The 57671-nt window shown below is 31.4% G+C and carries 41 protein-coding genes, 1 tRNA gene and 1 pseudogene (2 of these 43 cut by a window edge); 9 read left to right on the top strand and 34 right to left on the bottom strand.

The window, feature by feature from the left end; translation table 11 throughout:
• From WHD07_RS13105 to WHD07_RS13040, 14 genes and pseudogenes are all read right to left on the bottom strand, one after another.
• Positions 1-362: the 5' portion of an ABC transporter permease gene (locus tag WHD07_RS13105; protein ID WP_343328772.1), read on the bottom strand. Its footprint begins 841 nt before the window's first position; only the first 362 of its 1203 coding nucleotides appear in the window; its start codon is at positions 360-362; its stop codon lies off the left edge, out of view.
• A gap of 14 nt (positions 363-376) precedes the next feature.
• Positions 377-772 carry a 30S ribosome-binding factor RbfA gene (gene rbfA, locus WHD07_RS13100; protein WP_105049445.1) on the bottom strand — a complete coding sequence of 132 codons (396 nt, stop codon included), beginning with the start codon at positions 770-772 and terminating at the stop codon, positions 377-379.
• Positions 773-792: 20 nt separating this feature from the next.
• Positions 793-1437 (bottom strand): response regulator transcription factor, encoded by a 645-nt coding sequence (locus WHD07_RS13095; RefSeq protein ID WP_343328771.1) that lies wholly within the window; start codon positions 1435-1437, stop codon positions 793-795.
• A complete protein-coding gene (locus WHD07_RS13090) occupies positions 1434-2186 on the bottom strand; it encodes a sensor histidine kinase (RefSeq protein ID WP_343328770.1) in 753 nt (250 codons plus the stop codon). Before WHD07_RS13090 ends, WHD07_RS13095 begins: the two co-directional genes overlap by 4 nt.
• Positions 2162-2788, bottom strand: coding sequence for a hypothetical protein (locus tag WHD07_RS13085; RefSeq protein ID WP_343328769.1), 627 nt, complete (start codon positions 2786-2788; stop codon positions 2162-2164). Before WHD07_RS13085 ends, WHD07_RS13090 begins: the two co-directional genes overlap by 25 nt.
• 9 nt (positions 2789-2797) lie before the next feature.
• Positions 2798-3409 carry a hypothetical protein gene (locus tag WHD07_RS13080; protein WP_343328768.1) on the bottom strand — a complete coding sequence of 204 codons (612 nt, stop codon included), beginning with the start codon at positions 3407-3409 and terminating at the stop codon, positions 2798-2800.
• A gap of 346 nt (positions 3410-3755) precedes the next feature.
• Positions 3756-4049, bottom strand: a complete 294-nt coding sequence (locus tag WHD07_RS13075; protein ID WP_343328767.1) for a F0F1 ATP synthase subunit epsilon — start codon at positions 4047-4049, stop codon at positions 3756-3758.
• Positions 4050-4126: 77 nt separating this feature from the next.
• Positions 4127-5635 (bottom strand): F0F1 ATP synthase subunit beta, encoded by a 1509-nt coding sequence (gene atpD / locus WHD07_RS13070; RefSeq protein WP_343328766.1) that lies wholly within the window; start codon positions 5633-5635, stop codon positions 4127-4129.
• Positions 5636-5800: 165 nt separating this feature from the next.
• Positions 5801-7159, bottom strand: a complete 1359-nt coding sequence (locus WHD07_RS13065) for an OmpA family protein (RefSeq protein WP_343328765.1) — start codon at positions 7157-7159, stop codon at positions 5801-5803.
• 113 nt (positions 7160-7272) lie between these two features.
• Entirely contained in the window at positions 7273-8466 is a 1194-nt protein-coding gene (kbl, locus tag WHD07_RS13060) for a glycine C-acetyltransferase (RefSeq protein WP_343328764.1), read from the bottom strand.
• A gap of 48 nt (positions 8467-8514) precedes the next feature.
• A complete protein-coding gene (locus WHD07_RS13055) occupies positions 8515-11643 on the bottom strand; it encodes a UvrD-helicase domain-containing protein (RefSeq protein WP_343328763.1) in 3129 nt (1042 codons plus the stop codon).
• A 72-nt stretch (positions 11644-11715) separates the two neighbouring features.
• Positions 11716-13908 (bottom strand): annotated as a pseudogene (gene feoB / locus WHD07_RS13050) (ferrous iron transport protein B).
• Positions 13909-13912: 4 nt separating this feature from the next.
• Entirely contained in the window at positions 13913-14923 is a 1011-nt protein-coding gene (locus WHD07_RS13045; RefSeq protein WP_343328762.1) for a metal-dependent transcriptional regulator, read from the bottom strand.
• A complete protein-coding gene (locus tag WHD07_RS13040) occupies positions 14920-15576 on the bottom strand; it encodes a metal-dependent transcriptional regulator (RefSeq protein ID WP_343328761.1) in 657 nt (218 codons plus the stop codon). The genes WHD07_RS13045 and WHD07_RS13040 overlap by 4 nt, the downstream gene beginning before the upstream one ends.
• Positions 15577-15676: 100 nt before the next feature.
• Here WHD07_RS13040 and WHD07_RS13035 point away from each other — a divergent pair, with 100 nt between their 5' ends.
• Together WHD07_RS13035 and WHD07_RS13030 are read left to right on the top strand one after the other, a co-directional pair.
• The gene (locus WHD07_RS13035; RefSeq protein ID WP_343328760.1) at positions 15677-17920 is read left to right on the top strand and encodes a TonB-dependent receptor; all 2244 of its coding nucleotides are present in this window, start codon (positions 15677-15679) and stop codon (positions 17918-17920) included.
• Between the two features lie 8 nt (positions 17921-17928).
• Positions 17929-18423, top strand: a complete 495-nt coding sequence (locus tag WHD07_RS13030; RefSeq protein WP_343328759.1) for a thioredoxin family protein — start codon at positions 17929-17931, stop codon at positions 18421-18423.
• A 15-nt stretch (positions 18424-18438) separates the two neighbouring features.
• Here the strand turns inward: WHD07_RS13030 and WHD07_RS13025 are convergent, their stop codons facing one another.
• Entirely contained in the window at positions 18439-19005 is a 567-nt protein-coding gene (locus WHD07_RS13025; RefSeq protein ID WP_343328758.1) for a hypothetical protein, read from the bottom strand.
• A gap of 260 nt (positions 19006-19265) precedes the next feature.
• Here WHD07_RS13025 and mfd point away from each other — a divergent pair, with 260 nt between their 5' ends.
• The gene (gene mfd, locus WHD07_RS13020) at positions 19266-22601 is read left to right on the top strand and encodes a transcription-repair coupling factor (RefSeq protein ID WP_343328757.1); all 3336 of its coding nucleotides are present in this window, start codon (positions 19266-19268) and stop codon (positions 22599-22601) included.
• Positions 22602-23450: 849 nt separating this feature from the next.
• Here the strand turns inward: mfd and WHD07_RS13015 are convergent.
• The 9 genes from WHD07_RS13015 to rimP form a co-directional block, all read right to left on the bottom strand.
• Complete coding sequence (locus WHD07_RS13015) at positions 23451-25220, bottom strand: MutS-related protein (RefSeq protein ID WP_343328756.1); 1770 nt, start codon at positions 25218-25220, stop codon at positions 23451-23453.
• Positions 25221-25224: 4 nt separating this feature from the next.
• Entirely contained in the window at positions 25225-25704 is a 480-nt protein-coding gene (locus WHD07_RS13010; RefSeq protein ID WP_343328755.1) for a hypothetical protein, read from the bottom strand.
• 1 nt (position 25705) lies between these two features.
• Complete coding sequence (locus WHD07_RS13005; protein WP_343328754.1) at positions 25706-26782, bottom strand: HesA/MoeB/ThiF family protein; 1077 nt, start codon at positions 26780-26782, stop codon at positions 25706-25708.
• 78 nt (positions 26783-26860) lie between these two features.
• The gene (locus WHD07_RS13000; RefSeq protein ID WP_211296731.1) at positions 26861-27118 is read right to left on the bottom strand and encodes a SemiSWEET family sugar transporter; all 258 of its coding nucleotides are present in this window, start codon (positions 27116-27118) and stop codon (positions 26861-26863) included.
• 168 nt (positions 27119-27286) lie between these two features.
• Positions 27287-30652: a leucine--tRNA ligase gene (locus WHD07_RS12995; RefSeq protein WP_343328753.1), complete on the bottom strand. Its 3366-nt coding sequence runs from the start codon at positions 30650-30652 to the stop codon at positions 27287-27289.
• Between the two features lie 174 nt (positions 30653-30826).
• Positions 30827-31390: a porin family protein gene (locus WHD07_RS12990; RefSeq protein ID WP_343328752.1), complete on the bottom strand. Its 564-nt coding sequence runs from the start codon at positions 31388-31390 to the stop codon at positions 30827-30829.
• A gap of 172 nt (positions 31391-31562) precedes the next feature.
• On the bottom strand, positions 31563-34448 hold the full coding sequence (gene infB, locus WHD07_RS12985) for a translation initiation factor IF-2 (RefSeq protein WP_343328751.1): 2886 nt from the start codon (positions 34446-34448) through the stop codon (positions 31563-31565).
• A gap of 60 nt (positions 34449-34508) precedes the next feature.
• On the bottom strand, positions 34509-35765 hold the full coding sequence (gene nusA / locus WHD07_RS12980; protein ID WP_105049466.1) for a transcription termination factor NusA: 1257 nt from the start codon (positions 35763-35765) through the stop codon (positions 34509-34511).
• Positions 35766-35776: 11 nt separating this feature from the next.
• Positions 35777-36238 (bottom strand): ribosome assembly cofactor RimP, encoded by a 462-nt coding sequence (gene rimP, locus WHD07_RS12975; protein ID WP_105049467.1) that lies wholly within the window; start codon positions 36236-36238, stop codon positions 35777-35779.
• Positions 36239-36412: 174 nt separating this feature from the next.
• Between rimP and WHD07_RS12970 the strand changes: the two genes are divergently transcribed.
• Positions 36413-37240 carry a universal stress protein gene (locus tag WHD07_RS12970; protein ID WP_343328750.1) on the top strand — a complete coding sequence of 276 codons (828 nt, stop codon included), beginning with the start codon at positions 36413-36415 and terminating at the stop codon, positions 37238-37240.
• Positions 37241-37345: 105 nt separating this feature from the next.
• Here the strand turns inward: WHD07_RS12970 and WHD07_RS12965 are convergent, their stop codons facing one another.
• From WHD07_RS12965 to WHD07_RS12925, 9 genes are all read right to left on the bottom strand, one after another.
• Positions 37346-38938: an NADP-dependent glyceraldehyde-3-phosphate dehydrogenase gene (locus tag WHD07_RS12965; protein WP_343328749.1), complete on the bottom strand. Its 1593-nt coding sequence runs from the start codon at positions 38936-38938 to the stop codon at positions 37346-37348.
• Between the two features lie 25 nt (positions 38939-38963).
• Positions 38964-39857, bottom strand: a complete 894-nt coding sequence (locus tag WHD07_RS12960) for an IS1595 family transposase (protein ID WP_343328482.1) — start codon at positions 39855-39857, stop codon at positions 38964-38966.
• Positions 39858-40064: 207 nt separating this feature from the next.
• Positions 40065-41327: a threonine ammonia-lyase IlvA gene (gene ilvA, locus WHD07_RS12955; protein WP_343328748.1), complete on the bottom strand. Its 1263-nt coding sequence runs from the start codon at positions 41325-41327 to the stop codon at positions 40065-40067.
• A 73-nt stretch (positions 41328-41400) separates the two neighbouring features.
• On the bottom strand, positions 41401-42876 hold the full coding sequence (gene ilvC, locus WHD07_RS12950) for a ketol-acid reductoisomerase (RefSeq protein WP_343328747.1): 1476 nt from the start codon (positions 42874-42876) through the stop codon (positions 41401-41403).
• 129 nt (positions 42877-43005) lie between these two features.
• Positions 43006-43536 carry an acetolactate synthase small subunit gene (ilvN, locus tag WHD07_RS12945; protein WP_105049472.1) on the bottom strand — a complete coding sequence of 177 codons (531 nt, stop codon included), beginning with the start codon at positions 43534-43536 and terminating at the stop codon, positions 43006-43008.
• 91 nt (positions 43537-43627) lie between these two features.
• The gene (gene ilvB, locus WHD07_RS12940) at positions 43628-45361 is read right to left on the bottom strand and encodes a biosynthetic-type acetolactate synthase large subunit (protein WP_105049473.1); all 1734 of its coding nucleotides are present in this window, start codon (positions 45359-45361) and stop codon (positions 43628-43630) included.
• Positions 45362-45452: 91 nt separating this feature from the next.
• Positions 45453-47129 (bottom strand): dihydroxy-acid dehydratase, encoded by a 1677-nt coding sequence (gene ilvD / locus WHD07_RS12935; RefSeq protein WP_343328746.1) that lies wholly within the window; start codon positions 47127-47129, stop codon positions 45453-45455.
• A gap of 453 nt (positions 47130-47582) precedes the next feature.
• Positions 47583-48704, bottom strand: coding sequence for a 3-isopropylmalate dehydrogenase (leuB, locus tag WHD07_RS12930; protein ID WP_343328745.1), 1122 nt, complete (start codon positions 48702-48704; stop codon positions 47583-47585).
• 102 nt (positions 48705-48806) lie between these two features.
• Positions 48807-49982, bottom strand: coding sequence for a 2-isopropylmalate synthase (locus WHD07_RS12925; protein WP_105049476.1), 1176 nt, complete (start codon positions 49980-49982; stop codon positions 48807-48809).
• Positions 49983-50113: 131 nt separating this feature from the next.
• Here WHD07_RS12925 and WHD07_RS12920 point away from each other — a divergent pair, with 131 nt between their 5' ends.
• From WHD07_RS12920 to thrC, 4 genes are all read left to right on the top strand, one after another.
• The gene (locus WHD07_RS12920) at positions 50114-51673 is read left to right on the top strand and encodes a hypothetical protein (protein WP_343328744.1); all 1560 of its coding nucleotides are present in this window, start codon (positions 50114-50116) and stop codon (positions 51671-51673) included.
• A 318-nt stretch (positions 51674-51991) separates the two neighbouring features.
• Positions 51992-54430 carry a bifunctional aspartate kinase/homoserine dehydrogenase I gene (gene thrA / locus WHD07_RS12915; RefSeq protein ID WP_343328743.1) on the top strand — a complete coding sequence of 813 codons (2439 nt, stop codon included), beginning with the start codon at positions 51992-51994 and terminating at the stop codon, positions 54428-54430.
• An 80-nt stretch (positions 54431-54510) separates the two neighbouring features.
• Entirely contained in the window at positions 54511-55434 is a 924-nt protein-coding gene (locus WHD07_RS12910) for a homoserine kinase (protein WP_343328742.1), read from the top strand.
• A gap of 92 nt (positions 55435-55526) precedes the next feature.
• Positions 55527-56813: a threonine synthase gene (thrC, locus tag WHD07_RS12905; protein ID WP_343328741.1), complete on the top strand. Its 1287-nt coding sequence runs from the start codon at positions 55527-55529 to the stop codon at positions 56811-56813.
• Between the two features lie 211 nt (positions 56814-57024).
• Here the strand turns inward: thrC and WHD07_RS12900 are convergent.
• Positions 57025-57096 (bottom strand) — tRNA-Gln (locus WHD07_RS12900).
• Between the two features lie 171 nt (positions 57097-57267).
• On the opposite strand from WHD07_RS12900, the gene WHD07_RS12895 reads away from it, so the two are divergent.
• A protein-coding gene (locus WHD07_RS12895) for a DUF2723 domain-containing protein (protein WP_343328740.1) crosses the window boundary here: on the top strand, positions 57268-57671 show its 5' end (the start). The gene runs 2674 nt beyond the window's last position; the window shows 404 of its 3078 coding nt (coding positions 1-404); the start codon lies at positions 57268-57270; its stop codon lies beyond the right edge, outside the window.

The raw sequence follows: 57671 nt of genomic DNA, 5'->3' as shown, positions 1-57671 counted from the left end.
TAATTTTCTGCGACACCTTTTATATAAGCAATCTCATTTTTATCATTGTACTCTAAAAAAACACGTTCTTCAATAACTTTAGATGCAGCTTTTATAGCGAAATTTTTTGTTACCGCTTGATGAACATCATCTGTATATAAAAACGTTTTACCTTTCTGAGAAGTTATTTTAATATCTGGATCTGATACATCTAACAAGCTATAACTAAAAGTACGTAAGCCAGAAAATCCAGAAAGAATTATAAACAAAGCTAAAGATCCCACAATTACGCCGAAAGAAGCAATAATTGTAATAATGTTTATGGCATTATTACCTGTTTTTGTAAATAAATACCTCTTAGCTATGTATAACGGAAAGTTCAAATGATAGGATAAATTTAACTCCTTTTACGTCTTGGTAAAACGCTAGGATCTTTAATAGGGTTATCATCTTCTCCTTTTAAAGATTTGTCAATTTCTTCTATGTAATCTAAAGTATCATCACCAAAAAACAATAATTCTGGCATTCTACGCAATTGATGTTTAGTTCTTTTTGCCATTTCATGACGAATTAAAACGGTGTTAGATTGTACACCTTTAATAATTTCGTCTCTATTACTTGAAGGAAAAACACTTAAATATACCTTGGCAACTCCTAAGTCTGAAGTTACATGAACTTTAGAAACAGAAATTATTATCCCTTTCATACCATCTTGTGCTGCCTTCTGCAAAACATCTACCAAATCTTTTTGTAATACTCCTGCAATTTTTCGCTGTCTATTCGTTTCTTCCATGCTGCAAATTTACACAATTTTTATGGAGTGTAAATTTTATTTTTTATCGCATACATTACCAAACCTACTCTATTTTTTACATTCAATTTTGTAAATAAAACATCTCTATAACCATCTATTGTTTTGGGACTTAAACACATTTTATCTGCAATTTCTTTGTAAGTTAATTCAGAACAAGCATATTTCATAAAAGTTATTTCTCTTTCTTTTAAGTGAATTTCTGCACTTCCATTACCAGAAAGAGATTTCATTAATAAATTAGTTACATTTTTGGTATGATAAAATCCGTTTTCAGCTATTTCAACCAAGGCCTTTTCCAAGACAACCTTTTCTGTATCTTTTAACAAGTAACCAATAGCACCTACTTTAAGCATTTTTAGAATGGTTGTATCTTCGTCCTCTACAGAAAGCGCCATTACGTGTACACTACCATGGTTGTTTGTAATCCATTCTGTAGTTTCAATACCATTCATTATAGGCATGTTAATATCCATTAAAACAACGTCTGGTATAAACTCTGGCGATGCCGAAAACTTGTCAATTAATTCTTTTCCGTTTTTACATGTATATAATACTTTAAATTTAGGAAAAGTATTTACCATGGCTGCTATAGCCTGAGAAAGCAATGTATGATCATCTACAATAACAACTGAATATTTCATCATAATTTATATACTATTTTTAAAGAGGTTCCTTTATTTACTTCGGATGTAAAAACCGCAGAAGCTCCAATTAACTTAGCTCTATTTTTAATATTTTCTAAACCTATGCCTTTCTTTTCATTTTCTAATGAAGAAAATCCAACTCCATCATCAGTAGCAATAATTTCTAATTCTGCATTAGTAAACTTTAATTGCACGCCTAAATTAGAAGCTTTAGAGTGTTTAATGGTATTCGAAAAAAATTCTTGTAAAATTCTAAAAATAATAATGCTAGACTTTTTATTAATTATTTGTTCATCACCAGAAATAGTTAACGTAGAATTGATGAAATTTAATCGGTTAAAACGGTCAATTTCTAATTGAACAGCATCACTTAACTTTATGTTTTTTATGGCCTCAGGGTTAATTAATTTAGACAAGGCTCTTACCTCGGTTAATCCTTTTGTTATGGTTTCTGAAACTTCACTTATATTTTCTGGAGTGGCATTTTGTAATTGAATTTTTGCTAAAGTTAACAACTGTCCAATATTATCATGTAACTCCCAACTAATATTTCTAAGTGTTTCTTCTCTTATTTCTATTTGTGTTTCTGCAATTTCTCGTTCAAAGCGTTTTTTTGTTTCATCTCTATCAATTAACAATGCTTTTTTCTTTTTTTGGAAAACACCAAAAAGGGTAACTAAAGCAATGGTAATTAAACCTATAATTAATGTAGAAATTAAAAAAATTAATTCTTCTCCTTTGAACTCCATATTAAACCACCAATAAAACAAAAATGTGTTAAAATTATAATTATTCGCTGTACATTAAATAGCATAACACCTTCTTTTCTAGACTCTATACCTGTAACATAAAGCGCAGTATAAAAAGGTATTGTAGTTAAATAGTACAATAAAAAAGCAATGGTTATCCAAAAAGGTAAACTTTTCTGAAAATTTATAATTTTATCAGATTGTAATAACTCTTTTAAATAAAACACCATGAACAAACAAACAATTAAAGCTCCAAAAAGTACAGTATATTTTTCTATTGGTTTAAATATAAAACTAAATAAATAGATAATGTTAAAGAAGATCATCAAATATTTTATACAATTATGAGATACTGCTTCCTTAGTTAACTTAAAATAAATTAAAGCCACCAAATTATATTCAAAAAAAGTATAAATATTATAAAGACCTAATGTTGGGTAACCATAAAAATTAACAACTCTAGCCATTAAATCAAAAACAACTACTGTAATAACATATCCTAAAAAATACTTAAAGTAAGGTGATGAATATTTTTTTAAAAAAAACATCCCTACAATTGCTGTTGATAAATAAATAAAAGGAATGAGAGTTGTTAATTTCATTGAGTAGATTTAATAAGGTGGGGTTACGATTAATCTATTCGCTCCAGAACTGATCATATCTTCTCTAACACTCATAAAAGGTAAAAAAGAAGCTCTCACCACATCTTTAGTTTCATCGCTACTAAATTGATGTAGAAACTCTGTGAAAGGGATTGCTTGTCCATCTTTAGAATATAAGGGTTCAAAAGCTACATTTTTTTGTTCTTTTGTATCAGCCGTTGGCATAAATATTAGCGTATGTCTTCCTCTTACAAGTTCATCCGAATAATCTTTAGGGTAGGCTGCCGAGAAAATTCGAATCCCCGTTAATTTAATATTTTTTTCATTAGATAACTTTTCTAAATAAGCAATGTATTGTTTTAATTGATTAAGTTCATAAAAATGTGAAATACTCTCTGTGGCATCTTTAGGATCACCAGTAAACTCCTTTCTGTATTGATCTAATATAGGTTTTTGACCAACATCATATTGATGGAACATACTAGCCATTTCTTTATAGGTAATTGCATTAGAAGGTCTAGAATCATCAACTTTTGGAGCTTCCCTTTCAACTTCAGTTTGACAACTAAAAATAAAAAGTGATAAAAAAAGTATTTGATACAATCTGTAAAGTGTTTTCATAATATAACAGTTAGGTTAATTTTTTATCAAAGTACAATTTAAATTATAATCTTTAAAGGATAAAAAACAAAAAATCACCTTAACAACTATATACCAACAACTTATATACTATTTTAATTATCAATACATTCTTATAAAAGGTGTTTTTCCCCTAAAAAATAACTGCTTTACACTTATAGTTTATTCTTGTATTATTATCAATTTTGAAAAATGAAATAAAGAAAAATTATCGGGGGAAAATTGCAAAACAAAAAACACTTCACAAAATACAAAGTGTTTTAACCCAAAAAAGTCTCAAAACAAAATTTGTTTTGAGACTTTTAATTTTATAAATTATTTTAAGGATTTAATCCGCTAAAATAATTACTTTATTGTCATTTAACTCTAACGTTCCAGAATTAATTGCTAACGTTAAAATTTTATCATCTGATTCATCTGGTACTAATTTCCCTTTTAAATCATCTAAGTTTATATTAGTCTGAGAATGCACATGCACTTTTATAGTTCCTTCTTTTAAGTTAGAAACCACTGGTGCGTGATTATTTAGCATTTGAAACTCTCCATTTACACCAGGCACTGACAATGAGTCAATTTCTGATGAAAATAATATTGCTTCTGGTGTTACAATTTCTAAAAACATATTTCTTTAGTTTGCAGTTTGCAGCTTGCAGTTCTCAGTCACTGTAGACTGTTTACCGAATTACTGCCAACTAATTTTTAAGCTTCTGCTAACATTTTCTCTCCAGCATCAATTGCATCTTGAATTGATCCTCTTAAGTTAAATGCAGCTTCAGGATACTTATCTAACTCACCATCAATAATCATATTAAATCCTTTAATAGTGTCTTTAATATCAACTAAAACCCCAGGTATACCTGTAAATTGTTCCGCTACATGGAAAGGTTGAGATAAGAAACGTTGTACACGTCTAGCTCTATGAACTACTAATTTATCTTCTTCAGATAATTCTTCCATACCTAAAATTGCGATAATATCTTGTAATTCTTTATAACGTTGTAAAATTTCTTTTACAGCAGTTGCTGTGTTATAGTGCTCATCTCCTAAAATATCAGCAGAAAGAATTCTTGAAGTAGAATCTAATGGATCTACCGCAGGGTAAATACCTAACTCTGCAATCTTACGAGATAATACTGTTGTTGCATCTAAATGCGCAAACGTTGTTGCTGGCGCTGGATCTGTTAAATCATCTGCAGGTACATAAACTGCTTGTACAGATGTAATAGAACCTTTTTTAGTTGATGTAATACGTTCTTGCATTGCCCCCATTTCAGTTGCCAATGTTGGTTGGTAACCTACGGCTGATGGCATACGTCCTAAAAGTGCTGACACTTCTGAACCTGCTTGCGTAAAACGGAAAATATTATCTACGAAGAAAAGTACATCTTTACCTTGTGCTTCTCCTGCTCCATCTCTAAAATATTCTGCTATTGTTAAACCAGATAATGCAACACGTGCACGTGCTCCAGGTGGCTCATTCATTTGTCCGAATACGAAAGTAGCTTTAGATTCTTTCATCCCAGGTTTATCTACTTTAGATAAATCCCAACCTCCTGCTTCCATAGAATGCATAAAATCATCACCATATTTGATAATTCCAGATTCTAACATCTCTCTAAGTAAATCATTTCCTTCACGAGTTCTCTCACCAACACCCGCAAAAACTGATAAACCACCATGTCCTTTTGCAATATTGTTAATTAACTCTTGAATTAATACTGTTTTACCTACTCCTGCTCCACCAAATAATCCAATTTTACCTCCTTTTGCGTAAGGCTCAATCAAGTCGATTACTTTTATACCTGTAAATAAAACTTCAGTAGATACTGATAAGTCTTCGAATTTAGGCGCAGATCTGTGAATTGGTAAACCATCTTTACCTTCTTTTTTTAAATTACCTAAACCATCAATAGCATCTCCAGTTACATTAAACAAACGACCATAGATATCGTTTCCAATTGGCATTTGAATAGGATTACCAGTAGCGATAACTTCAGTACCTCTGCTTAATCCATCGGTTGCATCCATTGAGATCGTTCTAACTGTATCTTCTCCAATATGCTGTTGTACCTCTAATACTAATATAGAGCCGTCAGCTTTTTTGATTTCTAACGAATCGTAAATTTTAGGAAGTTCATTATCCGTATTGAATTCAACATCAATTACTGGCCCAATAATTTGTGAAACTTTACCTGTTATTGTAGACATTATGTATCTAATTAAAGTTATTATTTGTTTTATGAGACTTACCTCTCATTTTCAGGTTGCAAATGTAATTTTTTAGATTGAAACTAAAAAGTTTTTTTAACTAAAACACAAAAAAAGCCTCATCTTAATAGATGAGGCTTTTTAATATGTATTTTAATTAAAGAACTAGTTAGTTACTTTAATTTCAACTCTTCTGTTGTTAGCTTTACCTGCTCTTGTAGTATTAGAATCTACTGGAAAACCTTCTCCGAATCCTTTAGCCTCTAATCTTGTAGTAGCAATTCCATTTCTAACTAAGTAATCTCTAACTGAAATTGCTCTTTTTTCAGATAATCTTAAGTTAGTTGCAGCTGCACCACTACTATCTGTATGACCTCCAATAGCAAAAGTTGCTTTACTATTTTTCTTCATAATTGCAACAATAGCATCTAATTGCTTAGTAACTCCTGGTTTAAATGTAGATCTTCCTGAGTTAAATAAAATAGATTTAGCTGTAAAGTTAAGTACTTCAATATCTTTTTTAGTGATAACTGGTTCTGGACATCCTCCTTGAGAAGCAACACCTGCTACAGATGGACATTTATCATCTTTGTCTAATACACCGTCTCCGTCTGTATCTGGCCAAGGACAACCTGAATTAGCTGCTGGTCCTGCAACAGAAGCACATTTATCATCTTTATCAACAACACCGTCTCCATCAGAATCTGGACAACCTTTATTTGCTTTAGTTCCTTTAGAATTAGGACACATATCATCTTTATCAGCTACACCGTCTCCGTCAGCATCAGGACAACCATTCATTGCTGCTAAACCTGCTACATTAGGACAAGCATCATCAGAATCTTTTACTCCATCGCCATCAGCATCAGGACAACCGTTAAATTCTTTTAATCCTGCTACTTCAGGACAAGCATCTTCTTTATCATATACTCCATCTCCGTCAGTATCATTTCCTCCAAATTTAATTACTAAACCTAAAGAAGTTTGATAATGAGCTCTTACGTTATCAGAAAAACCTTTTTTAGTTCCTGTTTGAAAATTTAATCCTAAGTTATCATTAAACCAAGTATTAAAACCAACACCACCATTAAGCATTCCTTCTCCGTTAGAATCAACAGAAACATAACCTCCACCTAAATATACATAAGGATCAAACCAACCTGTTTGACCTACTAAGTTATTTAAGTCATACTTTACAACTGCATCTACAGCCCAATAAAGGAAATCAACAGCATCATCACTGTTTTTAAATTTCTCAATTTTGTTTAAAGACCCAGCTAATTGTAAAGAAAAGCCTTTATCTAAATATTTTTCTCCAGTAATTCTAGAAATAGATGGTAAAATATTCCAATCTCCATTCCCTACTAAATCTTCCAATTGGTCTCCAAAATCGTCACCATTGTAAAAATCTACTACGTTTACACCAAAACCTACAGCCCATGGGTTGTTTTCATCTTGTGCATTTACGTTACTAACTGTTACCAACGTAAACAAAGCTATCACAGCTATTTTTAATCGTTTCATTATCAAAATTTTAAATTAAAAGTTCGTTATTTAATACGCAAAAGTAAACCCTTAAAACGTATATACAAAGACAAATCTACAAAATATTATTAGAACAAACCCTTTTATCAATTCTAAATAATATTCAACTCCCTACCCACTTCAACGAAAGCTGTAATAGCTTTATTTACATGTTCTTTAGTGTGAGCCGCAGATAACTGGACTCTTATTCTTGCTTTTTCTTTAGGCACAACAGGAAAAAAGAAACCTATTACATAAATTCCTTTTTCTAATAATTTATTTGCCATTACCTGAGCAAGCTTTGCATCATATAACATAACAGGTACAATTGCCGCGTCTGCACCTACTAAATCGAAACCAGCTTTTTCCATTTCTGTTCTAAAGTAATTGGTATTCCATTCTAATTTATCTCTTAGAGAAGTATCACTAGAAATTAAATCGAATACCTTTAAAGACGCACCTACAATTGCTGGTGCTAAAGAATTAGAAAACAAATAAGGTCTAGAACGTTGACGTAAAATTTCTATAATTTCTTTTTTACCAGTAGTATAACCTCCCATTGCACCACCAAGAGCTTTTCCTAAAGTACCAGTAACAATATCTACTCTATCCATTACATTCTTTAACTCTACAGTACCTCTACCCGTTTTACCAATAAAACCTGTTGCATGGCATTCATCAACCATAACCAAGGCATCATATTTATCTGCTAAATCACAAATTTCATCGAGCTTTGCTACAATTCCGTCCATAGAAAAAACTCCATCGGTAACTATCATTTTAAAACGATGATTTTGTTTATTCGCCTCAATTAATTGCTCTTCTAGAGAAGCCATGTCATTATTATTATAACGATATCTTGCTGCTTTACACAAACGAACTCCATCTATAATAGATGCATGATTTAAACTGTCAGATATAATGGCATCTTCTTTTGATAACAAAGGTTCAAAAACACCTCCATTTGCATCAAAAGCCGCGGCATATAAAATGGTATCTTCTGTGGTATAAAAATTGGCGATTCTTTGCTCTAATTGCTTGTGAATATCTTGTGTTCCGCAAATAAAACGAACAGAAGACATACCAAAACCATGTGTATCCATAGTGTCTTTTGCTGCCTGAATTACTTCTGGATGATTAGACAACCCTAAATAATTATTTGCACAAAAATTTATAACTTCTTCTCCCGTAGAAATTTTTATAACAGCATCTTGAGAAGAGGTGATAATTCTTTCTGACTTATATAACCCTGCATCTTTTATTTCTTGAAGCTCTTTATTTAAAGTATCTTTAATTTTACCGTACATTTTTTATCAATTTAAGAAATGTAAAGTTACAAACTTTATTTTTTTTGATTATACCTCAACAACATCAATTTTATCATTTATATAAATTAGTATTTTTTTATCAACTATAAAGTGCATCGATTTTAAAGTTCTTTCGTATTTTAATAATTGTTGATGATGCTCGTCTGAAGGACTCCCTGTCTTATAATCGATAATAACCACCTTATTTTTATCAATAAAAACCAACCTATCCGGAATTATAACTTGATTATCTACATCTACAATTTCTCTTTCATTAAAAACAGTTACTTTATCAGAAAAATACGTGCTTAATTTGGGGTGATTTACAACCGTTTCAATACTTTTTTTAATAAATAATTTTTGATCATCTCCTAAAATTCCTTGCTGATAAAACAAATCCACAACATTATCTACATCTTTTGCTTTAATAATTTTAGCAAAAACTTCGTGAAATAAGTTTCCGAAATCTATAGCTTTCCCTTGTTCTGTATTCCATAATTTAGAAGAATTTGCCAACAATACTATATTATGTTCTTGCCAAGGTGTCGAAATAAATTTCTGATGAATTTCTGCCACAGAACTTTCTTCTTTCTTTACACTTACTCTCCTTTCTTCTCCGAAAGAATATTCTGACACATCCTCACTCCAAAGGTTAAGTTGTTTTAAATAATTGATAAAAACACCTGAATAAAAATTAGTATTTTCTTCTCCTTTAGAAGATATTTTTTTATCAGTAATAATATGTAATTGCTCTACTGCTCTGGTTAAAGTAACATACAATAGATTAAAATTATCTAACTCTAATTCTTCTCGTTGTTTGTCATAAATTTCTAAACCTCTTTCACTAACAATACTTAGACTTTTACTATAATCAACCAATAATTCATCAAAACCTTCATAAGATTCTGGCAATTGATTTAACCACGATTTTGGTTTTATTTGTCGATAAATATCTACATCACAAGGAAAAATAACTACTGGAAATTCTAATCCTTTTGATTTATGAATCGTCATAATTTGAACAGCACCGGCACTTTCTGGCGCCACAATACTCAATCTTTCTTTTTTAAGTTCCCAAAACTCTAAGAACGTCCCCACATCGGTTCCGTTTCTTTGCTGCTCTAAAACTACGTCTAAGAAAAACTGCACGTAAGCATCGGAAGAATTTATCAAATGAAAACCTCTAATAATTTCTTCTACTTTTTCATAAAAAGGCAACTGATGAAACAATGAAACCTCAAATAATACTCCGTATTTTTTTAAGGACTCTAAAATAGTTTCATTATCCGCTTTAGCGAATTCATTAAAAAAGACATGTTTCGGATTTTCAATTTGTAAATGTTGATGTAAAAAATACAGCATTTCAAACCTCGTTTCTTCATCACTTGGGTTTTGCAACACCTTTAAAACATCTACAATAAAAGTAACCTTGGCACTGTTTTTAAGCAATAGGGTTTCTGATGAAACAATATCAATACCGTTTTCTGATAAATAATTAGCAACCGCTACACCATCTTTTCTGGTACGTGTTAACACGCAAATTTCACTCAAAGAAAAACTTTCTTTTAATTGATGAATCTTTTCTAAAACTTTATGAGAATATTTTACCTTTTCAATTTCTTTATCTTCATTTTTTTCGAGAAAAGTTAATGAGACAAAACCTCCTTTCTTAGCGTTTTCAATTTGCTTATTTCCTTCTATAAAAATATTTTTATACGATTCATTTTGAAGGAAATTGGCCGTATGTTGAAAAAATGAATTATTAAAGTTGATAACCTCTGAATAACTCCTAAAATTGGTTTCTAAATTTTTAATTTCTTTAGAAACATGAAAAGGATTTACTCTATCTGAACCCAGTTCGATAAACTGTTCTGCTTTTCCTCCACGCCATCTATAAATAGCTTGTTTACCATCGCCAACCAACAACAAATTACTGTTTTCTTGTGCTAAGGTATTATCTATTAACGGAACTAAATTTTGCCACTGCAACACAGAAGTATCCTGCATTTCATCTATAAAATAATGCTGAAAACGCTGCCCAATTCTTTCATAAATAAAAGGTGCAGGTTGGTCTTTGATATTATCAGAAATCAATTGATTAAACTCTGCATTTAATCGTATATTATTGTCTTCTTTTATCTGCTCTAACTCTGAATTGATATTATTTAAAACCGCTAAAGGAATGATGCTTTTTAGCGCCAGCTTATTCATAGAGAATTGCTGATAAATTAACTCAGCCTCATTAAAAAGACGAACAATATCCGGAACAATTTGATCTATAGCACTAGCAATAAATTCTGATGTTCTTTTTGAATAGTATTGATTATTCTCTATCGCTTTTTTTATGGTTTCACTTCGTTTGATAAAATCGATATTTACAGATTTTACACTTAAATCTGCAAAGAATTTAGGAATGGTTCCTCGCATAAAATTCTTATGCTCTAAGTCGTTATTTTCTATTAATTGAAGACATTCTTCTCCGATTTTAACAATCGATTCTTTTAATTCCTTTTGCTGATGTTGCAGTTTTGACTTTAAGCTTGTAAAATCTTCTAATTTTTTATCAGCAAGACTTCTAAAATGTTTTACATCATCTTCATTTAATAAAATTCTTGCAAACTCACTTAAATCTCTAGAAATATCCCAAGATTTATCATCGTCTGTTTTATCTAAAGAATAATCTATAAGAAGGTTTGTTAGTTTTTTATCTGTACCAATCTTAGAAATTAAAACATCTACAGCTTCATTTAATAAAGAAACAGCATCCATTTCTACTTCAAAATTAAGTGACAAACCTAAATCGAAAGCGAAATTTTTAATGATTTTATGCGTAAAACTATCAATTGTAGTAATTGAAAAAGCCGAGTAGTTTTTTAAAATTGCATCTAAAATCTTCTTACTTCTTTCCTGAACAACAGATTTATCAACAGTAATTTCATTTACAATTATATTGAATAAATCGTTTTCTTTACCATCTGCAAAATCTTCTAAACTAGACAATACACGTTCTTTCATTTCACCAGCCGCTTTGTTGGTAAACGTAATTGCTAATATTTTCTGAAACGAAAAAATATCATCAGAAGTTAATAAGACTTTTATGTATTCTTTTACAAGTGTAAAGGTTTTACCACTTCCGGCAGAAGCATTATAAACCTGAAAAGTAGATGATTGTTGCACAGTTTATTTTACTGCAAAATACAAAATTATGTATTTAAATTTGTCTTAATTGTTGGTTTTATTTTTGTTCAACTAGCTTAAAATTCTCCAAATTTGAGCCACTAAGAATGTAATAATAAAACCTGCAATAACAGGTAAAATTGTAGCAACAACTGTCCATTTAGTACTTTTTGTTTCTTTATAAATGGTATAAATGGTAGTACTACAAGGGTTGTGCAACAAACTAAACAACATTACATTTACTGCGGTTAGTAGCGTCCAACCACCACTTCTTAAAATATCTCCCGTGGCAGTAACAGAGTCTAACTCAAACATTACTCCAGCACCAGCGCCACCTGTTACTCCTGTTACCATTACAGTTAACATTAATATAGACGGAATTACAATTTCATTAGCAGGGATTGCAACTATATATGCTAATAAAATAACTCCATTTAAACCAAGTAAAAATCCAAATCCATCTAAAGAATGAATTAAATGTACCGCGATGCTTTCATCACCAATAAAAACATTAGAAACTAACCATATTACCGCTCCTGCTGGCGCCGCAAAAACGATTGCTCTCCATAAAACAATTAATGTTCTATCTATTAAAGATGTATAAATTGTTTTCCAAAATAGCGGTGTTCTATAAGGTGGAAGTTCTAAGTTAAAAGTAGAAACCTCTCCTTTTAAAACCGTTTTAGACAATGCCCAAGAAAAGAAAAACATAAAAAAGATTCCTAAAACGGCAATACCTATCACTGCTGATAAAGAAACTAAACTTGAATATGTAGAAGGAACAACTGCACCAACAAATATGGTAGCCAATAATATTTGCGTTGGCCAACGACCATTACACAAAGAAAAATTGTTGGTAATAATTGCAATTAATCGCTCTCTAGGACTATCAATAATACGCGTTGCCACAACTCCTGCTGCATTACAACCAAACCCCATACTCATTGTTAATGCTTGCTTACCATGTGCACCAGATTTTTTAAAAAGTGCGTCCATATTAAAAGCAACTCTAGGCAAATAACCAAAATCTTCCAATAAAGTAAACAACGGAAAAAATATCGCCATAGGTGGTAACATTACTGCAATTACCCAAGCAACTGCCAAATAAACTCCATCAATTAAAAAACCAGATAACCACCAAGGAAAACCTACTGATAAAGCACCTTCTTTTAATAATGGATGAATTGTATCTAACAACAAACTAGCCAACATAGATGACGGATAATTAGCACCTATAATGGTTAACCACAACACCAAACCTAACAGTAAAAGCATTATTGGAAACCCCCAAATTTTACTTGTTACTACTTGATCTATTTTTGCATTTAAATAAAAAGCACCTTTTTTATTGTCTTTTACAACTGTTTTTTCAACAATCTTTGAAGCATCTGCATAAATTGCCTCTGTTAAGTTATCATGAAAATCATCACCAACTTGCCAACGTAGTTCATTTGATAACTCTATAATTTTATCTATATTTTTTGTTCCCATTTGTTCTGATTAAATAAAAACGCCTTTTTTTAAAGCATCTAAAATATGCGTATCTCCTTCTAGCACCCTAAAAGCCAACCACCTGCTATTTGCTACATTTGGATATTCTTTTTTTATAGCAGCACTTAGTTTTTGCACTGCATCTTCTACATGTTTCGGAATGCTTTTAATTTTATAAGGCTTGCAAACTATTTTTCGGTTTGCTAAATCGCTAATTGTAGCTATTAACTCTGGTATTCCCTCTTTAGACCTTGCACTTGTTGGCACTACAGGAATTCCTAGTTCTCTTGATAAACTTCTATAATCGATGTTGATATTATTCTTTTTTGCCTCATCCATTAAGTTCAAACATAAAATAGCATTAGACGAAATTTCTAAGATTTGCAACACTAAATTTAAATTACGTTCTAACCTACTTGCATCAACAACAATAACTGTTAAGGTTGGTTTGCCAAAAAGAATAAAATTCCTAGCAACCTCCTCATCCTCAGACCGAGACATTAAAGAATAGGTGCCTGGTAAATCTATTAACTTAAATTTTTGTTGCTGATACTCAAACGCGCCTTCTGCTCTTGTTACCGTTTTCCCTGGCCAATTCCCAGTGTGCTGCCTTAAACCAGTTAAAGCATTAAAAACAGTACTTTTTCCCGTATTTGGGTTTCCTGCTAATGCAATTACAAAGTCTACATTTTCAGTATCTACTCCTAATTTTTTAACACCGTCTAAATTATGATGCACACAAGTGTCACAAGCTGATTTTGTTGCCGTTTTCATTTTTTTATACTTTGGTAATTAAAATTTTAACTGCCTGATCTTTTCTTAAGGCAATGGCAGTTCCTTTAATTAAAAATGCTTTGGGATCTCCTAAAGGGTTTAACAAATCGATACTTACAGTTGCCCCTTTTACAAAACCTAAATCTAATAATCTTCTTCTATTTTCTCCCCTACACTCTTTAGATACACCAATAATAATGGCCTTTTCTTTACCTTCTAAATTAGATAAGCGCATGGTGTCTTTTTCTATTACATCTGCCTTATCTAAAGAAATTACAGTAATATTCTTAGCCACTTTGGGTGTTAAAACAAATTGCTCTCCTTCCGACTCAAAAACAACACGTTCATCAGTAACTTCTTTCATATATACCTGAGAGTGTAAATGAATATGTTTCTCTAAAATTTGTTTATAAACACCAATAGGCTCGTCTTCTATATGAATAATTTTCCCAAAATTAAAAACAGGTAATTTAGAAAGCAACATTCCTTTTTTCTTAGGCACTTCACCACCCTTAGTAGGTATTGGATCTCCATGAGGATCATATCTTGGATTTCCTAAAAGCGTAGACAAATCTTCTACCTCTTTTCCAGACAACTCATGTTCTTTTTTTTCTGCTCTTTTATGCCATTCTTCTTTATGAAAACCTGTTTTTTCTGATAAGTATTTTTCCCACAAACGATGTGCTCTAATAATCCTTAACGCGTACTCATCTCCTTCTTTTGTTAAGGAAAATAAATCATTGTTTTTCTCCATCAAACCTGTTTCTAACATGGTTTGTATACTTTCTTCTAACAAACCATTACCAAATTCAAGCTCATCAAAAACAACATCTTTAGGCGTATCAGGATTATGATACAATAATTTTAAAACATCTTCTATAGCTGTTTTTTCATTTTCTTTACGTGCTTTTAAATACTTAAAAAAGAGTCCTTTTTTAGGATTAAAAATAAAAAACAACAGTATGATAACGACACCAAACACCAAAAGTGCTGTTACAGGATTGTAAGTGTTCATATTTTTTGAATGTATAAATTATTAGCTATTTTATATGAAATAGACAGCTTTTTTTCTTCTATTAAAATTGATAAAGAATTGTCAAAATCTTCTTTATCTAAAACGGTAATTTTTTTTCCTAGCATGATGCCCTTTTTATCTAAGAATTTTAAAAATTCTGATGAAGAATCATCTACTCCAACACAAATTCCACTTTCGTTTTTTGTGAGTGTTGATAATAAACTTTTTTCTATCGTTTTTAAATTCCCATCCTTATCCGGAATCGGATCTCCATGAGGATCGTGCGTTGGAAAACCTAAAAAAGCATCTATTTGATCTACTAACTTTTCTGATTTTATATGCTCTAACTGCTCTGCAACATCATGCACTTCATCCCAAGAAAAATTTAATTTCTCAACTAAAAAAACCTCCCAAAGCCTGTGTTTTCTAACAATATTTGCTGCAATCTTATTTCCTAAATCTGTTAACTTTACACCTTTATACTTTTTATAAACAACCACTTCTTTTTCAGATAATTTTTTAACCATATCTGTAACAGAAGAAGCTTTTGTTTCTAATTTTTTAGCAATTGCATTTGTACTGATTCCTTTATCAGCATCTAATTCTAAATGATAAATTGCTTTTAAATAATTTTCTTCAGAAAGTGTAAACATCTACAAATTTTATACTACAAATATAGTCTTTTTAATTTTAATAAATATATTTTTAGTCTTATCTAAAAATTAAATTACATTTGTCAAAAAGATTTATAAAATGAAGTTAAAAATATTTTTTATGTTTATTGCTTTTATCAGCATAAATTCTATATTTTCTCAAAATAATGCTATCTCTGGACAAATCTATAACAACTCAGATGTAGTGCCTTATGTAAATGTTTATTTGAAAAAGACTAAAATCGGAGCAGCTTCTAACGAAAAAGGCTTTTATCAACTAAAAAACATTCCAAAAGGAGATTATATACTTGTTGCAAGTAGTATTGGTTATCAATCTAAATCTATTAAAATATCTATTGATGAAAATCAAAAAATTACTCAGAACTTCTCTTTAGTAGAAGATAGTTCTTTAGATGAAATTGTTATTTCTGGCACTTTAAAACCAGTTACAAAATCTAACAGTTCTGTTCCTATAGAGGTTTATAGTAAAACTTTTTTTAAGAAAAACCCAACGCCTTCTATTTTTGAATCTTTACAGAATGTAAACGGAGTTAGGCCGCAATTAAACTGTAATGTTTGCAATACGGGAGATATTCATATTAACGGATTAGAAGGTCCTTATACTTTTGTTTTAATTGATGGAATGCCAATTGTTAGTGGATTGTCTACCGTTTACGGGTTAACCGGAATTCCGCAAGCCTTAATAGAAAGAGTAGAAATTGTTAAAGGACCAGCGTCTACATTATATGGCTCTGAGGCTGTTGGTGGAATTATAAATATCATCACCAAAAAACCTTCTAACTCGCCTGCATTAACAACAGATGTTTTTGCAAGTTCTTGGGGAGAAATAAATACAGACATTGGTTTGCTCTACAAAGTATCAGAAAAAGCACAAGGACTTTTAGGTGTTAATTATTTTAATTATCAGAATAGAATTGATAATAATGATGACGGTTTTACAGATTTAACACTTCAAAATAGAATATCACTGTTTAATAAAATAAATATTGAAAGAGAAAGTAATAAAGTATTTACAATTGCTGGTAGATATGTTTATGAAGATCGTTGGGGTGGCGAAATGGATTGGGAAAAGGCGTTTAGAGGAACAGATATAAAATATGGTGAAAGTATTTACACGAATAGATGGGAAACTTTTGGAACGTATGAATTGCCTACATCAGAAAATATTAATTTTCAATTTAGTGCAAACGGACATTATCAAGATTCTTTTTATGGAACAGATGCTTATGATGCCGAACAATTAATTGCTTTTGGTCAATTTATATACAACAAGCAAATTAAAGAAAAACACGATTTACTATCAGGTATTGCTTATAGATATACTTTTTATGATGATAATACTTTTGCTACTTTTGAAGAAGACGGAATTACAAATAAAGCTTCTGTAACTCATTTACCAGGTGTTTTTCTCCAGGATGAAATTAGCCTAAACAAACAAAACAAATTACTTGTTGGTGCAAGATGGGATTATAATAGTTTGCATGGTAGCATTTTTTCTCCGAGAGTAAATTACAAATGGAATTCTAAAGACAATGCTGATATTATTAGACTTAGTGTTGGTAACGGTTTTAGAGTTGCTAATGTTTTTACAGAAGATCATGCTGCTTTAACAGGTGCAAGAGAAGTAGAATTTGATGGAGAATTAGATCCAGAGACTTCTTGGAATGCAAACATTAACTATGTTAAAAAAATAAACACAGAAAATTCATTTATCACCTTAGATGCTAGTGCTTTTTACACGTATTTTAATAATAGAATTTTACCTGATTACGAAACAGATTCTAATAAAATAATCTATGCAAATCTAGATGGTTATTCGGTTTCTAAAGGAGTTTCTTTAAACACAGACATTACATTTACAAATGGGTTAGCTATTAATTTAGGTGCCACTTTAATGGATGTTTCCATAACAGAAAACGACATTAAAACAAGGCAATTACTTACAGAAAATTTTAGTGGAGTTTGGTCTATTTCATATAAGTTACATCATAATTTCACAATAGATTATACAGGAAACGTATACGGACCAATGCGATTACCTTTATTAGGAAAAAATGACACAAGAGATGAATATTCTCCTTGGTACAGTATTCAAAACCTGCAATTAACTAAAAACTTTAATAATAGTTGGGAAGTTTATGGAGGCGTAAAAAACCTTTTAAATTTTACACCAGCAGATAACAGCATAAACAATTCTAGAAATCCTTTTGATAAAGGAATTGACACAGAACAAAACCCAGAATTAGCTTTTGACCCAAGTTATGTATATGCCTCTAACCAAGGAATTAGAGCCTTCTTAGGTGTACGTTATACAATATTTTAATCCTTTTAATGAAAAAATATAAAACCTTAATTATTTTATTTGTTTGTTTTACAATTCAATCTCAAGAAAAAGAATTGAATGTTTTTTCTTTTGAGGAAGTAGAAATACTACATCAACAAAAGCCAAAACCAGTGGTAGTTTTCATTTATACAGATTGGTGTAAGTTTTGTTATGCAATGAAAAAAAACACCTTCGAAAACAAAGAAGTGATTGAAATTTTAAATAAAAACTTTTATTTTATAAAGCTAAATGCAGAGGAAAAGAAAGACATTACATTTTTAAACAAAACATTTAAATACAAACCAACAGGTAGAAACACAGGAATTCATCAACTTGCAAACGAATTAGCATCCGTTAAGAATAGAATTAGTTATCCCACAACAATTCTAATGAATTCTAAATTTGAAATTGAACTACAAAAAAATGGTTATATAAATAGTAAAAAAATGAAATCTATTATCAATAAATACATTAAGTCAATACAAAAGAAAACGTATCAATAAACTTCTTTCATTCACTTAATCCCAAAGACGTTTTCTATTAAAACCTCCATTAGTACCGTTTCTTCCACCAAATAACGAAAAACGATAAACCAAACCTGCAGATAAAAATGTATGGGAACGCTGACTGTTAAATTTCTTATCATTGTACTTATGCAACAACTGCCCATGTAACCCAAAATGATTAGAAATCCAAAGTGTACCTCCAATACCAAAATTCAAAGTTGGTAAAAAATGTTTAGACTTCACAAAACTGCCTCCTATTACCACATAAGGATTAATTGTGTTTTTAGAAGTTCCAAAATCATACCTAGCCTCTCCATCCAAAGTAGTATATTTTTGACTATCTCTAAAAGTACCTGAAATACTACCAACAAAAGTTACATTTTTAAACATATACTTAGCAACAGATACTCTTGGAAACTGAGGTATATATCTACCTCCAACCGCAGGTGCATTTTCTACAGAATAAATCACAGCCCCAGACCCTAAGGAAACTGCCCATTTATGTTCTTCGTTCTGACTGAAATTATGAAGTGTAAATATGAAAAAAGTAAGCACTAAAAATTTAAATTTTCTATTCATTTAAGGGAGACAATTATATACTAGTTTTTTTGCAAAAGTATTGTATTAGCTACAAAAACAGAACAGTTCATCATTTATTGTATGTTAAGATTACAATTATTTTGAATACTTCAAAAAACACCTCTAAAAAATTGTAAATTAAAAATCTAAAACCCAAATAATTAATTTCTACTATTTTTTTTATCAAGCTGTAAAAATAGTTATACAACATTTTATATTTAATAAACTCAAATTAATATCTTTGAATAAAATATTTCAGGTTGAGTATCCAAAACATTGTAAACCAATACCAAGACACTGCGAATGTTTCGCTAATAATTAACCAACTTCAACAAGACAAAAACCATTTTCAAATATCGAATTTGGTGGGTTCTTCGTTGTCTTTTGTTATTTCAGAAACTTTTAAAAAGGCAGACAAACCTTATCTTTTAATTTTTAATGACAAGGAAGAAGCAGCTTATTACCTTAACGATTTAGAACAATTGTTAGGTGAAAAAAATGTGCTTTTTTACCCAGGATCATACAGAAGACCTTACCAAATAGAAGAAACAGACAATGCCAATGTTTTATTAAGATCAGAGGTTTTAAACCGAATTAATTCTCGTAAAAAACCCGCTGTAATTGTTACATACCCTACTGCTTTATTCGAAAAAGTGGTTACCAAAAAAGAATTAGAAAAAAATACTTTAAAAGTAGCCGTTGGTGAGAGCTTATCACTAGATTTCGTCAACGAAGTTTTATTCGAATACAAATTTAAACGTGTAGATTTTGTTACAGAACCTGGAGACTTTTCTGTACGTGGAGGAATTATAGATGTGTTTTCTTTTTCTAATGATGAACCTTATCGAGTAGAATTTTTTGGTGATGAAATAGACAGTATTCGTTCTTTTGATGTAGAAACGCAACTTTCTAAAGAAAAACTGAAGAAAATCTCTATCATGCCCAATGTAGAAAACAAGACATTGGAAGAAAATAGAGAGAGTTTTCTAAAATACATCTCTTCAAAAACAGTCATTTTTGCAAAAAACACCGACTTATTAGTTGGCAATCTAGATAAGTTTTATCAAAAAGCAGAAGAAGCTTTTCTTAGTTTATCCAAAGAAATAAAACACGCAAAACCAAGTGAACTATTTTGTGATGGTAATTTTATAAAAAATCAATTACACGAGTTTTCTTTGATAGAAATGTCACCGAAAGTGCAATCGAAAGAATTGTTAGAAATTAAATTTAATACCATTGCACAACCTTCTTTTAATAAACAATTCAATTTATTAATTGATAATTTAGAAGAATACCACAAAGCAAAATTTACCAGTTATATATTTTGTGCAAACGATCAACAAGCTAAACGTTTTCATGATATTTTTGATGATGCAGAACAAGAAGTACATTACGAAACCGTTGTTTTTCCATTATACCAAGGTTTTGTAGATGTAGATAATAGGTTAGTTTGTTACACAGATCATGAAATTTTTGAACGTTATCATAAATTCAGATTAAAAAACGGATACGCTAAAAAACAAGCCATAACGCTTCAAGATTTAAACAAACTAGAAATTGGCGATTATGTAACGCACATGGATCACGGAATTGGAAAATTTGGTGGTTTACAAAAAATTGATGTTCAAGGTAAAAAGCAAGAAGCCATTAAATTGGTCTATGGAGAAAGAGACATTTTATATGTAAGTATTCACTCGCTTCACAAAATTTCTAAATTTAATGGAAAAGACGGTAAAGCACCTAAAATATACAAATTAGGTTCTGGCGCCTGGAAAAAAATTAAACAAAAAACAAAAGCCCGAGTTAAACATGTTGCTTTTAATTTAATTCAATTATACGCCAAAAGAAAACTCCAAAAAGGATTTTCTTTTGGACCAGATACTCACATTCAACATGAGTTAGAAGGTAGTTTTATGTATGAAGATACGCCAGATCAATTTACAGCAACACAAGCCGTAAAACAAGATATGGAAAAAGAACAACCTATGGACCGTTTGGTTTGTGGTGATGTTGGTTTCGGTAAAACAGAAGTTGCAGTAAGAGCAGCTTTTAAAGCGGTAGATAATGGTAAGCAAGTTGCAATTTTAGTACCAACAACCATACTTGCTTTTCAGCATTATAAAACTTTTACGGAGCGTTTAAAAGATTTCCCGGTTAGAATCGATTATCTGAATCGTTTTAGAACAGCAAAACAAAAAACAGAAGCTATAAATGGCGTAAATGATGGTTCGGTAGACATTATTATCGGTACGCATCAGCTTACCAATAAACGTTTACAGTTTAAAGATTTAGGTTTATTAGTTATCGATGAGGAGCAAAAATTTGGTGTTGCCGTAAAAGATAAATTAAAAACGTTAAAAGAAAATGTAGACACGTTAACCTTAACCGCAACTCCAATTCCTAGAACATTGCAGTTTAGTTTAATGGCCGCAAGAGATTTATCGGTTATAAAAACACCGCCACCAAACAGACATCCTATAGAAAGTAATGTCATCCGTTTTTCTGAAGAAACAGTACGAGATGCTATCGCTTACGAGATTTCTAGAGGAGGACAAGTTTTCTTTATCCATAATAGAATAGAGAATATTAAAGAAGTTGCTGGTTTAATTCAGCGTTTAGTCCCAAATGCAAAAGTTGGTATTGGTCACGGACAAATGGAAGGCAAAAAACTAGAAGGCTTAATGCTCAGTTTTATGAACGGAGAGTTTGATGTTTTGGTTTCTACAACCATTATAGAAAGTGGTTTAGATGTACCAAATGCCAATACTATTTTTATTAATAATGCCAATAACTTCGGATTGTCAGATTTACACCAAATGCGTGGTAGAGTTGGTCGTTCTAACAAAAAAGCCTTCTGTTATTTTATAACGCCTCCGTATCATATGATGACGGATGATGCCAGAAAACGTATAGAAGCCTTGGTATTATTTTCAGATTTAGGAAGCGGAATTAACATTGCCATGAAGGATTTAGAAATCCGTGGAGCTGGAGATTTATTAGGTGGAGAACAAAGTGGTTTTATCAATGATATTGGGTTTGACACCTATCAGAAAATATTGCAAGAAGCGATCGAAGAACTAAAAGAAAACGAGTTTAAAGAATTGTACCCTACAGATAATTCTAAACCAAAAGAATACGTAAAAGAGGTTACAATTGATACAGATTTTGAGATTTTATTCCCAGATGACTACATCAACTCTATTACAGAAAGACTGGCTTTGTATAATAAATTAGGTGAGCTAAAATCTGAAGAAGAATTACAGGTTTTCGAAACTGAAATTATAGATCGTTTTGGCGAAATCCCTACGCAAGTAGAAGACTTATTAGATTCTGTTCGTATAAAATGGTTGGCAAAAGAACTTGGTTTAGAAAAAGTGATTCTAAAACAAAAAAGAATGATGGGCTATTTTGTAGCGAATCAACAAAGCGATTTTTATCACACAGATGCATTTACAAGAATGCTAAAATACGTGCAACTAAACCCTAAAAGTTGCGTAATGAAAGAGAAAGAAAACAAAAACGGAATTCGTTTATTAATCACTTTTATAAGAATTGATACTGTAAAAACCGCATTGGGAGTCTTACAAAAAGTTTAGATTTCTTTTTAGAAACTATTTCCTGCTTTCAACTATATCTTTTTGCTGAAAAAGCAAAAAGGATGTCGTTTCAATCAGGGCTAGACTTGTTTGCAAGCATTCTGTCATTCCTGCGCAGGCAGGAATCTATACATAAGTCTACTAAAACAATTAGAAACCTAACAGTGCGCTTTGTGTCATTGCGAAGTTTACTTTTTCTGTAAACTGTGGCAATCTCATAATTAGAAACAGATTGCTTCGTGCCTCGCAATGACACATATTAGAAAGAACAATAAAAGGATGTCGTTTCAATCAGCGCAAAACTTGCTTGCAAGCGCTTTGTCATTCCTGCGAAGGCAGGAATCCATACATAAGTTTGCTTAAACAATTAAAAACCTAAAAGAGCTGTTTGTGCCATTGCGAAGTTTACTTTTTTGTAAACTGTGGCAATCTCTGACTAAACAAGAGATTGCTTCGTGCCTCGCAATGACACTAATTTAAAACACAAAGGTTAGGCTTGTTTGCCAACTACTTTCACCTTTACCTTTTAAAGGATTGTAAATAACCTTACTTATAGATTCCTGCCTACGCAGGAATGACAAATAGAATTTACTTATTATTTTATAAAAAAAGCTAGTAAACAACTTAAACCCTAAGAAAGCTGTTCCTGTCATTGCGAAGTTTACTTTTTCATAAACTGTGGCAATCTCTGACTAAACAAGAGATTGCTTCGTTCCTCGTAATGACACTCATTTTAAAAAAAGTTAGTCTTGTTTACTAACTACTTTCATCTTTACCTTTTAAGGGATTGTAAATAACCTTACTTAGAGAATTCCTGCCTACGCAGGAATGACAAATAAAACTGAATTCTTAAACAATTTCCATTTTCTGTAACAAGAAAGAAGCATTCATATTTTTACAAATTCCGTTTTTTAAAGTATAGTCGAAGTGCAATTCATCATCTATAATTTCTGCATCAAAATAATAGTTTTTAATACCTGTAAACTCGTTTTCTAATTCACACAAACTCACATCATGAGTGGCAATAATTCCGGTGGACTTCGATTTTGTTAACTTTTCAACAAACTTTTTAGAACCAATTGCCTTGTCTTTACTGTTGGTTCCTTTTAAAATCTCATCTAAAATGATAAAATAATCTGTTGTTTTAATTTCATCAACAATAAACTTTAAACGCTTTAATTCAGAATAAAAATACGATTCATCTTCGGTTAAAGAATCTGTAGTTCTCATACTGGTAATCAATTTTATGGGCGCATATTTAAAACTTTCTGCACACACGGGCAAACCACAATTTGCCATTACAATAGATAAAGAAATAGTTCTTAAAAAAGTACTTTTTCCAGCCATATTTGCACCTGTAACAATAAAAAATAGTTCTTTATCAATGGTGAAATTGTTGTCAATTCTTTTATCAACCTTTAATAAAGGATGTCCTAAATTAGTAGATTCTATAACTCCTTTTTCAGCAGTAATTTCTGGAAAAATAAATTTTGTATGGTTAAAATGAAAGTTTGCTAAAGAATTCTGAGCATCAAAAAAAGCAACCACAGAAAACCATTTATCTACCGTGTGTTTGTAGGTAGTAATCCATTTTTCTACTCTGCAAGCATTAAAGATTTCAGATAAAAAAAGTCCGTTACCAGCCACAGAAATTAAAATATTATTACGCTGATCAAATCCATCTAAAACTTTAGAAAACTCTTTAAAAATTGTAGAAGCTTTTTTACTCTCCGAATTAATAATAGCTTGTTTTTCTACTAAAACTTTAGAAGTAAATTTTTCGTTTTCAATTTCATTTAACAATACGTGATATTGCTTAAAAGTTTCTCTTACTTTATCTGTATCCGTATATAAATTACTTGTTTTTTTAACAAATGCTGCTGTGGTAAATAGTCCAACAAAAAACCAAAGAATTAAATAGGTAAACGAAACAAATCCAAAAGAAATCAAACTAATTAAAACTAGAGAAACTACAGAGAAACCAATTTGTACTCCTTTTAAAAAAGCAGGTAAAACTGCTGTATAATTCTGAATCCAATTTACAATAAAACCAGATGTATCTTTTGTGGTTATTATACTTGCCAAAGCAGAAAAATGTTGCCTCCAAGTTACTTTTGTAGCTAATTCTTTAATAGTATTTTGCTTCTCTACAATTCCGCCTGTTTTGTTTTCTGTAAACGTATTTGCAAGTAGTTTCTTCCCTTCGCCAGTTACCGTTCTATTTGCAAATTGAAAAAACGAACCAACACCAAACAAATCGATATCATTACTATAATAATGCGTTGGGTTTACAAATTCCTCTCCAGATTCTAAATGATGAAAATTTCTATTTAAAACCTCTAGTTCTGTATTATTAATGTTAACCTTAGCTTTAACAATAGCTCGTTTTCTCTGTAAACTAACCTGTTTTACTACTAAAAAACCAAACAATAAAATCCCTAAAAAAGCGATGATAAAAACATCCGGATAACTACCAAAAGTTAGATACACTAGAAAGCATGTTGTTAAAAAAACAGCAAATCTAAAAACACTTAAGTTTACCGATTTACGTTTTAAAATGGTTGCTTCTTTTTCTAATGCTAACTTTTCTTGACTATAAAAATCTACAGGGGTTTTCATTCTTTTAATTTCTTTCTAAAAATTTAATTTCTAAGTTTTTGGCTAAATCTCTACCATAAATAACAGCATTATCAATTTCATCAAAAACGGCAATTCTATATCTTTTATTTTTAACATCCCAAATATTAACTTCGCATTCTTTTCTTTTATTTAAAAATGTAGAAACTCTGTCTAATTTTTTAAAGTCTTGCCATTTCCCAAAACCAAAAGGTCCAACAGACCAATAAATTCGATACTTCATTAAATCAAAATTAAAATGATGATTTACCAAATAAGAAAAACGAACTCCAAAACTAAAAACAAAAATTAAAGATGATAAAAGCCTTAAACTTTTGATATAATATTTTTCTGTAAAAGAAACCGAATTATTTAAATAAAACAAAAAAATCACATATACAGTTGCTGCATAAAAAACAGCTGCTAAAAGACGCTCATACCAAGCTCTTTTTACAGAAACAATCTTTAAAACACCTTTACTTTTCACTCTAATAACCAGATATTCCTCCAGATAAACTTAAAACAGTTAACGTTGGATATTTTTTCTTTAACATTTTTGTTGCTCTGTAACTATTAATTCCTCTTTGACAAACCATAATGTAGGTTTTAGCAAAATCTACCTCTATAGTATCTACATTAAACTCATTAATAGGAATTGTTTGATGCACTTTAAAAGGTAATTTTAAATTCGGTAAAACGGCTATCAATTCTAAACTTGAATCTTCTAATCTTTCTTTTAATGCTGCTGCTGATATTTGTAAATCTGAATTCAAAATAGCACAAGCCGCATCAAAATAGGTTTGTATTTTAAATAAATTTGAAATCTTTTCTTTTAAAACAGTTGGCTTTAACTTCATTTTTAATTGTGTATTTTGAAGCGAATTGTAAATCAATAATTCATTTGCTAACGGTTTTCCAATACCTGTTATCAATTTTATAACTTCATTTACTTGTTGGGTAGCAATGAGCCCCACAATAGCGTTCATAGTTCCCGCTTCTGAACAATTAGGAACATCAGTTGCCATTTCTGGAAAAGCATCTCTTAAATTGGCTGAATAACTTCCGTCTTTTTGTAAAACATTAAAAGTAGCTACATAGCCATCAAACTTATACAAAGAACCATAAACCAATGGCTTATTTTTAATAACACAAGCATCATTCAACAGGTATTTTGTAGGCAAAGAATCGGTACCATCAACAATAATATCAAAAGTAGAAATCAGCTCAAAAACATTTTCTTTAGTAATTGGCTTGTTGGTAAAACTGACTTCTGTAAAAGCCACTCTTTTTTTTATAAATTCTGATAAAACTGCTGCTTTCGATTTACCAACATCTTCTAAAGCATAAAAAACTTGTCTGTGTAAATTAGAAGCATCAACTGTATCAAAATCTACCAAATGGATTTTCCCAATTCCGCTTGCGGCTAAATACACTGCAATCGGACTTCCTAATCCGCCACAACCAACCACTAAAACCGATGCTTTTTGTAGTTTTCCTTGCCCAACTTCACCAATCTCAGATAAAGTAATTTGACGCTTAAAAAGTTGCTTTTTTGTTACACTCATTACGTTGACAAGGTAGTTAAATAAAAAAGCCATTACAAATGCTGTAATGACTTTTAATTATTTATAAAATTTATCTTCTTACTTATACTTAATCTTCATTACTAAAAGGTATAAGGTTAGAATAGCGGTAATTAAATTCGCTAAAATTATTGATAAGCTATTTATCCAAACACCGTAAATTAACCACAAAAGAACTCCAATAAAGAAGATTATATACATCGATAAAGAAAGCCCAGAGGTATCTTTTGTTTTGTATGTTTTAAAAACTTGCGGTAAAAATGATGTTGTAGTAAAAACGGCTGCAACTAAACCAATAACCTCGTGTAGATCTATCACTACTTTTTATTTTTCTAATATATGAATTCCATCATTTGTCATTTCGAAATGAGCTTTTTTGCGATTGAGAAATCTCATAAAAACAGTTATTCTCTTTATGAGATTCCTCCTCAATTCTTCGTTCGGAATGACAAAACAAGCTAATACAAAAGCACCCGTTACATGTAATTAGATTACAATGTTTATAATTTTACCAGGAACAATAATTACTTTCTTAGGAGCTTTACCTTCTAATTGTGCAATGGTTTTTTCGTTTTCCATTACTACTTTTTCTATTTCTTCTTTAGATAAATCTAAAGGAAGTTCTAACGTAAAACGCATTTTCCCGTTAAAAGAAATTGGGTAATTTTTAGCACTTTCTACCAAATGACTTGGCTCAAAAACAGGGAAAGCTGCCGTAGAAATAGATTCATTATTTCCTAACAAACTCCATAATTCTTCTGCAATATGTGGTGCATACGGAGAAACCAAAATTACTAAAGGTTCTAAAATTGCACGTTTATTACATTTTAAAGCAGTTAACTCATTTACAGCAATCATAAAGGTAGAAACAGAGGTGTTAAAAGAGAAATTCTCTATATCATCTTCTACTTTTTTTATGGTTTTATGCAATGTTTTTAACTCATCTTTAGTTGGTACTGCATCAGAAACATCAAAATTTTCACCGTTAAAGTACAGTTTCCATAATTTCTTTAAGAAAGATGAAACTCCAGAAATACCAGAAGTTTTCCAAGGTTTTGCTTGTTCTAAAGGGCCTAAAAACATCTCGAATAATCGTAAACTATCTGCTCCGTATTCTTCACAAATAGCATCCGGATTTACAACATTGTATTTAGATTTAGACATTTTTTCTACTTCACGTCCTACTTTATAAGCGCCATCTTCTAAAATAAATTCGGCATTTTTATAATCACTATTTAAAGCATGATTTTTAAACGCATCAACATCTAATTCATCCGAAGCATTTACCAAAGAAACATCTGCATGTAAAGCCGTTTTAGTTATCATTACTAAATCTGCAAAATTAGGATCTAAAAATTTATTATCTAATAAGTAATTTTTAACCACAGTTTCAAATTCATCATCTGTCGTAAAAGAATTTTTAGAAACAAAAACCGTTGGTATTTTCTCTAAAACATCATCCATAGATTTTTCATCAGAACAACCACAACCGTTTTGTACAAACGCTGTTGCTTTGTATACAAATGCAGAAGTTCCTAAAATCATTCCTTGATTAATCAGTTTTTTTGCAAACTCATCTACAGGTACAATTCCTTTATCGAACAAGAATTTTTGCCAAAAACGAGCATATAATAAATGTCCTGTTGCGTGTTCAGACCCACCAATATATAAATCTACTTCTTTCCAATAGTCTAAGTTTTCTTTGCTTGCAAACTCATTAGTATTAGTAGCATCCATGTATCTGTTAAAATACCAAGAACTACCTGCCCACCCTGGCATGGTATTTAATTCTAAAGGATAGACCGTTTTGTTTTTTAACTTATCGTTAGAAACCACTTTCTTTCCACGAGAATCCCAAGCCCATTCTGTTGCGTTTCCTAAAGGTGGTTTTCCATCTTCAGTTGGCAAGTATTTTTCTACTTCTGGTAAAACAATTGGCAAATGTTCTGCATCAATCATTTGTGGCATACCGTCTTTATAATATACTGGAAAAGGTTCTCCCCAATAACGTTGTCTGCTAAACACAGCATCACGCAAACGATAATTTACTTTTCCGTAACCGAAGCCACGTTTTTCCATTTCAAAAATGGCTAATTTTAATGCTTTCTTATATTTTAATCCTGATAAAAAATCAGAATTTGCAATTTTTGTTCCGTCTTTACCAGTGTGTGCTGCTTCAGAAATATCTACATCTTCGAAAATATTAGGAATCGGAATTCCAAAATGTTTTGCAAAGTCATAATCACGTTGATCTCCACAAGGAACTGCCATAACTGCTCCAGTACCGTAATTTGCTAATACGTAATCTCCAATCCAGATTTGAACCTTTTCACCAGAAAAAGGATGAATTGCATACGCACCTGTAAACGCACCAGAAATGGTTTTTACATCTGCCATTCTATCACGTTCAGAACGTTTTGCAGTGGCTGCAATATAAGCCTCTACTTCGGCTTTTTGCGCATCTGTTGTAATTTTTGATACCAACTCATGTTCTGGAGCCAATGTCATAAAACTTACTCCGTAAATTGTATCTGGACGTGTTGTAAAAACATCAATTTTATAAGTCTTCTCGACTGCGCTCGAAGTGACATTCTTTTCGCTTTCAGTTTTTTCAATCTTTTTTGGAAATTGAATTACCGAATTAATAGCAGTAACAACTTTAAGCACATTTTCAAGTACTTCTTCATTTGTAAAACGAACAACATTAAAACCTTCGCTTGCAAAATAAAGATCTCTAGCTGCTTCATCTTCTTTACCAGAAAACTCAACAATTAAGTTTTTAGCAACACAAACATAATCTACTAAAAATGTACCAATCGTATATTTTTTTCTAAATTTTGATGCTCCTTTTTTATTCTTTAACTCGTTCCAAAGCACTGTTTCTGCTTTCGATAAATTTTGTCTTAATTCTTTTAAAGCTTCTAATTCTTTATAAGATAATTTTACTTCAGATGATACTTTTTCAGAACCATTTGCTACATCAAAAGTAACCATGGCACCCACAGATTTCCCAATCCAATTGGTTTGAGAATCTTTTAAAGGTTGTGGCCAATCTATTTTTTCTAATCCGTCTAACAAACGTTGTGCATAGGCAGAAATTCGCATAGACCATTGTGTCATTTTCTTTCTGATAACAGGATGACCTCCACGTTCTGATACTCCGTTTACAATTTCATCATTTGCTAAAACGGTTCCTAAAGCAGGACACCAGTTTACTTCTGTATCAGACAAAAACGTTAAACGGTATTGTAATAATATTTCCTCTTGTTCTTTTGTTGATAAAGCTTTCCATTCATCCGCAGAAAAAGTTTGAATATCTTCATCACAAACTGCGTTTACAGTTGTATTTCCTTCTTTTTTAAAGATAGAAATTAACGTAGAAACATCTTCTGCTTTGTCTGTATCTTTATTATACCAAGAGTTGAATAATTGAATAAAAATCCACTGAGTCCATTTATAATATTCAGGACTCGAAGTTCTTACTTCTCTGCTCCAATCAAAAGAAAAACCAATCGTATCTAATTGTCTTCTATACGTTGCAACATTTTCTTCTGTTGTTTTTGCTGGATGCTGACCTGTTTGAATGGCATATTGTTCTGCCGGTAAACCAAAAGAATCATATCCTTGCGGATGCAATACGTTAAAACCTTTATGACGTTTGTAACGTGCATAAATATCACTTGCAATATATCCTAAAGGATGTCCAACATGTAAACCTGCTCCCGATGGGTAAGGAAACATATCTAACACATAATATTTAGGCTTCTCAGATTTATTATCAGCTTTAAAAGTTTGGTTTTCTGCCCAAAATTTTTGCCATTTCTTTTCTATATCTAGGTGATTATATTGCATTTGATTCTTTTATTAAAGTGTGCAAATTTACGTTTATTCTTTAGAAGATTAAAGTAAAAACGAACTTGCTTAAACAGGAATGACTCGTATGGTAAAATCTAGCTAAAAAGAACGATTTCGTTAAAAGTAAACATCCTCTTCATTTAGATGAAGAAGATACTATATATGTTTTTTTTAGAATTGATATCCTAAAGTCATTTGAAAAACACCATTTTTAATATCTGGATTTTCACTAACAGCAATCAACCCTAAATTGTATCTTGTTTGAAAAAAAATGCCACTATCAAACTGATAACCTATTCCAAAATTTGCTGCAAGATCAAAATTTTCTGCATCTGTATTTTCTTTACCTCCACCATTATATTGATCAATTGGTACCAATTGATCTTTTATTAAAAAAGCAAATTGTGGTCCTGCTTCTACTGAAAATCCTTTTGCAACATAATACTTCGCCATAATAGGAAGTAAAACGTAATTTAAATCGTACTTAAAATTATCTTTTTGTTGCGCACCTTGTGCGGAATACAATAATTCTGGTTGTATAGAAAACTTTTCAGTTAACGAAACCTCTGATGTAGCACCAATAATAAATCCTGTTCTCGAGTCGAGATTATTTGCATTACTTCCATTTACAGAGGCAATATTCATCCCTAACTTAAGCCCTATTTTTACGTCTTGTGCATTTAACGTTCCTGCTAAAGCAATAGAAATACAGGTAATCCATAATTTTTTAATCATAATTTCTTAGTTTTTATTTTCATCTTTAAGGCAAACCTTATGCCATTTTATTATTTTTTTTGTTATTTTTTTTGTCTAGAACGCTAGACACTGACTCATTGAACAATAGCCATAAAAAAAACCGCAAACAGTGTTTGCGGCTTATATAATTTAAAAAAAATATCGAAAATTATTATTTCAATTTCTTCTTCACTGCTACTTCTTTGTATGCTTCAATTACATCTCCTTCAGCAATATCATTGTAGTTTTTAATTTGAATACCACAATCAAAGCCTTTTGTAACTTCTCTAACATCATCTTTAAAACGTTTTAACGCTGTTAAAGTTCCATCGTGCACTACAATTCCGTCTCTAATAATTCTAATTTGAGAATCTCTTTGAATTTTACCAGACATTACCATACAACCTGCAATGTTACCAACTTTAGAGATTTTATAGATTTCTCTAATTTCTACATTACCAGTAACTTCTTCTTTCATTTCTGGAGATAACATCCCTTCCATGGCGTCTTTTAAGTCGTTGATAGCTGCATAAATAATAGAATATGTTCTAATATCTACCTCTTCTCTATCTGCTACTACTCTAGCATTTCCTTGCGGACGAACATTAAACCCAACAATAATTGCGTCTGATGCTGATGCTAATAACACATCACTTTCTGTAATGGCTCCAACACCTTTATGTAAAATATTAACCTGAATTTCTTCAGTAGATAATTTTTGGAAAGAATCTGTTAATGCTTCTACAGAACCATCTACATCTCCTTTTAAGATAATGTTTAATTCTTTAAAGTCTCCTAACGCAATTCTACGTCCAATTTCATCTAACGTTAATGTTTTTTGAGTTCTTACAGATTGCTCACGTTGTAATTGAGAACGTTTAGATGCAATTTGTTTTGCTTCTCTTTCATCATCAAATACTACAAACTTATCACCCGCTTGTGGCGCTCCGTCTAAACCTAAAATAGATACCGGTGTTGATGGTCCGGCAACTTTTAAGTTGTTTCCTTTATCATCAAACATTGCTCTTACTTTACCACTGTGTTTACCTGCTAACAAGTAATCTCCAATTTTTAAAGTTCCTGCTTGTACTAATATGGTAGAAACATATCCTCTACCTTTATCTAATAATGCTTCCACTACCGCACCAACTGCATTCTTCTTAGGGTTTGCTTTCAATTCTAAAATTTCAGCTTCTAATAAGACTTTCTCTAATAATTCTGGAATACCTGTTCCATGTTTTGCTGAAATATCTTGAGATTGTATGTTACCTCCCCATTCTTCTATCAACAAATTCATTTGAGATAATTGCGTTTTTACATTATCTGGATTTGCGTTTGGTTTATCAATCTTGTTGATTGCAAATATAATAGGCACTCCTGCTGCTTGCGCATGAGAAATTGCTTCTTTAGTTTGTGGCATTACATCATCATCTGCTGCAACTACAATAATAACTAAATCTGTTACTTGCGCCCCACGTGCACGCATTGCGGTAAACGCCTCGTGACCTGGTGTATCTAAAAATGCTATTTTTTGATCTCCAACTTTTACAGAATATGCACCAATGTGTTGTGTAATTCCTCCACTTTCACCATCAATAACATTTGCTTTTCTAATGTAATCTAATAAAGATGTTTTACCATGATCTACGTGACCCATTACCGTAATAATTGGTGCACGAGTTTCTAAATCTTCTGGTTTATCTACGACTTCTTCTATAGACTCTTCTACTTCTGCCCCAACAAATTCTACTTTGTGGTTAAATTCTTCGGCAACAATAACTAATGTTTCTGCATCTAAACGCTGATTCATTGTTACCATCATACCTAAAGACATACATGCTGAAATAATATTTGTTACAGGAACCTCCATCATTGTAGCAACTTCACTTACAGTAACAAATTCTGTTACTTTTAAGATTTTGTTGTCTAATGCTTGAGCTTCTAACTCAGCATCAGAATGTTCTCTGTGTGCATCTCTTTTATTTCTACGGTATTTTGCTCCTTTACCTCTAGAAGATTTCCCTTGCAGTTTCTCTAGCGTTTCTCTTACTTGCTTTTGAATTTCTGCTTCTGTTGGTTCTTCTTTCTTAACTGCTGCTGGTCTTGCTGCTCCTCGTCCGCCTCTATTAAAAGGAGGTCTACTTCCACCACCGCTTCTATTACCTTGACCTGGTCTACTTGGTCTTGCAGTAGCAGAACCTGGCGCACCTGCTTTAGTTACAATACGCTTACGTTTCTTCTTGTCTGCGTTTGCATCTTTTTTAGGTTCTGGTTTCTTTTTCTTAGGTCTTTCAAATTGTTTTAAATCAATTTTTTTCCCTGTAAAATTAGGACCTTCTAATTTTTTATATTGAGTTTTAATAGCTTCTGCATTTTCTGCAGTAACTTCCTCTACTTTTTCATCAGATTTAGAAACCTCTCTTTTCCCTTTTGGTTTATCACCAACTTTAGAAACTTCTTTTTCTATTTCAGAAACCGTTTTTTTAACTTCTGGAATAACAGCCTTTGGTTTATCTGCCACAGGAGTTTCTTCTACTTTAGGAGTTTCGGCTTTTACTTCAACCACTGGAGTTTCTGTAACTGCTTTTGGCTCTTCTACTTTAGGTGTTTCAGTTTTAGGCGTTTCTGCCTTAGGCTCTACAACAACCTCTTTAGGCTCTTCTTTTACCTTTTCAACTTTGTCAGCAGGTTTTTTACCGATATTATCGATATCTATTTTACCAACAGTTTTAAACTCTAATTTATCTGCTTTGGCCCTTAAAACCTCTTCTTTCTTAACCTCTTCCGCTCTTTTCTTCTCTAACTTAGCTTCATGTTCTAAGCGAATAGCTTCTTTCTCTTTACGTTTTTCTTCTCCAACTTCTTTAGATGCAGCTTTTTTGCTTGCGTCTTTTTCAAAGCCATCAAGTAAAACTTGATAGACGTCACCCGTAATTTTAGTGGTTGGCCTCGATTCTATTTCGTGACCTTTACCCGCTAAATATTCGACTGCTCTATCAAGAGAAATGTTTAATTCTCTTAAAACTTTATTAAGCCTCATTGTTTTGCCTACAGACATAAATTCTTTTTAACTTTATACTTGTAAAAATATACTTTTTACTTTAATTCTATACTATACTTAGTCCTCGAATTCTTCTTTCAAGATTCTTTGAACATCCATAATTGTTTCTTCTTCTAGATCAGTTCTTCTTACCAATTCTGCCACACTAGTTTCTAATACGCTTCTTGCAGTATCTAAACCAATCTTTTTGAATTCAACAATAACCCAATCTTCAATTTCGTCTCCAAACTCTGTTAACTCTACGTCTTCTTCTTCTAGACCCTCTCTCTTAACGTCTATTTCGTAACCTGTTAACTCACTTGCTAAACGAATATTTACCCCTCCTCTACCAATTGCTTTAGAAACTTCTTCTGGTTTTAATAAAACGCTTACACGTCCTTTTTTACCGTTTCTTTCTTCATCAAACATTTCTATTTCCATTGATGTCACTTTAGCAGGACTCAATGCTCTTGAAATAAATAATTGTTCGTTTTTGGTATAGTTAATAACGTCTATATTTTCATTCCCTAATTCACGTACTATACCATGAATTCTAGAACCTTTTACACCAACACAAGCTCCAACAGGATCTATTCTATCATCATAAGAATCTACCGCTACTTTTGCTTTTTCTCCTGGTATTCTTGCCACACCTTCAACAGTAATTAAACCATCAAAAACTTCAGGAATTTCTTGTTCAAACAGTTTATTTAAGAAAACAGGCGATGTTCTTGATAAAATAATCGCTGGTTTGTTTCCTCTTAACTCTACTGTTTTTATAACACCTTTTACAGAATCTCCTTTTCTAAAGAAATCTGAACGGATTTGCTCACTTTTTGGTAACACAATTTCATTGCCATCATCATCTAACAAAATAATTGCATTATGACGAATGTGATGAACTTCTGCACTGTACAATTCTCCTTCTAATTCTTTAAATTGCTTAAAGATATTTGTACTATCGTGTTCGTAAATTTTAGAAATTAAGTTCTGACGTAATGCTAAAATAGCTCTTCTTCCTAAATCAATTAATTTCACTTCTTCAGATACATCTTCACCAATTTCAAAATCTGGCTCAATTAATCTTGCTTCCGCTAATTCAATCTCTTCATTATCATCTTCAGAAAAACCATCTGCAACCACAACTCTATTTCTCCAAATTTCTAAATCTCCTTTATCTGGGTTAATAATAATATCAAAATTATCATCAGAACCAAACTTACGTTTTAAGGCAGCTCTAAAAACTTCTTCTAAAATAGACATTAATGTTACTCTGTCTATACTCTTGTTATCTTTAAATTCTGAAAACGAATCAATTAATGCTATATTCTCCATTACATTTTTGCTTAAAATACAATCTTCACTTTTGCTTCTTTAATATCCTGATAATCTATAGTTGCTGTTTTTAACACAGTAACTTTTCCCTTACCTATTGGTTTTGGCTCTCTTGCTTTCCAGTTTAGAACAATTTTATCTTCATCTGCTTCAACTAAAGTCCCTTCAAATTCTTCTTCAGAAGTTTTTACTTTTAGTATTCTATTAATATTTTTAATATATTGTCTCTTTACTTTAAGTGGATGAGAAATATCTGGTGTAGACACTTCTAGAGAGAAATCTTCTTCTTCTCTATCAAAATTACCGTCTACACTTTTACTAATTCTAATGCATTCACTTAATGGAACTCCATTATCACCATCTACTGTAACCTGAATTTTATTGTTTTCTGATATTGATAAATCTATCAAATACAATGATTCGTTCAGTGCTAATGCTTCATCTACTAAATCTCTTACCTTGGTTTGGTCCATTTTAATGCTTAAAATAAAATATAAAAAGAGGGGACTCTTAGTCCCCTTCCTTCCCCATTTATTATAAATTTCGGTGCAAATATACTAAATGTTTGGGATTTACCAAACTAAGTTGAAGTCAAATATTTTTTGTAACTTTATATATATTGATATGAACCTTTAAATTTTTGTAATATGAAAAAAATTTTAGTCCCTATAGATTTTTCAAAAACATCTGAATATGCTTCTAAAATTGCAGCAAAAATAGCTGCAAAAACAAATGCAACTATTTACTTGATTCATTTAATTGAAGTACCTAAAGGCGTCATAGACATGGCAGCAAGCAGTAAATTTAGCATCCCCGAAAGCATGTTATATTTAAGAATGATTAGAGAAAAAATTCTACATTTTAAAAAGACTTTTTTCAACAAAAACACTCACGTAGAATACCTTATAAAACTAAACTCTCCTTTTGAAGGCATTCAAAAATATGCTGATAAAATTAATGCAGACTTAATTATAATGGGATCAAAAGGTCATTCTGAACTAGAAGAAATGATTATAGGCTCTAATACAGAGAAAGTTGTACGAAATTCTAAAACACCCGTTATTGTTATTAAACAAGATAGTAAAAAATTTAAATTAAAAAATTTGGTTTTTGCTTCTAATTTTAAAGAAGAAAACAAAGAAGTCTTCGGTAAATTTGTTGATTTTGCTACTATTTTTGATAGTAAAATTCACTTATTAAAAGTAAATACACCTGCCAACTTTCATGCAACCTCAGAAACAAAACAAAAAATAAAGGATTTTATTACAGATTTTAATTTACCAAAACATAAAATTAACGTCTATAGCGATACTACTGTAGAAAAAGGAATCTTAAACTTTTCTAATGATATTAATGCAGATTTAATTGCTTTAAGCACACACGGAAGAACCGGTTTAGCACACCTATTTACAGGCAGTGTTACCAAAAGCTTATCTAAAAGTGCTTTAAAACCAATGCTAACCATTAAGGTTTAGACAATAACATAAGGTGTTTCTAAATTAACTTACAGACATCCATTCTCTAAAAACAAAAAACCTCCAGAAATGGAGGTTTTTAAATCTATAATACTTCTAATTTTCTTACAATAGATAATCTGTATTGATAAAGTTAGACGCTTTTTTATCTAATAACTCTTCTAAAATAGCATTATTATACGGTGTATCTTTAGACGCAACAAAAGTTCTAATAGAAAAAGAACGCAATGCATCATGTACACTTAATGTAGAAACTGCAGAATCTTTTCTTCCTGTAAAAGGATATACATCTGGTCCTCTTTGAGCAGCACTATTTAAATTTACTCTACACACTAAATTTACTAACGTATCAATTAATGGCGCTAGAGTTTTTACCTCGCTACCAAAAACACTTACTTGTTGCCCATAATTAGAATCTGCCATATCATCTAAAGGTTCTTGAATATTTTTAAAAGAAACAATAGGAGTTACAGGACCAAATTGCTCTTCTTGAAACACTCTCATGTCTTTTGAAACAGGGTATAAAACAGATGGAAATATATAGTTCTCAGAAGTTTTTCCTCCTTTTTTATTAATCACTTTTGCTCCTTTTGAAGTAGCATCATCAATTAATTCTTGAATATAAGCAGGCTTACCTGGTTCTGGTAAAGGTGTTAGTTTCACTCCTTCTTCCCATGGGTTTCCAAATTTTAAAGCATCTACTCTTTTTGCAAATCGTTTGTTAAATTTATCTACAATATGTTCATGAACATATAATATTTTTAATGCAGTACAACGTTGCCCGTTAAAAGAAGTTGCTCCAGCAAGACATTCATCTATTGCTAAGTCTAAATCTGCATCTGGTAATACAATTCCAGGATTTTTAGCTTCTAAACCTAACACCAAACGCAATCTATTTTTAAATGGGTGGTTTGCTTGAATAGCATTTGCAGATTTACTGTTACCTATTAAAGCTAACACATCTACTTTACCTGTTTTCATAATAGGAGTTGCTAAAACACGACCTCTACCATAAATTACATTGACCACACCTTCTGGAAAACTATTTTGAAAAGCCTCTAATAACGGAGACAATAACAAGACTCCATGTTTTGCAGGTTTAAAAACAGCTGTATTCCCCATAATTAAAGCAGGAATTAACAGTGCAAATGTTTCATTTAAAGGGTAATTATATGGCCCTAAACATAAAACTACACCTAAAGGGCCACGTCTAATATGAGCATGTACTCCACTATTTTTTTCAAACTTAGCAAAATCTCTGTCCATTTGCTTATAGTCTTCAATAGTATCGTAAATGTATTCTATAGTTCTATCAAATTCTTTTTCAGAATCTGGTAAAGCTTTTCCAATTTCCCACATCAATAATTTTACAACCTCATCTCGTTTGGTTTTCATTTGCTCTGCAAACTCTTCCATACATTCTATTCTGTCTGCAACACGCATTGTTGGCCACAAACCTTGCCCTTTATCATAGGCTCTGTATGCAGAATTTAAAGCCTCTATACCTTCATCTCCTGTTAAATTAGGCACAGTCCCTAATAAAGTTGGTTTGTATTCTTTTGTTGATGAAATTGTAGAATATACCTCTGTAAATTCTCCTTTCCATTCCTTTAATTCACCATCAACTAAATACGTTTTTTGATGTAATAGTGAATTGACTTTATATGCTTCTGGTATTTCTGTAAATTGTTTTTTCATAAATTAAATTTTTAGAGGTCAGTAGTTAGCTACATATAATTTGTTTGTGGCTAACTTTTTCTTTTTTGACCATTTTAGTTATAAGATTATTGAATATTGTTGCTTTGCTTTGTGAACGGTTAATTCTAAAACAAAATTCATTAAAATATCTATTTATATTAGAATTACTTACCCAAGAATACGTTGTTCTTATCCATGATTTTACTTGATGAATCATAGTGTGAAGAGCTTTAAAATTCATACCATTATTACTTTCAATCTGTGTAATATCATAAACTTTTGCAATTGGTCTGTAACCTCTCCATTTATCGGTTATCACTTTAGCATCTCTGCTAATATGATTCACAAAAATATATTGAAGCGAACTTGCTGAAAAATCTTCGATTCTCATAGCATACATTCTTTTTACTTTTCCATCATCAGTTAACTCAACAGCAGTAATGGCCTTCTTTTTCTTTACGTTATAACTTCTGCCAACTTTCTCTTTTTCGCGTCCGCCAAGTACAAATTCATCAACATGAACAGTACCTGTCATGGGATTATTCCCACTGCTTTCCATAGCTTCTCTAATTTTAAGCATAAATAAACGAGCTGTCTTTTCAGTAACACTAAAACGAACTGAAACATAGCTTGCTGAAAGACTTTTAGTGCTTGTACTCATTTCAAAAACAATAAAAAATGCCTTTCTAATACCAAATTTTACTTTGTGAAAAAGTGTGTTTGATGTTGCTGATTCTTGATGAGAACAAATATTACAAGTACGTGAGAAATCTTTTCTTATCTGAGCTTTTTTATGGCTACATTTTACACATTGAAAACCATCTTTCCATTTAATATCTGCTAGATATTTCTTACAATCTAGGTCAGTCTTAAAACGGTCAGCAAACTCTAGAAGGTTTTGTCCCTTAAAAATATTCATTTAATTACTATATTTATTGACTTCTAAGATATGAATTTAAATACTGACCTCTATAAATTTTAATAGATCCCATAAAAAAATAAGCCTTATAATTATCTATTGTTCAAAATTAACTAAAAATAACTGTAAAATACCCCATTTATTATTTAAAACACGAAAAGGTTTTCGGTGTTATAACACTGTTTTTCTTTAGAATTTTTTGAATAATTAGACCAAAAACTGAAACAAATCTGGCTTATCATTTAGGTAGTCGCCAAAGAAACTTCTTTCTTTCATTCTGTTGATTAGAGGCGCTAAATCCTTAGAAGATTTTAACTCTAAACCAACAACGGCAGCTCCGTTTACTCTGTTATTCTTTTTAGTGTATTCAAAATGTGTAATATCATCATTTGGACCCAATATTTCTGCCACAAACTCTTTTAAAGCCCCTGCTCTTTGCGGAAACTTTACAATAAAGTAATGTTTTAAATTTGCAAACACCAAAGCGCGTTCTTTTATTTCTGCCGTTCTTGTAATATCATTATTACTACCACTTACTACACAAACTACATTTTTACCTTTAATTTTATCCGCAAATAAATCTAACGCTGCAATACTTAAAGCACCTGCAGGTTCTACCACAATAGCATCTTTGTTATACAAATCTAAAATGGTCTGACAAATTTTTCCTTCGGGAACCGTAATTACTTCAGATAGATTTTGCTTACAAATAGCAAAATTTAAATCTCCTACTCTTTTAACCGCTGCACCATCTACAAAAGAATCTATTACATCTAAAGCTGTATTCTTTTTATTTTTGATGGATGTTAACATAGAAGGCGCTCCTTCTGGTTCTACACCAATAACTTTTGTTTCTGGTGATAAATATTTAAATACAGATGATAACCCTGCAGACAACCCTCCTCCTCCAATAGGAACAAAAACGTAATCTATTTTTTCAGCTGTTTGATTCAATATTTCGAAACCAACTGTTGCCTGACCTTCAATTACTTTTGCATCATTAAAAGGATCAATAAAAGTTTTCTTTTTTGCATCACACTCTAGTTTAGCTGCATCAGAAGCATCATCAAAAGTATCTCCTTCAATTACAATTTCAATAAAATCTTCTCCAAACATTTTAACTTGGTTAATTTTTTGATTTGGAGTTGGAGATGGCATAAAAATGGTTCCTTTTATCTGTAACAATTTACAAGACAAAGCAACACCTTGCGCATGATTACCAGCGCTTGCACAAACAATTCCCCGTTGTTTTTCATCCGAAGTTAAAGAAGACATTTTATTGTAGGCTCCTCTAATTTTATAAGAACGTACTACTTGTAAATCTTCTCTCTTAAACAGAATTGTTGCTTCTAATTCTTTTGATAAGTTAAAGTTTTTGCTCAACGGAGTTTCAAAAGCAACTCCTTTTAAGTTTTTTGCAGCTGTTTTTACGCTTTCTAAACTTGGATAATAATTTGACTTTGTTTGCATGGGTCGAATATAAAAAGAAAACCTGTCAGACAATTAAATCTGACAGGTTTTTATAAAAAAAATCTTTAGTTAATTATGCCGTTTTTACAACTTTCATTGCGGTCATAGAAGCTCTTAATTGCTCTCCTACTTTTTCTACCGGATGATTTCTAATAATTTTGTTAATTCTAATTAATTCTTGGTTATCTACTCCGTTTTCTGAACTAAAAGATTTACCAATAACGTTTGTAGAAACTGTTTTCATAAAATCAGTTAATAAAGGCTTACAAGCATGGTCAAATAAGTAACAACCATATTCTGCAGTATCAGAAATTACACGGTTCATTTCTGCCAATTTCATTCTTGCAATTGTATTAGCAATTAATGGCGTTTCGTGTAAAGACTCGTAATAAGCTGAAGCTGCAATAATACCAGATTCTGTCATTGCCTCAAAAGCCAATTCTACACCAGCTCTCACAAAAGCAACTAATAAAGTTCCGTGGTCAAAATATTCTTGTTCAGAAATTTCTTGATCTGTAACTTGTTGTTTTTCAAAAGCAGTTTCTCCTGTTGCAGCTCTCCAAGTTAATAAGTTTTTATCATCATTTGCCCAGTCTTCCATCATTGTTTTAGAGAAATGACCAGTCATAATATCGTCCATATGTTTTTGGAACAATGGACGCATAATTTCTTTTAATTCTTCAGAAATTCTAAAAGCTTCTACTTTTGCAGGATTAGACAATCTGTCCATCATATTGGTGATTCCTCCATGTTTTAAAGCTTCTGTTACAGTTTCCCAACCATACTGAATTAATTTAGCTGCATAACCTGGCTCAATACCTTCTTCTACCATTTTATCAAAAGATAAAATTGCTCCTGTTTGTAACAAACCACATAAAATAGTTTGCTCTCCCATTAAATCAGACTTAACCTCAGCAACAAAAGAAGATTGTAACACACCTGCTTTATGACCACCTGTTGCAACTGCATACGCTTTTGCTTGTGCCCAACCTTTTCCTTCTGGATCATTTTCTGGGTGAACCGCAATTAATGTTGGCACACCAAATCCTCTTTTATATTCTTCTCTAACTTCAGATCCTGGAGACTTTGGCGCCACCATAATTACAGTTAAATCTTTACGAACTTGCATTCCTTCTTCAACAATATTAAAACCATGAGAATAAGATAACGTAGCTCCTTTTTTCATTAAAGGCATTACTGCATTTACAACATTTGTATGTTGTTTATCTGGCGTTAAATTAATAACCACATCTGCACTTGGTAACATATCTTCGTAACTACCAACTTCAAAATTATTTGAAGACGCGTTAATATATGACTGTCTTTTTTGATCGATAGCAGCTTGTCTTAAGGTATAAGAAATATCTAAACCAGACTCTCTCATATTTAAACCTTGGTTTAAACCTTGTGCTCCACAACCTACAATAACAATTTTTTTCCCTTTCAATGCTTCTACTCCGTCTTCAAATTCTGAAGCGTCCATAAAACGACATTTTCCTAATTGCTCTAATTTTTCTCTTAATGTTAATGTGTTAAAATAATTTGACATTTTTATTGTTTTTGTTTGTTGGTTTTAGAGTAAAGATGATAGAAAAAAGAAGATAGACAAATCTTACTTGTAATAGATTTATTTCTTGTCTCTTCTCTTTTTCTCTTCTCTTTTTTCTTTGACTTATTTTTAGTTGTTGTATGTTTCTAATAATGCTGATATCTTCATTTCTTCTTTAGTAACCGCAATTAAACCAGAACGGGTATATTGCATAATACCAAATACGCTTAACTGGTTGTATAACGCTACAATTTCATCTTTCTTGCCCGATTTTTCTAAAACAAAAAACTCTTTATTAACCGTTACAATTCTTGCGTTGCTTTCTTTAATTATATTCTGAATTTGACGCTCTTCGAACAACAATTCTGATTTTATTTTAAATAAGCCCGAAATTTGATAAATAATCTCATCTTGATCATGGTAGTAAGCTTTTATTACCTCTACTTGCTTTTCTATCTGACCAATTATCTTTTTAACATTAACTTCGATCATATTTACAACAATCGTAAATTTAGCCACTCCTACAATTTCTGATGGAGAAATATTTAAACTTTCTATGTTGATGTGTCTTCTTTGAAAAATTGCTGAAATTCTATTCAACAATCCAACATTATTTTCTGTATAAACAGATATTGTAAATAATTGTTTTTCTGTACTCATGCTTTTAAGTTCAAGGTTTAAAGTTTAAAGTTTCAAAGTTGCCACTCTTCTCTTTAATCTTTGTTCTTTATTCTCTTTTCTTAATTCTCTTTTACTCTAATCTTATATCAGAAACACTTGCACCTGTAGGAATCATAGGAAATACATTATCCTCTTTTTCTACACAAACTTCTAAAAAATAAGCTTCTTTACTTTCCATCATTTCCTTAACAGCATCTGCTAATTCTTCTCTTTTAGTAACTTTTCTTGCTTTTATATAATACCCTTCTGCAATGGCTACAAAATTTGGATTTACCATTTCTGTTGATGCATATCGTTTCTCAAAAAATAACTGTTGCCACTGGCGCACCATTCCTAAGAAATCGTTATTTAAAACCACCACTTTTACAGCCGCTTTTTGCTGAAAAATAGTTCCTAGTTCCTGAATCGTCATTTGGTAACCTCCATCTCCAGAAATAGATACTACTTCTCTATCTGGTGCTGCCATTTTTGCTCCAATTGCAGCAGGCAAACCAAAGCCCATTGTACCCAAACCACCAGAAGTAATATTACTTTTAGTTTTATTAAATTCAGCATACCTACAAGCAATCATTTGATGCTGACCAACATCTGAAACGATGGCTGCATTACCTTTACTTTGTATGTTTATTTGATTTAAAACCTCACCCATTGTTAACCCTTCTTTGGTTGGATGTATATCGTTTTTTATCACTCTTTCATATTCAATAGCATATAAATCTTTAAATTTCTGATGCCATTCTGTATGAGAATTTTTATTTATTAATGGTAAAATTGCTTCTAAGCTAGCTTTTGCATCACCTAAAACTGCAACATCTGTTTTAACGTTTTTATCTACTTCTGCAGGATCTATTTCAAAATGAATCACTTTTGCTTGTGTAGCATACTCATCTAACTTTCCTGTAACCCTATCATCAAAACGCATTCCGATTGCAATTAAAACATCACATTCGTTTGTTAACACATTTGGCGCATAATTACCATGCATACCAACCATACCAACATTTAAAGGATGTTTTGTAGGAATTGCAGAAGCTCCTAAGATTGTCCATGCAGAAGGAATTCCTGCTTTTTCAATTACTGCTTTAAATGCTTCTTCTGCTTTACTTAAAATAACTCCCTGACCCCAAACTACTAATGGTTTCTTTGCTGCATTTATTAATTCTGCTGCAGCTTCTAAAGACTTAACATCTGTTTTAGGAACAGGAACATAACTCCTTACTTTTGTACATTTTTCATAAGAAAAATCAAATTTTTCTAATTGAGCATCTTTGGTAATATCAATTAAAACAGGTCCTGGTCTTCCGCTTCTAGCAATATAAAATGCTTTTGCAATAGCTTCTGGAATATCCGATGCCTTTGTTACTTGACAGTTCCATTTGGTAACTGGTGTAGAAATACCAACAATATCGGTTTCTTGAAATGCATCACTTCCTAATAAATGAGAAAAAACCTGACCTGTAATACACACCATTGGTGTAGAGTCTATTTGTGCATCTGCAATACCCGTAATTAAATTGGTTGCTCCGGGTCCTGAAGTTGCCATAGCAACCCCAACTTCACCTGAAATACGCGCATAACCTTGAGCAGAATGTGTTGCACCTTGCTCATGACGAGTTAATACGTGATGAATTTTATCTTGATACTTATACAACTCATCGTAAACAGGCATAATTGCCCCTCCAGGATAACCGTATAAAATCTTAACTCCTTCTTCTATAAGGCATCTAACAATTGCCTCACTACCAGAAATCCTTTCTGTAGTTTTAGTTGTGCTTTGCTTATTTTTTATGGTTTGTGTTTCCATAGTTTTATCTTTTAAATACCTACAAGGTTATTAAAGCCTTGCAGGATATCTTATCTCTTTTTTTATCTTGATTCTTGATTCTATTGTAAAACTACAAATCAGTTACACATCCTTTAGATGCAGATGCTACTGTTTTTGCATATTTATACAAAATTCCTTTTGTATGTTTTAATGCTGGTGCAACCCATTTAGCTTTTCTTTCTGCGAGTTCTTCATCAGATAATAAAACATTAATTGAATTATCTTCTGCACTAATTCTAATTTTATCGCCAGTTTTTAATAAGCCAATTGCACCACCAGATTGTGCTTCTGGTGTAATATGTCCGACCACAAAACCATGAGTTCCTCCAGAAAAACGACCATCTGTAATTAAAGCTACAGATTTACCTAAACCTGCTCCCATAATTAATGAAGTTGGTTTTAACATTTCTGGCATTCCTGGTCCTCCTTTAGGTCCAACATACCTAATGACGACTACATCTCCTCTTTCTACTTCCCCATTAGAAATACCTGTATTTGCTGCTTGTTCACCATCATATACAACTGCTTTTCCTTCAAAAAGTAATCCTTCGTTTCCAGAAATTTTTGCAACAGCTCCTTCTGTGGCAAGGTTTCCATAAATAATTTGAATATTTCCTGATGATTTTAATGCTTTATCTTTTGGATGAATTACATCTTGATCTTCGAATTCGATTGCCTCTACATCTGCCAAATTTTCGGCCAATGTTTTACCTGTTACGGTCATACAATCTCCATGTAAATATCCATTCTCTAATAAATATTTCATCACAGCAGGCGTACCTCCAATTCCGTGTACATCTTCCATTAAGTATTTACCAGATGGTTTTAAATCTGCAATTAACGGAGTTCTGTCCGAAACTCTTTGAAAATCTGCCAATGTAAACTCAATATCAGCTGCATGTGCAATTGCTAAAAAGTGTAACACTGCATTTGTAGATCCACCTAAAGCATTTACAATTGCAATGGCATTTTCTAAAGACTTTTTAGTGATAATATCTAAAGGCTTTAAATCTAATTCTAATAAATTTTTAATAGCTAAAGCAGTTCTTTCTGCTTCTGATAATTTATTAGGATTTTCTGCTGGTATTGATGAGTTATAAGGTAAAGAGAACCCCATACATTCTATTGCAGAAGCCATTGTGTTTGCAGTATACATACCACCACATGCTCCAGCCCCTGGAATGGCTCTTTTTATAATTTCTCTATATTCATCTTCTTCTATTTCTCCTGCTACTTTTTGACCTAAAGCCTCAAAAGCAGAAACAATATTTAATTTTCTTCCTTTGTAATTTCCTGATGCAATGGTACCACCATACATCATAATTGATGGACGATTTAAACGCAACATTGCTATAACAGCTCCTGGCATATTTTTATCACATCCAACTACAGAAACTAAAGCATCATAACTTTGAGCGTTTACAACTGTTTCTATAGAATCTGCAATAATATCTCTAGAAGCTAATGAGTAATTCATACCAGAAGTTCCCATAGAAATACCATCTGAAACTCCAATTGTATTGAATCCTAAACCGACTAAACCTGCAATATTGCTTTCTACCTTGACTTCTGCCGCCAAATTATTTAAATGCATGTTACACGGGTTACCGTCATAACCTGTACTTGCAATACCTACTTGTGCCTTTTGCATGTCTTCATCCGTTAAACCTACTGCATATAACATTGCTTGTGATGCAGGTTGAGATTCATCTTGCGTTAATCTGCTACTGTGTTTGTTTAGTTTCATTATTGTTTTCTTCAATTTGTTGTCTAAATTACTATGTTTCTCTGTTTTTATTGAATAATATTCAATAGTATTCTTTAAATTCAGGTGTTAAAAAAACACCATAAATAACTGATATAAAGATTATTAACCCTATTTAATTATGATATTCAATCATTGAAATAAATTCATAAAAAAAACCTTCCGTTTAAATGGAAGGTTTGTTTATAAAAAATATAAATAGCACTTCCTTATCATGTCGTAATAATTACGATGACGATGATAATAATAGAAATAATATTTAATATCTGTTTTTTCACGTGTTCAAATATTGTAATTTTATTTTAAATATACAACTACTTTTATTATTAATGACAAAATTAAGCAAATTAGGCTAGCCCAGATTGAATGGTTTGTTTGAGCTCTTTTTTGTTTTTTTTTACAAAAAAAGCGAGTAATGAAAGCTGGAAATAGCTTCTAAATAATAGTACTTTGCCCCATATGAATGTTTTGAAAATTCATATTACTGTCTTCTTGATTTGCAATATAATCGGCAATAAAATCGCCTACTTTTGCGGTAGACGCCGAGTACTGATTTTTGCCTTTTAAATCTGGAGTTGTAATGCCTAAATCTAACGATTTTTCTACAGCTCTTTGTATTGCATCTGCTTCATCATGCAAGCCTAAATGCTCTAACATCATTGCGGCAGATAAAATAGAAGCCAAAGGATTGGCAATATCTTTTCCGGTTGCTTGTGGGTATGATCCGTGAATTGGCTCGAATAATGCATTTTTTTCGCCTATTGAACTCGATGCTAAAATTCCTATAGAACCTCCAATAACGCAAGCTACATCAGAAATAACATCTCCAAAAAGGTTTTCTGTTAAAATTACATCAAACTTTTTAGGGTTTAGAACAATTTGCATCGCAGCATTGTCTATAAACATAAAATCTAAGGTAACATCTTTGTATTCTTTTGCAATTTCTGCTACGGTTTTTCTCCATAAACGAGAGGTTGCTAAGACATTTGCTTTATCTACTAAGGTTACTTTTTTCTTTCTGTCTTGAGCTGCTTTAAATGCTAAATGTGTAATTCTAGAAATTTCTTCTACGGTATATGAACATACGTCATAAGCAGACAACCCATCTTTACTTACTTCTTTTTTTCCGAAATAAATTCCGCCAGTTAATTCTCTATAAATAACAATATCTGTTCCCGAAATAATATCTTTTTTAAGAGGTGAATTCTTTAATAGCTTCGGATATGATTTTATAGGTCTTACGTTACAGAATAAATCTAATTCTTGTCTTAATTGCAAAAGACCTTGTTCTGGTCTTATTTTTAAGGATGGATCATTATCGTATTTAGATTCTCCAATTGCTCCAAATAAAATGGCATCTGCTTTTCTACAGATGTCAATAGTTTCTTGCGGCAAAGGAGTACCTGTTTTATCAATTGCACAAGCGCCCATTTGAGCTTCTTTATATAAAAAAATATGGTCATACACCTCTGCAACTGCGTCTAATGCTTTTTTTGCTTGCGTAGTTACTGCTGGCCCTATACCATCTCCGGGAATTACTGCAATTGTATATTTCATTCTGTACTTGTAATCTAAAAATTAATTTGTAATCAAAGGTAGTTGATTCTTTTAAATAGTGCACTTAAAATTTACAACTACCTATGAAGACAAAGTTTATTTTTATATTGTTGTAACTTTAGAGGTTTTACTTACTTCTTTCATAATTGCATGAATATCCTCGTCTTTTACTTCTTTTTGTTTATCGGCAGTGTTTAAGAAAGCTTCATAAGCAACATCTAATTGTACTTTTGTTAACTCATAACCTACCTTTTTTGCTCTGTACGCTAAAGCAGCTCTACCGCTTCTTGCTGTTAATACAATAGCACTTTCTGTAACACCAACATCTTCAGGATCCATAATTTCGTATGTTTCTCTGTTTTTTATAACTCCGTCTTGATGAATACCAGAACTATGCGCAAATGCATTTGCACCCACAATAGCTTTGTTTGGTTGCACAGGCATCCCCATACTTTCTCTAACCATAATACTTGTATCGTACAATAATTTTGTATTAATACTTGTTTCTAGGTTTAAATATGGATGTTGTTTTAACACCATTACTACTTCTTCTAAAGCCGTATTTCCTGCTCTTTCTCCGATACCGTTAATAGTACACTCTATTTGACGCGCTCCATTTATAACACCTGCAATAGAATTTGCAGTTGCCATACCTAAATCGTTATGACAGTGACAAGAAAGAATAACATTATCTATTCCTTTTACGTTTTCTCGCAAATACTTAATTTTAGCTCCATATTCTTCTGGCAAACAATATCCTGTAGTATCAGGAATATTTAATACCGTAGCTCCTGCTTTAATAACTGCTTCGCAAACTCTTGCTAAAAACTCATTATCTGTTCTACCGGCATCTTCTGCATAAAACTCTACGTCTTCTACAAAAGATTTAGAATAAGAAACTGCTTTTACTGCACGTTCTATTACTTTTTCTCTCGTTGAATTAAATTTAAATTGAATATGAGAATCACTTGTACCAATACCTGTATGGATTCTTGGATACTTAGCATATTCAAGTGCTTGTGCCGCCACTTTAATATCATTTTCTACAGCTCTGGTTAAACCACAAACTGATGCATTTTTTACAATTTTTGCAATTTCTGAAACCGAAATAAAATCACCAGGGCTTGAAACCGGAAAACCAGCTTCAATAACATTAACACCTAATAAATCTAATCTCTCAGCAATTACTAATTTCTGTCTTGTATCTAACTTGCACCCAGGGACTTGCTCCCCATCTCTTAATGTTGTATCAAAAATTTGAACCTTGTTATCTTGCATAATTTCTGTAAAGATTATCTTATTTAAACTCAAATGTATATATTGAACTTAAAATAAATAGTTATTTTTACCATTCCGTACGATTTCTAATATCATTTACAAAAACTTAAATTATTAATAATCAGTTTTTTATGAGTAAAAATGTTACATCAGCCAATCAACAAAATGATGCTCTTTTTGTTTTAATTAAGTCTTTAACTAAATCAGAAAAGAGGCAATTTAATTTATATGTAGGTAGATTAGGTGGAAACATCGATGCTAAGTTTTTCTCTTTATTTAAATTTTTAGAAAAACTGAAAATTTATGATGAAAAAGTAATTATTGGAAGTGGAATTGTTTCTAAACAACAACTTTCTAATTTAAAAGCGCATTTATACAAGCAAATTTTAATTAGCCTTCGTTTAAACCCTGCTCATAAAAATGTTCGAATTCAAATTAGAGAACAATTAGATTTTGCAACTGTTTTATATCAAAAAGGACTATACAAACAAAGTTTAAAACTGCTAGAAAAAGCCAAACACATGGCTTTAGATACAGAAGAAAAAAATATTGCTTACGAAATTGTTGAACTAGAAAAAGTAATTGAAACACAATACATAACCAGAAGTTTAAGCAACAGAGCAAACCAACTTTCTATTGAAGCAAAATCACTAAGTCAAGACAATGTAATTGCCAGCAAACTATCTAACCTATCATTACAACTATATAGTCATTTAATACAAAATGGGTACGTAAAAAACATCGAAGAACTGCAATTTGTAGACAAATACTTTAATGACAGAATGCCTAAGTACAACTATAAAAAACTAGGTTTTAGAGAAAAACTATGGTTATACAAAGCACATTTATGGCATAGTTTTTTGGTTCAAGATTTTTTATTGAGCTATAAATACGCTAAAAAATGTGTCGATTTATTTGACTCTCCAAAATTAATAAACACACACCCAGTTTTTTACTTAAAATCTAAAAACTACCTATTAGAAGCGTCTTTTTTAGTTAAAAAAGTATCTACATTTAAAAAAGAATTAACTCTTTTTGAATCTGAAATAGATCAAAAAGAAATACCGATGAATACTAACACAGAGTTGTTAATATTTTTATACCTGTATTCTAACAAGTTACACTTTCATTTTTTAGAGGGATCTTTTGAAAAAGGAGAATACTTAGTTGATATTATCAATAATAAAATTGATAAATACAAAAACAGACTAGATAACCATTACATTGTTTTATTGTATTACAAAATTGCCTGTTTGTATTTTGGAATGGGCAAAAACAAGCTATGTATTATCTACTTGCAAAAAATCATTAAATCTAAAAACATAGGTTCCGCAGAAGATTTACAATGTTTTGCTCGTATATTAAACTTAATTGCACATTATGAATGCGGTTTAGACTACGACCTAGAAAGACAATTTGTAGATACTTATAAGTTTTTATTAAAAATGGAAAACCTACAAGAAGTGCAAAAGGTTTTTTTAACTTCTATTAGAGATTTAAGTGATGTTTTTCCGCATGAAATTAAAAATGAATTCAAAAAAATTCATGCCAAGTTAAAGACCTTCGAAAATCATCCGTATGAAAAAAGAGCATTTTTATATCTAGACATATTATCTTGGCTAGAAAGTAAAATACAGAACAAACCTATCGCTTTAATTATTAAAGAAAAAACAAAACAAATCGCCAAATAATAGGAAAACAATATTTGAAATAGCTTAATTTTAATAATTCTATATAAATTGATTAAAAACAAGAAATAATCTCTACTAGAAGGCTAAAAATTAAATAATACTCCTATTTTTGTCTTGTGAATTTATCGTATACACATACTAATTCTTCTAAAACTACAAATGTAGTTTATACTTCTATGCGCACAATTATCCGCACAACTACAACAATTACCCTTTAGGGGTTCTACTATATTCATATCACCACAGGTTATATATTGTTTCGAATAACAACGAAACAAACTCAATAAAATATTAAATTACACAAACTATTCATTAGAAATGAAAGTATTAAAATTTGGCGGTTCATCTGTCGCAAGTTCAGAAAAAATACAAAAAGTATTAGCCATCGTAAAGGCAGCATCTAAAAAAGAAAAAGTAGCTGTAGTTGTTTCTGCATTCGGAAAAACTACAGATAAATTATTAGCTGGAGCTAATGAGGCTTTAGAAGACATTACGTCTGCTAAAGAAACTTTAGGTCTCATTAAACAAACTCACTTTGAGGTAGTTGATGATTTAATTGCTAAAAACAAAAAAGAGGTTCACGAAGAGGTTACTTATTTGTTTGACCGATTATTATCTATTTATGAAGGTGTTTTCTTATTACAAGAATTATCAGACAAAACACTAGCAAAAGTGTATAGTTTTGGAGAAAGACTTTCTTCGTACATTATAGCTAATGCTGCAAAAGAAGTATTTGATGCAGATCATAAAGAGAGTAGAGATTTAATCATTACAAATAATGAGTATTTAAATGCTCAAGTAAATTTTAAAGTCACAAACAAAAATATCGTTTCTTTTTTCGAAGAAAACACGCATCAAGTTATTGTTTTAGGCGGTTTTATTTCTTCTAATGTTTTTGAAGAAACTACAACACTTGGTAGAGGTGGATCTGACTTTACTGCCGCTATTTATGCTGCCGCTTTAAAGGCAAATGAATTACAAATATGGACAGACGTTAGTGGTATGTTTACTGCAAACCCTAGAGTTGTAAAACAAGCATATCCAATTTCAGAAATTTCTTACGAAGAAGCAATGGAACTATCTCATTTTGGAGCAAAAGTTTTGTATCCACCAACCATTCAGCCTGCCCTAAGAAAAGAAATTCCTATCAGAATTAAAAATACATTTGAACCAGAAAGTGCCGGAACCTTAATCTGTAAACATCCTAAAAACGGAAATGAAGTTAAAGGAATTTCGCATATAGAAGACATTAGTTTAATCACTTTAGAAGGTGGTGGAATGATTGGTATTCCTGGTTTTTCTAAGCGTTTGTTCGAAACACTTTCTGTAGCAAAAATAAATGTTGTTTTTATTACTCAAGCTTCATCAGAACACTCAATTTGTGTTGGTGTTTATGAAAACGATGCTGCAAAAGCAAAAGAGCTTTTAGATGAAACTTTTAGCATAGAAATAGATAAGAAAAAAATAAAACCAATTATTGTAGAAAATAATTTGGCAATTATAGCTGTTGTTGGAGAGAGCATGAAAAACTACCAAGGTTTAAGCGGACAAATGTTTAGCGCCTTAGGTAGAAATAATGTAAATGTTAGAGCAATTGCCCAAGGTTCATCAGAAAAAAACATCTCTGCTGTAATTAATAAATACGATGCAAAAAAGGCTTTAAACACACTACACGAGCAATTTTTTGAAGAAAAAACAAAACAATTAAACTTATTTGTAACAGGTGTTGGTAATGTTGGTGAGCGCTTTTTGGCACAAATTCATCAACAAAAGAAATTTTTAAGAGAAAACTTAAAATTAAGTATTAAAGTTATTGGAATTGCCAATTCTAGAAAAATGTTTTTTGATGATAATGGTATCGATCTAGATAACTGGAAAGAAGCATTAGAAAACGGAGAACCAACAACTTTAGACAGTTTTCATAAAAAAGTAAAAGAAAGTAATCATATTAATAGTGTTTTTATAGACAATACTGCAAACCAGCAAGTATCAGAAATCTATGAAAAATATTTACGCGATAGTATTTCTGTAGTAACTTGTAACAAAATTGCATGTGCTTCTAGTTTTGATAATTATAAAACTTTAAAACAAGTTTCTAGAAAATACAATGCTTCTTTCTTATTTGAAACAAACGTTGGTGCAGGTTTACCAATTATAGATACTTTAAAGAATTTAGTAAATTCTGGAGATAGCGTCAATAAAATTCAAGCGGTATTATCTGGAAGTTTAAATTTTGTGTTTAATAACTTTAATGCAGATTCAACTTTCCATGACGTGGTTGCTGCAGCTCAAAAAGAAGGTTATACAGAACCAGATCCAAAAATTGATTTAAGCGGTGTTGATGTTGCTCGTAAAATTTTAATTTTGGCTAGAGAAAGTGGTTATAAAATGGAATTAGAAGACATTGCAAAAAATGCCTTTTTACCTGAAGAAAGTTTAAATACTGATAACAATGATGATTTTTATGCTTCATTAACTAAAAACGAAGCACATTTTCAAAACATTTTTAAAGAAGCAAATGACAAAGATTGTCGCTTAAAATATGTTGCAGAATTTGCTGATGGAAAAGCAAATGTTGGTTTACAACAAATTCCATCAGATCATCCTTTTTATAATTTAGAAGGAAGTGATAATATTGTATTATTCTTTACAGACAGATACCCAGAAAATCCTTTAATTATAAAAGGTGCTGGTGCTGGTGCAGATGTTACTGCTTCAGGTATTTTTGCGGATGTAATTAGAATAGCAAATAAATAAAAAAGCATTCAGTTAACAGTCTCAATTTTCAGTTAACAACTAACTGAAAACTGAATACTGTAGACTGCAAACTAAAAAATATGGATTATTTAAAAATATTTGCTCCTGCCACTGTTGCTAATGTTTCTTGTGGTTTTGATTCTCTAGGTTTTGCTGTTGATGCAATTGGAGACGAAATGACCTTTACAAAAACAACTGAAAAAGGCGTTAAAATAACAAATATCACTGGTGCAAATTTAACCTACAATGTTGATGAAAATGCTGCAAGTGCCGTTGTTAAAAAAATACTGAATGAAGCAAACGCAGATTTCGGAATTGAATTAACAATTCACAAAGGTTTTTCTCCAGGAAGTGGATTAGGAAGTTCTGCCGCTAGTGCTGCAGGTGCTGCTTTTGGTGCAAATCAATTATTAGGGAATATTTATTCGGACTTAGAGCTAACTAAATTTGCCATGTTTGGTGAAGAAGTTGCTTGCGGAACTCCAATTGCAGACAATGTTTCTGCAGCTATATATGGTGGTTTTGTTTTAGTGAGAAGCTACAGTCCTTTAGAAATTATAAAATTACCGGTTCCAAGTGAATTAAGAGTTGTAGCCATTCATCCGCAGGTAGAAGTAAAAACTAAAGATGCAAGAGAAGTTTTACCTACAGAAATAGCTTTGAAAGACGCTGTTACTCAATGGGCAAATGTTGGTGGTTTAATTAGCGGTTTATATTCTGATAATTACGAGCTAATTAGTAATTCTTTAGTAGATATTATTGTAGAACCTCATAGAAAAAAATTAATTCCGTTTTTTGACGATGTTAAAAACGCAGCAACAAAAGCAGGTGCTTTAGGTGCGGGAATTAGTGGTTCTGGTCCAACAATTTTTGCACTTTGTAAAGGGGATAAAATTGCCAATGAGGTATACAAAAGCATCCAAGAAAGTTATAAAAACACAGGTATTGACTTTGAAATGTTTATTTCGAAAGTGAATCACGAAGGGATAAAAATATTAGAATAATCGTCATTACGAAGGAAGAATAACTGAAGTAATCTCTTTCTAACAAACAGATTGCTTCGTTTCTTTCGCAATGACAGACAAAATCAACAAAAATGAACTATTACAGTCTACACCATAAGTCGCCAATATCAACTTTTAAAAATGCAGTTGTAGAAGGCTTAGCAAAAGATAGAGGAATTTATTTTCCAGACAACATTCAACAACTTTCAAAAGACTTTATTGAAAACATTTCTGATTATTCAAACCATGAAATTGCGTATGAAGTAATTAAACAGTTTGTAGGTGATGAAATTCCGGCTGAAAAATTAAAAGAGATTGTTGCAAAAACAGTTTCTTTCGATTTTCCTTTGGTAAAGGTTGATGATAATATTGCTTCTTTAGAATTGTTTCATGGGCCAACCATGGCCTTTAAAGATGTTGGTGCTAAATTTATGGCACAATGTTTAGAATATTTCAATAAAGATAATGACGATGAAGTTACTGTTTTAGTAGCTACTTCTGGAGATACTGGTGGCGCCGTTGCTAACGGATTTTTAGGTGCAAAAGGCGTAAATGTTGTTATTTTATATCCGTCAGGAAAAGTAAGTGACATTCAAGAAAAACAATTAACAACTTTAGGTCAGAATATTACTGCCTTAGAAGTTGATGGCGTTTTTGACGATTGCCAAGACATGGTAAAAACTGCTTTTTTAGATGAAGAAATCACAAGGACATTAACTTCTGCCAACTCTATAAATGTTGCGCGTTGGTTACCACAAATGTTTTACTTTTTCTTTGCCTATAAAGAATTACACAAAAAACACAAAGATTTAATCTTTTCTGTACCAAGTGGAAACTTTGGTAATATCTGTGCAGGTATTATGGCTCAAAAATTAGGATTACCTATTAAACACTTTATAGCATCTACAAATGTAAATGATACCGTACCTAATTATTTAGTAGACGGAGTTTACAAACCAAAACCATCTAAAGCAACTATTTCTAACGCTATGGATGTTGGTAACCCAAGTAACTTTATCAGAATACAAGAATTATTCAATAATGACTTAGAAGCCCTTAAAAGCGCTTTTTCTTCGTATAGTTTTTCTGATGATGAAACTCGCGCTACTATGAAAGAAATTTACAACAATTCTGGTTATGTTGCAGATCCTCATGGAGCTGTTGGTTATTTAGGATTAAAAAAGCATGGATTAAAAGAAAACGAATTTGGGGTTTTCTTAGAAACCGCACATCCCGTAAAATTTTTAGATGTTGTAGAAGAAACGCTACCTGTAAAAGTAGAAATACCGGAACAGATTAAAAAGGTAATCAATAATAAAAAAGTAGCTTTTAAAGCATCAACTTATCAAGATTTAAAGGATTTCTTACTAAAAAAATAAGACATCAAAACTTTTATAAAAACAAAAAAAACCTAACAATTAAAATTGTTAGGTTTTTTTTATTGAAATATTGATTTGAAAAATAAATTAACAATCTCTTCAAGAAATGAAAATAGTAAAGTATAACTAAGAAAAGCTACACAATTACCGACACACAAAACTCTATAAAATAAAAAACATCTGAAAATCTAACGATTAACAGATGTTTAAGTTGGCCTACAAGGACTCGAACCTTGAATGTCGGTACCAAAAACCGGTGTGTTACCAATTACACCATAGGCCAATACTCTAATGCGGGTGCAAATTTAAACCTTTATTTAGAACTTGCAAACATTTTTTTATTTTTTTTTTACATTTAACAAACATTTAAGATGAAATTATCACTTATAAAAGCACTTCTCAACTATTTTTATTCATATTTATTAGTAAATTCGCCACAACTTATTAAAAGACTATGACATCAGCAAATTTTAAAAAATGGAACATCATCTTAGGATGGGCTACATTTGTAATTGCTTTAATTACATATACGCTAACCTTAGAGCCAACTGTGAGTGCTTGGGATTGTGGAGAATACATATCTACATCCGTTAAACTAGAAGTAGGTCACCCACCAGGAGCTCCATTATTTCAAATGTTAGGTGCCTTTTTTGCGATGTTTACGTCTAATTTAGACCAAATTGCTAAAATGGTAAACTTTATGTCTGCCTTGGCGAGTGCATTTACGATTTTGTTTATGTTTTGGACAATTACCAACTTAGCAAAAAAACTAGCTTTAAAAACAGGTGAAATTTCCGAAGGAAAATACATTGCCATTTTAGGAAGTTCTATTGTAGGCTCTTTAGCATATACGTTTTC

The sequence above is a fragment of the Polaribacter staleyi genome, assembly GCF_038024045.1.
GTDB classification, from domain to species: Bacteria; Bacteroidota; Bacteroidia; order Flavobacteriales; family Flavobacteriaceae; genus Polaribacter; species Polaribacter butkevichii.
The sequence above is the reverse complement of the archived record's forward strand: the minus strand, read 5'-3'. Positions and strand labels throughout refer to the sequence as shown.

Bases quoted from the DNA above. Each gene is read 5' to 3' on its own strand.
- rbfA (WP_105049445.1), bottom strand. From the start codon at position 772: ATGGAAGAAACGAATAGACAGCGAAAAATTGCAGGAGTATTACAAAAA.
- WHD07_RS13095 (WP_343328771.1), bottom strand. From the start codon at position 1,437: ATGATGAAATATTCAGTTGTTATTGTAGATGATCATACATTGCTTTCT.
- WHD07_RS13090 (WP_343328770.1), bottom strand. From the start codon at position 2,186: ATGGAGTTCAAAGGAGAAGAATTAATTTTTTTAATTTCTACATTAATT.
- WHD07_RS13085 (WP_343328769.1), bottom strand. From the start codon at position 2,788: ATGAAATTAACAACTCTCATTCCTTTTATTTATTTATCAACAGCAATT.
- WHD07_RS13080 (WP_343328768.1), bottom strand. From the start codon at position 3,409: ATGAAAACACTTTACAGATTGTATCAAATACTTTTTTTATCACTTTTT.
- WHD07_RS13075 (WP_343328767.1), bottom strand. From the start codon at position 4,049: ATGTTTTTAGAAATTGTAACACCAGAAGCAATATTATTTTCATCAGAA.
- atpD (WP_343328766.1), bottom strand. From the start codon at position 5,635: ATGTCTACAATAACAGGTAAAGTTTCACAAATTATTGGGCCAGTAATT.
- WHD07_RS13065 (WP_343328765.1), bottom strand. From the start codon at position 7,159: ATGAAACGATTAAAAATAGCTGTGATAGCTTTGTTTACGTTGGTAACA.
- kbl (WP_343328764.1), bottom strand. From the start codon at position 8,466: ATGTACGGTAAAATTAAAGATACTTTAAATAAAGAGCTTCAAGAAATA.
- WHD07_RS13045 (WP_343328762.1), bottom strand. From the start codon at position 14,923: ATGAACACTTACAATCCTGTAACAGCACTTTTGGTGTTTGGTGTCGTT.
- WHD07_RS13040 (WP_343328761.1), bottom strand. From the start codon at position 15,576: ATGTTTACACTTTCTGAAGAAAATTATTTAAAAGCAATTTATCATTTA.
- WHD07_RS13035 (WP_343328760.1), top strand. From the start codon at position 15,677: ATGAAGTTAAAAATATTTTTTATGTTTATTGCTTTTATCAGCATAAAT.
- WHD07_RS13030 (WP_343328759.1), top strand. From the start codon at position 17,929: ATGAAAAAATATAAAACCTTAATTATTTTATTTGTTTGTTTTACAATT.
- WHD07_RS13025 (WP_343328758.1), bottom strand. From the start codon at position 19,005: ATGAATAGAAAATTTAAATTTTTAGTGCTTACTTTTTTCATATTTACA.
- WHD07_RS13015 (WP_343328756.1), bottom strand. From the start codon at position 25,220: ATGAAAACCCCTGTAGATTTTTATAGTCAAGAAAAGTTAGCATTAGAA.
- WHD07_RS13005 (WP_343328754.1), bottom strand. From the start codon at position 26,782: ATGAGTGTAACAAAAAAGCAACTTTTTAAGCGTCAAATTACTTTATCT.
- WHD07_RS12995 (WP_343328753.1), bottom strand. From the start codon at position 30,652: ATGCAATATAATCACCTAGATATAGAAAAGAAATGGCAAAAATTTTGG.
- WHD07_RS12990 (WP_343328752.1), bottom strand. From the start codon at position 31,390: ATGATTAAAAAATTATGGATTACCTGTATTTCTATTGCTTTAGCAGGA.
- infB (WP_343328751.1), bottom strand. From the start codon at position 34,448: ATGTCTGTAGGCAAAACAATGAGGCTTAATAAAGTTTTAAGAGAATTA.
- nusA (WP_105049466.1), bottom strand. From the start codon at position 35,765: ATGGAGAATATAGCATTAATTGATTCGTTTTCAGAATTTAAAGATAAC.
- rimP (WP_105049467.1), bottom strand. From the start codon at position 36,238: ATGGACCAAACCAAGGTAAGAGATTTAGTAGATGAAGCATTAGCACTG.
- WHD07_RS12970 (WP_343328750.1), top strand. From the start codon at position 36,413: ATGAAAAAAATTTTAGTCCCTATAGATTTTTCAAAAACATCTGAATAT.
- WHD07_RS12965 (WP_343328749.1), bottom strand. From the start codon at position 38,938: ATGAAAAAACAATTTACAGAAATACCAGAAGCATATAAAGTCAATTCA.
- WHD07_RS12960 (WP_343328482.1), bottom strand. From the start codon at position 39,857: ATGAATATTTTTAAGGGACAAAACCTTCTAGAGTTTGCTGACCGTTTT.
- ilvA (WP_343328748.1), bottom strand. From the start codon at position 41,327: ATGCAAACAAAGTCAAATTATTATCCAAGTTTAGAAAGCGTAAAAACA.
- ilvC (WP_343328747.1), bottom strand. From the start codon at position 42,876: ATGTCAAATTATTTTAACACATTAACATTAAGAGAAAAATTAGAGCAA.
- ilvN (WP_105049472.1), bottom strand. From the start codon at position 43,536: ATGAGTACAGAAAAACAATTATTTACAATATCTGTTTATACAGAAAAT.
- ilvB (WP_105049473.1), bottom strand. From the start codon at position 45,361: ATGGAAACACAAACCATAAAAAATAAGCAAAGCACAACTAAAACTACA.
- ilvD (WP_343328746.1), bottom strand. From the start codon at position 47,129: ATGAAACTAAACAAACACAGTAGCAGATTAACGCAAGATGAATCTCAA.
- leuB (WP_343328745.1), bottom strand. From the start codon at position 48,704: ATGAAATATACAATTGCAGTAATTCCCGGAGATGGTATAGGGCCAGCA.
- WHD07_RS12925 (WP_105049476.1), bottom strand. From the start codon at position 49,982: ATGCAAGATAACAAGGTTCAAATTTTTGATACAACATTAAGAGATGGG.
- WHD07_RS12920 (WP_343328744.1), top strand. From the start codon at position 50,114: ATGAGTAAAAATGTTACATCAGCCAATCAACAAAATGATGCTCTTTTT.
- thrA (WP_343328743.1), top strand. From the start codon at position 51,992: ATGAAAGTATTAAAATTTGGCGGTTCATCTGTCGCAAGTTCAGAAAAA.
- WHD07_RS12910 (WP_343328742.1), top strand. From the start codon at position 54,511: ATGGATTATTTAAAAATATTTGCTCCTGCCACTGTTGCTAATGTTTCT.
- thrC (WP_343328741.1), top strand. From the start codon at position 55,527: ATGAACTATTACAGTCTACACCATAAGTCGCCAATATCAACTTTTAAA.